Source organism: Litorilinea aerophila (genome assembly GCF_006569185.2).
GTDB classification, from domain to species: Bacteria; Chloroflexota; Anaerolineae; order Caldilineales; family Caldilineaceae; genus Litorilinea; species Litorilinea aerophila.
In genome coordinates this window covers 1-50,002 of record NZ_VIGC02000039.1, presented here as the reverse complement: position 1 = coordinate 50,002, position 50,002 = coordinate 1, and the positions used below count along the sequence as shown (strand labels likewise).

Below are 50,002 nucleotides of genomic sequence, written 5' to 3'. Positions count from 1 at the left end.
TAGGAGATAACCAGACACAGGTTGGCCTGCTGTTCTGCTGATGGTTATTCAGTTTTCAATGTGCGTCACGATGTGCTGATGGTTTCATCGCTAAAACCGTCACGATGTGCTGATGTACGACACCTACTGACTACCGTCTACCGTCTACCGTCTACCCCCTACCCCCTACCTCCTCCGACGCAACCACCACCACGAACTGCCGAACAAGCCAGCGCCGCCGAACCCCAACAGCCCAATGGCCAGCAGCACATCCGGGTGGGCCCGGGTGGCCCATCGGTTCAGGCGTGCCTGCGCGTCCTGCAAAGAGATGCCTGGACCTTCCGGCGTGGCTGTGGGCCAGGGCGTCCAGGTGGGCGTCGGCGTGGGGGTGGGCGTGGCGGTAGAGGTCGGTGTGGGCGTCGGGGAGGGTGTGGCCGTGGGTGTCGCGGTGGGCGTGGGCGTATCCGTTGGGGTGGGTGTGGGCGGCACCGGCGTCGCCGTCGGCGGGAGGGCGGCAGCCACCACCACCGGCTCGGGCGTGGGCGTGGGGGGCACTTCCACCGCGGGCGCGCTCTCATCCGGGTAGAGGGCGATGGCGTCCACAAAAATCAGGTTGTCGCCGGTGGAGCGGGGGTGATCCACCAGGAAGAAGACAGTGATGATGTCGTTTACGGCCCGGGCCTTGACGTCGATATTGACATCGGGCGGCGGGTAGTTGAGGATGCGACCGGGTCCCCAGTGCATGGGGCCCCAGATCACGGTGGGGCTGGTGGGGTCGGTGCCGCCGGTGGGATCGATGCCCAGTTGCCGGCCGAAGGTATCGGGGGCGTTGGGCGCGCCCCAGGCGATGCTGGCCCGGTAGCCGGCGCCAGGTGTCACCGGGACCTGGGTATAGATGCCGGCCTTGAAGGTGCCGCCGTTGCTCCAGATGCGCAGGCTGGGCGGTCCCCAGAAGGTGTCCACGTCCTGCATGAAGGTGGGGTCCCCTTCCAGCACAAACTCGGTCCAGCCGTTGGGGATCTGGCGGGGTGGGCTACCCCGGAAGGTGTCGAAATCGCAGACCGGCGCGGGGATGACGTTGGGCGGACTGCACGGCTCCGAGGCGGCGTGGGCGGTCATCGGCAGCCAGGCCAGCAGGATCGCCAGCAGAAGGGTATAGGGCCATTGGATCGGTCGGTTCATGGCAACGAGTATACCTCCAGGACGGCCGCCGGCAAAACCGGCGCCTGCGCGCGGGCCGGTAGAACCGCTGCCATGACCCAGTGCGGTGAGGGCTTGGGGTACTATTGCAATCTGGCGTAAATACCACGGCAGAAATTCGGCAGCACGACCTCCGGTGGAGACCATCGGCGAATTTCTGCCGGGATTTACTATGGTCGCCGTGGGCCCTGTGCTACAATTGGCCTGGTCGGTGAACATACGATAGGATCCCACTTATCGATGAAGCGGGAAATGTAGGGAGATGATGAAGGACATCTTGTTGGAGTATGGCATCCAGCCTCGCCTGGGCCCTGAAACCCTGGAAGAAGCAGCGCAAGAGGTCCAATCCTTGCGAGAACACTTTCAGGCTAAGCCATGAGCGTCATCGCCAATACCACGGAGAGAAACGCATGAGACGGCCCCCCATCGTGGCCCTTCTGCTGGCTTTCAGTCTTGTATGGCTCTTAAGCGCCTGTGCCGGGGTTTCCGCCGGGCAGGATCTGCCCGCCGTCGCCCCAGCCGCTTCGCCCCCGGCCGGGGACGAGCTGCTGGTGGCCGCCGCGGCCGACCTCCAGTTCGCCTTCACCGAACTGGGCGAACGCTTCCAGGCCGAGACCGGCCAGCCGGTAACCTTCGTCTTCGGCTCCACCGGTAACCTCACCGCCCAGATCGAAAATGGCGCGCCCTTCGACATCCTGGCCGCGGCCAACGTGGCCTACATCGACCGGCTGGACGCCCAGGGCCTCATCCTGCCGGAGACCCGGCAGCTCTACGCCCAGGGACGCATCGTGCTGGCCGTAAACCGGGAAGCCGGCGTGGAGGCCACCACCCTGACGGATCTGCTGGATCCGGCCATCAGCCGGGTCGCCATCGCCAACCCCGCCCACGCGCCCTACGGCGTCGCCGCGCAGGAGGCCCTCCAGTCGGCCGGGCTGTGGGAAGCCCTTCAGCCGAAGCTGGTCCTGGGCGAAAATGTGCGCCAGGCCCTCCAGTTCATCCAGACCGGAGACGCCCAGGCCGGCATCGTGGCCCTCTCCATCGCCCAGGTGCCGGAGGTCACCTACACCCTGCTGCCGGCAGAGCTCCACAACCCCCTCAACCAGGCCCTGGCCGTGATCAAGTCCAGCCGCCATCCGGAGGCGGCCCGGGCCTTCATTGAGTTTGTCAATGGGCCCGTGGGACGGCCGGTGATGAAAAAGTACGGTTTCCTGCTGCCCGGGGAGTTCTGATGGCGACGGTGGACTGGTTCCCCCTGTGGCTCTCCCTGCGGGTGGCCACCCTGGCCACGGCCCTGGTGCTGGCGGCCGGTATCCCCCTGGCCTGGTTGCTGGCCCGGCGGGACTTTCCGGGCAAGGCCCTCCTGGGGGAGATCACTTCCCTGCCCCTGGTCTTGCCGCCCACGGTGCTGGGCTACTACCTCCTGGTGCTGCTGGGCAACCAGAGCCCCCTGGGCCGCGCCCTGGCGGCCATGGGCTGGCCCCTGGTCTTCAGCTGGCGGGGCGCGGTGGTGGCCGCCGCGGTGGCCTCCTTCCCCCTCCTGGTGCAGACGGCCCGGGCCGGCTTTGAAAGCGTGGACGCCCGACTGGAGGACGTGGCCCGCACCCTGGGCCGCTCCAACTGGGCCATCTTCTGGCGGGTGACCCTCCCCCTGGCCTGGCGCAGCATCCTGGCCGGGGGCGCGCTCAGCTTCGCCCGGGCCCTGGGCGACTTCGGCGCCACCCTCATGGTGGCCGGCAACATCCCCGGGCGCACCCAGACCCTCTCCATCTACATCTACGACCTGGTCCAGGCCAACCGACAGGTGGAGGCCAACTGGATGGTGGCAGTGATGACGGTGGTCTCCCTGGCCCTGCTCATGGGGGCCCGGCGGCTGGCTGGCCGGGCGTTGCGGTGACGGCCCATGCTGGAACTGCAGCTGCGCAAACGCCTGGAGCACTTCACCCTGAACCTGGCGCTGACGGTGCCGGCGGGCATCACGGCCCTCTTCGGTCGCTCTGGCGCGGGCAAGAGCATGACCCTGGCCTGTGTGGCCGGCCTGACCCGGCCCGACGCCGGCCGTATTGTGCTCCATGACCGGGTGCTGTTGGACACGGCGCAGGGGATCTGCCTGCCGCCCCAGCGCCGCCACGTAGGCTACGTGATGCAGGATTACCTGCTCTTTCCCCACCTTTCCGTAGCCCAAAACATCGCCTTTGGCCTGGTTGGCCATTCCCGGGCCGAGAAGGAAGCCATCGTGCGGCAGGCGCTGGCCCAGGTGGGCCTGGCCGGGTTTGAAAACCGACGCCCCCAGGAGCTCAGCGGCGGTCAGCAGCAGCGGGTCGCCCTGGCCCGGGCCCTGGTCACCCGGCCCCGGGTCCTGCTGCTGGATGAGCCCTTCTCGGCCCTGGACAGCCCCACCCGGGCGGCCCTGCGCCGGGACCTGGTGCGCCTGCGGGCCGAACTGGACATCCCGGTGCTGCTGGTCACCCACGACCTGGCCGAGGCATACCTGCTGGCCGACCAGATGGCGGTCATGGAGGCCGGACGCCTGCTCCAGGTGGCGTCGCCGGAGACGGTTATCAACCAACCGGCCAGCCGCCGGGTGGCCGAGCTGACCGGAGGGACCAACTTCTTCACCGGCAGGGTGGTGGCGCATCAGGATGGGCAGAGCCTGCTCCAGGTGGGCCAGCTGCATCTGCTCACCCCACCCGTTTCCGCCCCCCTGGGGAAGCAGGTCAGCCTGTCCATCCGGGCCGAGCGCATCATGCTCCTGCGCAAGGATGTGGACGTGGGCCATCGGCTCAACCGCTTCCGCGGACAGATCGTGGACGAGCTGAGCGACGGCATGACCTGTACCCTGTTCCTGCGGCTGGAAGGTCCGGCGCGCCTCCAGGAAGGAGTCTACGACCTGGAGATCCGGCTGCCCGTCCATATCTACGAGCGGTTGGGCATTGCCCGGGACAGGGTGTGGGAGGTGAGCATTCAGCCTGAGGCCATCTTTGTCTTTGCCGACGAGGTCGGGGATCCCACGGCCTCCTCTCCCTCCCCTTCCCCGGCGCCACCCCTTCGGGCCCGGACTGCTTCTCACAAAAGTTTTAGGGGCGCTTAATCCAGGCTTAATTTTATGGGGCGATACTGGAAGTGCGCTGTTGTTCAGATGCCGATGTGCCCCTCCTCTTCGGCATCCAAAATGAAAGTCCCGGTTGCAATTAACATTGCAGCGGGACTTTCGTTTTTTAAAGGGATCCGTCGATGGCCTCTCTGAAGAAATCACAATTTTACAGATGACGCAGGTCCGGTCTGGAAGCCGGACCTGCGAAATGGATCCTTCATCTATGCCCATCTGTGGATCTGGTTCATTCCTCCGTGGCCCGTAGCTGGAGCAGGAGGCGGTTGACCAGATTCAGGAGAGGGCCCCGCTGTTCGAAGCCACTTTCACTGTAGTCGCTGGGGCTCAGGTAGATCTGCCGCCGGGTACGCCGGATGAGCCCCAGCAACAGGCGGCGCAGGGTCTCCTGTCGGGTGGTGTACTCGTCGAAATCGCTCCAGGTCCGGCCCGCGGGCCAGCCGGGCTGCAGCACATAGGGGTGGGTCAGGGGCTGGTAGAGCCGTTCCCACCATCCACTGGAGCCGATATCCAGCCAGAACTGGACATCTACCGCGCGGTTGCGCATGAGAAAGGTGTAGGCCGGCGCCAGGAAGACGGCATCCTCCGGCTCCCGCCAGCCCGGCACGTAGAGCGCGGCCAGGGCGCCGCTTTCCACCAGGTGCAGGTAATCCCGCCCCATCTCGGCCGGGTTCAGCCCATCGGGCGCGCTTTCCTCCATGGCCCAGCGGAAGTTGCGGGCCGACTGCACCAGCTGATTGGCCACCCGGGCCGCGTCATGGTCTTCGTGGAAGCCGAAACCCGGCTGGCTCAGTACCTCGCCGAAGAGGCGGGCGAAGAACTGGTCCAGGGGCAGGATCTCGCCCGAAGCCCGGTAGGCGTAGATCCAGTCCCGCAGGCGGTCGTACGCCTCGCCCAGGGTGTAGGTGATCCGCTCCTGCATCTCCGGCACCAGATCCCCAAAACGTCCCAGATCGATACGCGCCCGCCGTTCCGGGTAGACGATGCGGCTCAGCAAATGTCCCCGCACAGGATCCAGGCGAGAGACGGCCAGCACCAGGGCCTGGGTCACGTCCGACGGCGCGGGGCGGATCCCCCAGGTGGGGTGGGCCAGCGCGGCCAGGGTGAGCAGGCAGCGGGCCGCCGGTTCATCCTCCAGGGCTCGGCTGGGCCGGTGGGTGGTGGAAGGGATGCCCGCCTCGCCCAGGGCCTGTTGGAGGCTGAAGCGCAGGGCATCGCTGACAAAGGGCGCCAGCATCGCGATCTCGCCGGGAGGCACCCCTTCCTCTGCCACCAGATGCCGGATCTGCTTCACCACCCAGCCGATCATCTGGGGGTAGAAGCGCAGGGGCTCCTCGGGTAGAAGCAGCGCGGGCGCGGCCGAGCCTGCAGCCTGCGACTCCGCCTCTTCCTGGAGGATCCCCTGGGCGCTGGCTGTGGGAGCCAGGCGGCGGCCCCGCAGGACCTGTTCCACTTGCCCGGCCAGGCGCTCCAGCGCGGGGGACATCACATAGCTTTCGTGCAGGGTGATCTGCTCCGGGCAGTGGTCAGCCAGCCGGGCCGCGCCCTGGGGGTCCGCGCCCAGGAAGAAGCGGTAACCGCCGTCGCTGTCGGAGATGAGCAGGGCGGTCTCCAGGAAGGGCAGCCATTCCTGGACCAGGTGATGGGCGGCGGCGGTGTCCTCCTCCACGTTGTCGAAGATGAGGTGCTGGTGGCTGCGGAAGAGGTGGGTCCGGCTCCAGGGGTTGGTCAGCACGTGACGGTTGAAGAGCACGATCTGCAGGCTGAAGTCAATAAGGGTGGCCTCCAGGCAGAGCTGACGGAACTGGTGGCTGATGCGCCGGGCCGCGCGCAGCGCGTTCAGCCGGGCGGTGCGCTGGTCCCCCCCGGGTACAGCCAGTTCCAGCCGGTCGTAGGCCTCGTCGATGGAGAAGCCGTGGAGCGCAGCCTTGTTCAGGTTGTCCAGCACCTGGCTGATGATGCGATTTCGCTCCACCCGCACGCCGTCGAAGTCGCCCTGTTCGAGGGCCGCGTCGATGAAACGGGCCATGTGGTGCTGGCTGGTCTCCAGATCCAGGAAGGTGGGCTCCCGCCTGGGGTCGGCAAAGCCGGCTTCACCGGCCAGCAGGGGCCAGTAGAGCTCCACCGAAGCCCGGGCCAGGCCGGCCAGGGTGGTCACCCGGACTGGCGGGCCGGGGGGGATGTGGGCCTGGCGAAGGGCCTGGTAGTAGGGCTGGGCCAGGGTGCGCTGGGGGACGAGCACCAGGATGTCGTCGCCCCGGACCCGCTCCTGGCGCAGCAGCCACTGGATCCGCTGGATGGCCAGGGTGGTCTTGCCGCTTCCGAAGGGGCCGCTCAGGAAAAGTTTGTTGGCGGATTGGATGACGGGTACAATATTCTGGTTCATACCAGAGTGATACTCCATTGTCAGCAGAAAGTCAAAAGCCAAGGGACGGGGCTATGCAACGCTATGACATTCCACTGGTACCGGGGCCGGTCTCGGTGCCGGAAGCAGTGCGGGCTGCCTACCAGGTTGATTACGGCAGCGCGGATCTGGAGGACGAATTTTTCGAGTTGTACCGGGCTTGCGAGGAGGGGCTACGTCAGATCCTGGCCACGGGCAACCAGATTGCCATCCTCTCTGGGGAGGGGATGCTGGCCCTGTGGGGCGCGCTCAAGAGTGTGGTACGGCCGGGGGATCGGGTGCTGGCCGTGGCAACGGGGGTCTTCGGCTACGGCATCGGCGACATGGCCCGGCAGATCGGGGCCGAGGTGGAGACGGTGGGCTTTGGCTACGACGACGTCGCGGATCCGGACCAGGTGCGGGAGGCCGCGCGGCGCTTTCGACCCCGGCTGATCACCGCGGTCCACTGCGAGACGCCCAGCGGGACGCTGAATCCCCTGGCGGAGATTGGACAGATTTGCCGGGAGGTAGATGCCCTCTTCTACGTGGATTTCGTCGCCAGTGCCGGGGGGACGCCGGTGTGGGTGGACGAATGGCAGATCGACCTGGGGCTATTGGGCAGCCAGAAAGTGTTGAGCCTGATGCCGGACCTGGCCATGGTCTCCGTGAGCGAGCGGGCGTGGGCGGCCATCGAGGAGGTGGGCTATGCGGGCTATGATGCCCTGCAGCCGTGGCGGCGGGCGGTGGCCGAGCGGTACCTGCCCTACACCCACAACTGGCACGCCCTGGCCGGCCTTCGTGTAGCCATAGATAGCCTGCTCAATGAAGGATTAGAGGCCGCCTTTGAGCGGCATGCCACCGTGGCCGCGGTCTGTCGGCGGCGCCTGCAGGAGATGGGCGTGGCCCTCTGGCCCCGGCGGGAGTCCATCTGCGCGCCCACGGTTACCGCGGCTCGGGTGCCCGAAGGCTGGAGCTGGCCCGAACTGGACCAGGCCCTGCGCCGGCGGGGCATGGCCGTGGGAGGGAGCTATGGGCCCCTGGCCGGCCAGGTCTTCCGGATTGGACACATGGGTAGCCAGGCGGACATGGCCCTGGTAGAGCGGGGCATGGATGTCCTGGCGGAGGTACTGGCGGCCGGGCCAGCCGGGGGGTAGGCCCTTGGGCACACAGACGGGGGCAAGCAGGGACGCAAACGAAGAAGGCCTGCACCGAAGTGCAGGCCTTCTTCGTTGAGTGTCCGGTAGCGTTGAACCTAAAGGAGGTCCCCCTGAGGTGACGCTACCGGACGCATACGGATACTAGAATCCATTAGCATCACCTCCTTTATATTAGGATAGCGAATCCAGGCTGGGCGCCCGTTGGCCTCGATCTTAAGCTACTTGGATCTTAAGCCACCTGGCATCAGGTCGCCCATGGGGCCCAATGCTCGTCGGCGGGATTCGAACATTTGTGCTGAGGCGCCTAGCTGGCTAGAGTATCTCATAGATCCAGGTCGATGTCAAGTGCGGAAAAGAGGGTCGAAAATGGTTCTGAGATGGCCGGTCAGCGGGCCAGGTGCCAATCGGGATTCTCCAGGGCTTCGTAGACCACGCCACCTTCCACCTGTTTGGGCATGGGGATGCCCAGCAGGTAGCAGATGGTGGGCGCGACATCCACCGCACGCACCTGACGTTGCAGGGCTACACCCTGGCGGACACCGGCGCCTGACATGATGAAGGTGCAATGCTGTCCACCCATCCCCAGGACGGCTGTGGGGAGCTGTTTGCCGTGGGCGCCGTCGAATTCGGGCCGCAGGGCGTACACCACGTCTCCGACCAGATCTCCCCAGAGGTTCAGCATCTCGGCATCTCTCCTGCTCAGAGCCAGCGCAAAGGGATGCCGTCCGGTTTCAGGATCTTTGTAGGTATGGAGCGCCGCAATGATGGCACGCTGGGTTTCTTCGTACTCTTCCGGTTCCACAATACCGCCTTCGTCGCGCCCTTTCAGATTGATAAAGATGTGAACCAGACCCACATTGGCGGCCCGGGTGCGGCTCCAGTCGATCTCCCGCTGGCCATCTGGGCCTTCCCGGTAGACAAGGAAGCCGGTCTCTTCCAGGACCTGGGCAATGTCGATGGCCTGAAACTGATTGGGCGTACCTCCATGATCGGAGACGACGACGATCAGGGTGTTTTCATCGGCCAGCGCGGCCACTCGGCCGATCATGTCGTCGATGGACTTGTAGGTGCGGGCCAGGCCATCGCGGCAGCGCTGGACTGTGGCCGCGTCGGCGCCGCTGAATTCATGGGCCTGGCCCAAGAAGAAGTGACTGGCGTAATCTGAAGCATGGGTTTCAATGAAGAGGGCATCCCAGGAGCCATCTGCCGTCAGATGTTCTGCCACATCGGCCAGGCGTTGGTGGTGAAAATCCAGGAGCTCGAAGTAGGTATCGTCGTCGACCACGCCCAGGGCGTCGCGGGCGGGGTTTTGGAGGAAGTTGCCCACATGTTCATCGATGGCTTGGGCGACCTCTGCCGGCTGGGTGTACCCTTCTCGGGGCCAGATCTGGGGGACGAAAAGCTCAAGTGTATCCCCCGTGGGTGAGAGGGTAATGAGTTTCATGCGTACGTATCCCTCGACAGGTTCACCATCGATGGTAAACGTATCGAGCCACCAGTCGGTCCACTGGCCGACCCCTAACTCGCCCACGCTATCGGCGCCATCCCGGCTGCGGCAGATGCGAAGGCGGTCGTAGCCATCCTCCTTGGTGGCATAAATTAGTCCGTACAAGGTTCGGGGGACACCTTCCCGGCCCCGGAGCATGATATCTCGGCCTCGGGCAAGAGGACGGATGGGCAATGCCACTTCCTTGGGGGGGCGGAGGGAATCGGGTAGATTGGTCCAGCCATCGGCATCTTGAATGGTCACAGGGTCTATATCCCGTACGGTTTGGAGGGCGCTGGGGTCAAGGGTTTCTGGATCTCGTTGGCCGCCGATGGGTCTGGGCGCCCATTTGCCGGCGACAAACAGGTGGTAACCGGCGATCTGGTGATGGTTGGAGACGCCTGGGCCGGTTCCCTCCACCTGAACGCCTCGGGTCACTGTTGGGGGCCATGAGATCTCCCACTTGACCAGGATGGGCTTCTTGCCGGCCCGTTCCAGGGTGTTCCAGAGGTACTCGGATTGAGAGAGACCCGTATTGATCCCCCAAACGGTTTCGTCCAGTCTGCCGCCCAGTTTACGGATGTTAAAATCCATCACCTGGTGGGTGCCCGGCCAGGAGCCGGTGGCCGTGGTGGTCCAGCCAGGGGGCGTCAACGTGGGGAATACCCCGATCATGGGACGGTAGACACCGCGGTCCTTCAGGCGAGCCAGGTTGGGCATGTGTCCCCAGTTCATCATGTTGAGGACAATTTCCATGCTGGCGCCGTCCATCCCAATGACGATGACACGTTTGGCGGGGCTGTCCATGACTCCTAAATCCTTTCTGTGTTGGTTAAATGAGTTCGTGTATGGAGAGGTCTGGCTGAAGACGAGGAAACAGGGGAAAAGGTGTGGACCAACTGGTCCACACCTTTTCTTTCAGGCTTTAGGTGGTCGCTCCTGAGGGCACTATCCACGGGACGGGTGTCCCCCGGCGCCAATTCCTCAATGAAAGTGAGTGTTATGGCCACCAGCAGGGTAAGAACGCTGATGGTTCGTGGCGTTAAGTATCTTGCTGTTTTGACATGGGGATCCATAGCTCCGAGTATAGCGTTGGCCGAGATAGATGTCCAGAGCCGACGAAAGTTCAGGGGCGAAAGTTCAGGGGGCTGATTTCATTTCAGGCCAAAATCCTCAGATTGGCCCCAGAAAGGACAGAGCCGACATTTGACTGCCGGCTCTGTCTCCTTGACGCTGAATCGGGGTGACCTGAGATTTGCCTGCTACGGTCATCTCAGCCAGTTCAGGAAATAGGTGGCCAGGCCCAGGAAAATGGCAAAGCCCATGACGTCCGTGGCTGTGGTCACAAAGACGCTGGAGGCCAGGGCCGGGTCGACCTTCAGCCGTTTCAGGGTGGTGGGCACCAGCACCCCCACGATGGCAGCGATGATCAGGTTGGCCAGCATGGCCAGCCCGATGATGACCCCCAGCCAGGGGTTTCCTTTCCAGAACCAGGCGATCAGGCCGATGGTCACGCCCAAGAGCACGCCATGGATCAGTCCAAGCATTAGCTCGTGGCGCAGGGCCTTCCACGCGCTGTCCACGTCAATCTCCCCCAGGGCCAGGGAACGAACCACGATGGTCATACTCTGGTTGCCCGCGTTGCCGCCCTGGCCGGCCACAATGGGCATGAAGGTCGCCAGCAGGGCTACCTGGGCGATGGTCTCCTCGAAGAGGGAGACCACGCTGGAGGCCAGGATGGCCGTCCCCAGGTTGATGTAGAGCCAGGGCAGCCGGTTGCGGATGGCCTGGGTGATGGGGCTGAAGATCTCCGCGTGTTCGCTGACCTGGGCCAGGCGGTAGATGTCCTCGGTAGCCTCTTCTTCCAGCACATCCACCACGTCATCCACAGTGATGATGCCCACCAGCTTGTCCTCGGCATCCACCACCGGCAGGGCCAGCAGGTCATAGCGGGCCAGAAGCTGGGCCACCTCCTCCTGGTCGGCATCCACCCGCACCGAAATCACGTCCCGGTCCATGATCTCTTCGATGGTCTGCTCCGGCTCGGCCAGAATGAGCGCCCGCAGGTTGACCACCCCAATCAGGCGGCCGTAGCGATCCAGCACGTAGAGATAAAAGATTTCGTTTGCGTCCTGATAATGCTCTTTGATAAATTGAAACGCCTCGGCCACCGTCATATGACGGCGCAGGCACGGTGGCGCCACATTCATAATGCCGCCGGCGGAATCCTCCGGGTAGGCCATGAGGGGCGCCACCACTTCCCCTTCGTCCATCTCCTGGAGCAATTGGTGGGCCGCTTCGGGCTCCAGTTCCCCCAGCAGATCGGCCACCACGTCCGGCTCCATTTCATCCAGCACATCGGCCAGGGCGGACACATCCATGTGCTGCACCACCTCCGCCGCGTCGTCCTCGTCCATCTGGCCCAACACTTCGGCCAGCTCGGTGGGCTGCAGCCGCGCCACCAGGGCCGACTGAATGTCCGGCTCCAGGGTACTCAGGATCTCTGCGCTGTCGGCCGGGTGCAGGCTGCGGAGAAATTCCGCCGCACTGTCCAGGTCGTTGGCTGCCAGCAAGGTCTCTATGTGCTGCAGCGCATCTTCGATGTTGATGGGATCCACCATGATCTCTGCCTCCTTTCCAATGTTCCTACAACAGCCTATCAACAGGGCGGATGGCCGGGCAGGGAGGACCACCGATGGACACGAGGTGAGCATCGGGCAGACACAGATGACCTTGATCCCGTTCGACGAACACCGCCGTCGGTCTGGAACGGCCGGGCAGGTCCGCCTATGGAGATGCATCTGTGGCAGAATCGTCCAGGAAGGCGATGGGGCGAGGCAGGCCGGGTGCAGGGTCTACGCACAAAATTGCCAGCCGGGGTGAGGCGGCTGGCATGCTTGGAGAGGGTTTGGGAGGAGTATCACGCCAGAGCCAGATCTGGCGTGATTGTTGTCTTAGCCGGGCTGACTCGCTATCGAGTCGTCGTCCGGCGGGGGCTCATGTCTTGAACCCAGACGGCGCCAGATCTGGCGTGGACGAGCCCTGCCTCCCAGCTGCTACCCGGGGAGCGCCCCAGCTCAACCAGGCCCAGGACGTCTGCAGGTCGTCTCTGCCAGCAATCCTATGAGGACGCCGTCGGGCATCCTGTTTGTGAACAGACAGCGTACGAGCCCAGGGGGCGCCAGAGCGGCCCGGCCGGCCAGGAGCGGGCTGCCACGGCTGGCGACCGTTGGGCAGGTGACTGTCTGGGTCCGGCTGACTGTCAGCCGGGTTGGTCGTTTGATCAGATCCGTTCATTGTTTCCCATGATCGTGTGGAGCGGCGAACAGGTTCCGCGTCCAGGGTCATTGGCAGGTAGAAAGATAGCATTTGAAGCCGGGGCTGTCAAACCTGTGACCGATGGCGCAGAACCTGGGCCATGGCCTGGATATCTGCCGGGGTGGTGCGGCAGCAGCCGCCGATCAGCCGGGCGCCGGCCGCATACCAGCGCAGGGCCGGCGTCCGAAAGTCGGTTTCTCCGCTTCCGGCCACCCAGCAGTGATGCTCCGCATCCCATGTCTCGCCGCTGTTGGGGTAGGCCACCAAGGGGCGGTCGGTGACCCCGACCGCGTGGCGCAGGAGGGCTTCCACGTGGCGGGGCGGGGTGCAGTTGAGGCCCACGGCGATCACCTGCTCCGAGCGGCTGGCCAGGCGGACGCACCGGGCGAAGGGCTCGCCGTGGCAGACGTGGAGGTCGTCACAGCAGCTGAAGCTGAGCCAGGCCACGGCCTGGGGAAATTCGGCCAGCAGCCGGACCAGAGCTTCCCCTTCGGCCTGGCACGGAATGGTCTCACAGGCCAACAGGTCGGCCCCGCTGGCGGCCAGCACGGCCATGCGCGGCCGGTGGAAGTCCATTAGCGCTTCCACCGACAGGCCGTAGTCGCCCCGGTACTCGGAGCCGTCGGCCAGGTAGGCGCCGTAGGGCCCGATGGACGCGGCCACCAGGGGACGAATCCGTCCCTGGCGGTTGGCCGGGTCGGCCCAGAAGAGATCCCGGGCTTCCTGGGCCAGCCGCACGCTCAGCAGCAGGAGTTCTTCCGCCTGTTCCCGGCTCAGCCCGCGGCGGGCAAAGCCCTCGAAGGTGGCTTGATAGCTGGCGGTGATGGCCACATCCGCGCCGGCGCAGAAATAGTCATAGTGGACCTGGCGGATCAGCTCTGGGGCCTCCAGCAGGATCCTGGCCGACCACAGGGGATCGTCCAGGTTGGCCCCCCGGCGTTCCAGCTCGGTGGCCAGCGCGCCGTCCAGGATGACCACGCCGGCCTCCTGCAGAAAAGGGTCAAGACATCGTCGATCCATCAACGGGTTGCTCTCCGTGGGGACGTCCATTGGCCATTGCAGCCGGCTCAGCCCTGGGCCTTTCCCAGGATCTCGGGCACAAACTGCCCGGCGTCCATGATGGTCACCCGGCTCCCGTCGGCGCAGAGGCCCTCCACCCGCATGGTGGGCGTCCCGATCATCACATCCAGATGGGCGTCAGCCTTGTTCACCCCCAGGGCCTCCAGCTCCTCCGGTGCGAGGCCGTCGCCCCCCTGGACGCCGCCGGGGTAGGCCTCGCCAAAGGCGATGTGGCAGGCAGCGTTTTCATCGAAGAGAATTTCATAGAAGAGCACATCGGCCTGGCTGACGGGGGAGCGGACATCCACCAGCGCCACTTCGCCCAGCCGGCGGGTCCCCGGGATCTGGAAGAACTGGGCCAGCACGTCCTGGCCGGTCTCGGCGTGGAATTCCACCACTTCCCCTTCCTCAAAGCGGAAGTAGGCGTTGGCCACTTCCCGGTCAAAGGGGAAGGTGGGTTTGGACGTGCGGACCCAGCCGTGGGTACGGCCGTTGTGGGGCGTGGTGAAGAGCTCTTCCGTGGGCATGTTGGGAAAGAAGGTGACGCCTGAAGGCGTGACCGCCGAGGCGGCCAGCCACTGGGGGCGGTCGGTGAGCCCCACGGTCAGGTCGGTGCGGGGTTTCCCGTCGGGCCCGGGGGTACTGTCCACGAAGTGGAGGGCCTGGACCTGGCGGGCTGCCAGGAAAGTGACCACCTGCTTAAGCTGTTGGTCGTGTTGGCGCCAGGCCGCCACCGGGTCCTCGCGGTCCAGGCGACAGGTGCGGAAAATGGTGGTCCAGAGGCGCTCCATGGCCTCTTCGGCTGGCTGGTTGGGGAAGACCCTGGTGGCCCAGGCGGGGGTGGGCACTGCGGCCACGCACCATTGCATGCGGTTGGCCATGACGGCCTGCATGTAAAATTTCAGGTGGCGGGAGCGGGCAGCGGCCACCTGGCGCATCCGGGTGGGGTCCACATCGTCGAAGATGTCTGGGAACTCGTTGCCCACCAGGCTGAGCCGGGGCCAGCCTTCCTCCACCATCTGGCGATGGCGGGCGATCTCGTAGTCTGGCAGATATTCCAGATTTTCGGGGGCGCTGTGGAGGTAGCGGGCCTTGGCGGTGAGGGGCTCCTGCCAGTCCACGTGGACGTAACGGGCGCCGGCCTGGTAGGCGGCGGCCACCACCCGCTGGACGAAGTCCCGGTGGGCCACTTCCGCGCCGATGCGGAGGGATTGTCCCGGCTGCAGGTTTAGGCCGGTGCGTACCAGCAGGTGGGCGTAGCGGTCTTGCTGTGCGCTCAGGGTGTAATCAGCCATGGATGGATTCACTTTCGTTGCGGGCCCTGACTACTCTTTGGGCGGGCCTTAGGTAGCGCTGAAGGCAGCGGGGCTGCTTCAGCAGGGTTGGCTTCGTTGGTGATATGCTGGTTCCATTATACCGGCAATGGAGGGCAAGCCAAGTTTCAGGGGCGCGGCTGTGGGGATTCGTATTGGGGTACACTTATACACCTGTGGATTTTGACAGAGTGGCCCCAAAACGGTATACTGAACCTGTTCATGAAATGAATCGGTCTGGCCCACTAGCTCAATTTGGCAGAGCAGCTGACTCTTAATCAGCGGGTTCGGGGTTCGAGTCCCTGGTGGGTCACCTGAATTGTGAGACGCAGGGGCGTTACCGCTCTTGAGCCCTGGATGTAGGGAGCGAGAGAGGTAGCGCCCCATGTTTTTGCCCCCATTTGACCCACTGAGCTGGTTACGTTCCAAAGCAGGGGGCGTCGTGAACAGTCCTCCGGCAGCATGCCGGTGTGGTTGCATGGGCAACGTGGGAGGAACGGATGCCTCGCTGGATAGACGATGCCATGGGCCGGCTTTGCAGCCGGGCCTATGCCTGGGCCTGCCAGCGCCTGTACCATGAACTGGCCTGGGCCTATGACTGGGTGAGCCTGTCGGTCAGTGCAGGGCGTTGGCCCCATTGGCGCCGGCTGGCTCTGGATTTCATCGGCCCCGGGCCGGGCGTGGAGCTGGGATTCGGTACCGGCGCGCTCCTGGCAGAGTTGACCCACCGTGGGATCGGACCTGTGATCGGGGTGGAGCCTTCCTGGGCCATGCAGCAGGTGACCCGGCGGCGGTTCGCCAGATGCCCGCAGCCCCCTATCCGCCTGCAGGCCCGAGCCCAGGCCCTGCCCCTGGCCGATGCGAGCATGGATTGGGTGTTGGCCACCTTCCCAGCTCCCTACATCCTGGAGGAGAAAACCCTGGATGAATGCAGGCGAGTCCTGCGGCCGCCCACGGGGCGCCTGGTGGTGGTGGGCCTGTGGGTGGACCTGACTTCCCCCTGGCGCCGCCTGATGCCCGCCTTCTACGGCCGCCCTTCCAGCAGGCAGGTCTCCACGTGGGAGGCGCGGCTGGTGGCAGCAGGCTTCACCCCCACGTGGAATGAGGTGGTGGATGGACCGGCCCGGGTGGCTGTGCTGGTGGCCAATCTGGCCCCGGGATCGCAGGGAGTGGCCGATGGAGTCAGCAGGGAAGCCCGCTGTGTCTGATTGGCTGGGCGGAGGGCGGCATCACCGCCACACCGTGGGCAGCGGCCGGGTGGAGGCCGGGCCGACCGGTCTGCGGCTGGTGCGGGGCGCGTGCCCAGGGCTCGTGTACAGCAATGCCCAGCTGGACGACTACCAGGGGTTGCCCCGGCGCCGTTTTCCCTGGCGACCGCCGGTGTCCCTGACTGTGCGCGCCAGGTTTTCGCATAGCCATAGCGAGCTGAAAGGGACGGCTGGCTTCGGTTTTTGGAATGACCCCTTCTGGATGACCGGGCGCCGGTGGCCGGCCCTGCCCCAGGCCATCTGGTTCTTTTTTAGCTCGCCGCCTTCGAACATGGCCCTGGCCGCGGGCGTGCCGGGCCACGGCTGGAAGGCGGCCACCATCGACGCCAGCCGCTGGCCGTTTCTCCTTTTGCTGCCCACGGCTCCCCTGGCGTTGCCCCTGATGCGCTGGCCCTGGCTTTACCGGCGCCTGTGGCCGGTGGGGCAGGCGGCCATGGGTGTCTGCGAAGCCCTGGTGCCCACTGCCATGACCGACTGGCACACCTATCGCATTGTGTGGGAAAAAGGTCGGGCACGCTTTTGGGTGGATGAGACGCTGATCCTCGCCTGTGCCACCGCCCCCTGTGGACCGGCCGGCCTGGTGATCTGGCTGGACAACCAGTACATGGTGGTGACGCCCCAGGGGCGTTTCGCCCATGGGCTGGTGGGCTGTGACCGGGAACAGTGGCTGGAGATCGCCGCCGTCACGGTCTCGCGGGGAAGCGATTCTTTCGTGTAGTAATAGAAAGTGCTGATAGAGGGCGCACAAGATGAATCGCCGGGGGACGGATGGGTTCCGTCCCCCGGCGATTTTGAATGTGCAGGGTTGTTGGCCGCTCGTTGTCGGAGGCCCTCCCGGGTTGGGCCGCTATGGCATGTCCGCCCCGATGAGGGGCAGGTAGATCCGGTTCTCGCCTGCCTCTTCTGGCCGGGCCGGTTGATCATCCCCCTCCAGTGCCGTGGGCGGAATGGTCACCGTGGCCTGGGCCTGGCGGGTGATGGGGTTGCTGGTACCCTGGCCGCTGGTGATGATGACCGTATTGGAGATGTCACTGGTGGCTGTGATGGGCCCCAGCAGGGGAGGGAGGTCCAGGGAAGTCAACATGTCGTTGGTGATCTGGACCTGGGCGCCCGGCGGCAGCGTGTACGGGAAGGTGACGTTGAGCCCCACAGCCTGGTCTACCAGGACGTGGTCGCTTAGGGTAACATGACCCGTGTTCTCCAGGGTCACGCAGAAGTAGACCGGCGTGCCCGGCGCCACGGTGAGCTGGCTGCTCGCGCCACAGCTGGTGGCATCCAGCCCCACGGTCTTGGTGACGGCCACGGACATCTGGCTGTTGGTGAGGGTGCAGGTGACGGTTTCTCCCGGCTCCAGATCGATGGCGTCCAGGGGGCTGCTGTCGCTGCAGGCGGCCGCCGTCAGCGCCCACCCGGGCACCGCTGCCTCTGTCAGGCTGTAGAGGCCGGGATCCAGGTCGGTGGTGAAGGGCGTGCTGCCGTCACTCAGCTGGAACTGGATGGGCGACGACAGCGCCTGGCCATCCAGGGTCATGGAGAAGGGGGTGGTGTCACCGGCGGGCATGGTGAGCTTGTCCACCACGATGGTGCTCTGTTGGGTGCAGGTGAAGGTGCAGGCGACAGTGACGCCGGCTGGCAGGGAGATGGCCGAGGGGTCGTATTCGTTCACCCCGTCGGTGCAAAGGACCGCGGTGACATTCCAGCCGGCCAGGGTCTCCATGGTCAGGCTGTAGGTGCCTGGCGCCAGGGGACCGCTGTCAAAGGGGGGCGCCGTGTCGCTGATCACGAAGCCGGTTTGAATCTGGTTGGGGCCCCCATTGAGGCTGAAGGAAAATTCGGCCGGGCTGCCTGCGGGGAAGGTCACCTTATCCACGGTGATGCGGCCGTTCCCCTCCCGGTTGCCGAAGGTGCAGACCACCGGCCGGCCACCCTCCAGCTCGATGCGCCGCCCGGTGGAGGTGGTCAGATGCAGGACACCGGGCGTCTGCCCGAGGGAGGGGTTCAGGTCATCCAGGAAAAAGTCCGAGGGATCTTCCCCCGGCAGGCGTAGCCCAAAGCCTACCGTGCCCACGTTGTTGGCCAGCTGGGTCGAGATGAAGTCCGTGACGTCGATGGCCACGACGGCCTCGTTGGAGATGGTAAAGGTGGCGATCAGGCTCCCCGCATCGAAGTCGCCATTCTCCACGGTGCCGTTGCCCACGTAGCCGTAGAGGGAGACGCTCAGGGGTGGGCTCACAATGTTGCGCATGCCCAGGTGGAGCTTCAGGATCGCGCCGTCGGTGGGCGCAACCGGGTCGGGCAACATAAATTCCAGCACACCTTGATTCTCCGCGTTGGGGCTGTTGCTGACGTAGGGGGCGCAGCCATCACAGGCGGTGTCGGGTGTGCCGTCGTTGGACAAGTCGGTCGCGTAGCCGGCGGTCGTGGGGTCGGCCTGGGCGACCACAGCCGGGCCAAATTCCACCGCCTTGTCGTGGACGCTGCAGACCAGGCTTTCCAGCGCGTTGCTGCCTGGCGGCAAAATCTCGTAGATGTCGTAGGAGCCGGGCAAGAGGTTGCTGAAAACCTGGGTGTTGGTGATGCTGTCCCCGTCATCAGGGTCGGCATCATCCAGGGTGAACTGCCCCAGGGTGCCGGAGAAGACATAGTCGCTGCCCACGCTGGGCGTGGCCACTTTGACGATGGTGATGTCGGTGGGAATGGCGTTGTAGAAGTTGCAGTAGGCTTTGCCCAGCTCCGTGATGCTGGCGGTGACCACCACGCTGCTGCCCACCACCTGGTAGGCCCAGGGATCCAGGGGCAGGGGATCGTCGCCGGCCTGGGCCAGGCATTCGATCTTGTAGAGCTGGTAGCCGCCCGGCGGGGTCAGTTCTGTGATGGTGATGGGGTTGGTGCCGCTGATGTCCCGGTACTGCTCGACCGAAATCTGGCCGGGCACTGTGTCGGTCAGGGTGAAGCTGCTGTCTGCCTGATTGGGGCAGCCCTCACAGCTGAAATTGAAGCCGGCCTCTGCCGCCGGCGAGGCGAACTTGGTGATGCGGACGGTGTTGCTGAAGTTGGGCAGGTCGTCCGGCTGGCCGGTCTGGGAGCGGACCACCTGGTGGCCGGCCAGGACGAAGAGGCCGGCCACCAGGCAGAGAACCCAGATGGCCCGCCAGTTGGCCTTGCGGCTGGCTGTGGACGTGGCGCGGCCCTCCGGCCGATCCGAATGGGGTGCGTGGGGCATGGATGTGACTCCTTTCAGGTGACAAGTGCTGATGTGATCAATAAGTGCTTCAGATGGGGACGATTCCCGCAGGGGCATTGAGAGGCAGAGAACGCTGGGAAGAAGTATCCCACTGGTGGTGGGCGTTCTGCGGCCGAGGCTCTACTTCTGGCCCACTACGGTTTTTGAGATGTTGTTTTGGAGGCGTCAGGATGGTTGAAACGTCGGGAGGGTCTCCCAGACCAGGAGACCCTCCCGAGGGCCGTCAGCCGTTGTTTTGGCTTTTGAACTGGGCGTCCACCACGGCCAGGATGGTCATGTTGATGATGTCCCGCACGTCGGCGCCCATGGCCAGCACCTGGATGGGCTTGGCCATGCCCACCAGGATGGGGCCGATGGCTTCTGCGCCGCCCAGCCGGCTGAGCAGTTTGTAGGCCGTGTTGGCGGCGGCCAGGTGGGGGAAGACCAGCACGTTGGCGTCCTTGACCTGGCTGAAGGGGTAGTGGCGGGCCATCAGCTCCGGAACCACGGCCACGTCGGCCTGCATCTCGCCATCGATCTGGAGATCCGGCCGCAGCTTTTTCACCAGCTCGGTGGCCTTGCGCACTTTGATGGCCTGTTCGTGGGGCGTGCTGCCGAAGTTGGAGAAGCTCAACATGGCGATGCGGGGCTCCACATCGAACTCTTCGGCCAGTTGGGCCGCGTTGATGGCGATGGCCGCGAGCTGTTCCACGGTGGGCTCGATGATCACGGTGGCATCGGTGAAAAAGTAGAGGCGGTCGTGGACCAGCATCAGGTAGACGCCGCTGACCCAGCGATCTGGCTCGGTGCCCACCGCCTGCAGGGCCGGGCGCAGCACCTCCGGGTAGTTGTAGGTCACGCCGGAGATGAAAGCGTCCGCGTCGCCCTGGTCTACCATGAGGGCACCGAAGTAGTTGGGCTGGCGGAGGATATCGTTGGCCAGGCTCAGGGTCACGCCCTTGCGTTGACGGCGCTCGTGGAAGAGCTGTGCGTAGACCTTGCGTTTGTCCGACTGGTTGGGGTCGATCACCAGGGGGGCGTAATCCAGGCCCAGTTCCCGGCATTGGGCCTGGATCTCTTCTTTGCGGCCCAGGAGGATGGGCTGGGCGATGCCTTCCGTCTCCACGTTGTAGGCCGCCCGGATGATCTTGGGGTGTTCGCCCTCGGCAAAGACCACCCGCTTGGGGTCCTGGCTGGCCTTGCGCTCCATGTTGCGCATGACCTGGACGCTCTTGCCCATGCGGGCGGCCAGCTGATCCAGGTAGGCCTCCAGGTCGATGTGGATGCGGGCCACGCCGCTTTCCATGGCGGCCCGGGCCACGGCCGGTGCCACCCGCATCATCACCCGTGGATCCAGAGGCTTGGGGATGATATAATCACGACCAAAGCGGAGGGAATCCAGGCCATAAGCCCGAATGACACCGTCGGGCACATCTTCCTTGGCCAGGTCGGCCAGGGCCCGGGCTGCGGCCAGCTTCATCTCCATGTTGATGGCCGTGGCCCGGACGTCCAGGGCACCCCGGAAGATGAAGGGAAAGCCCAGGACGTTGTTCACCTGGTTGGGGTAGTCGCTGCGGCCCGTGCCGAAGATGACATCCTTACGTGCGGCCTGTACTTCTTCGTAGGTGATTTCCGGGTCGGGGTTGGCCATGGCGAAGATGATGGGATCCCGGGCCATGCTGCGCACCATCTCCCGGGTCACACAGTTGGCGACCGAGAGGCCGATGAAGACATCGGCGTCCACCAGGGCGTCGGCCAGGGTGCGGGCATGGGTGGGCACTGCGTAGGGGGCCTTGTACTCGTTCATGCCCTCCTCCCGGCCGGCATAGATGACCCCCTGGGAGTCGCACAGGATGATGTTTTCGCGGGTTGCGCCCATGGCGATGTAAAATTCGGCTACGGCAATACCGGCAGCGCCGGCCCCGTTGATGACAACGCGAATCTTGTCGATCTCCTTATTCACCAGCTCCAGGGCGTTGAGCAGGCCAGCTCCCGAGATGATGGCCGTGCCGTGCTGGTCGTCATGAAAGACTGGAATGTTGCAGCGCCGTTGGGCCTCCCGTTCGATCAGAAAACATTCCGGTGCCTTGATGTCTTCCAGGTTGATGCCGCCGAAGGTGGGCGCAATCATTTCGACGAAGCGGATGATCTCCTCGGGATCCTGGCTGTCCACCTCAATGTCAAACACATCGATGTCGGCAAAACGCTTGAACAGGACGGCCTTGCCTTCCATCACCGGTTTGGCTGCCTGGGCTCCCCGGTTCCCCAACCCCAGGATGGCAGAGCCATTGGAGATGACCGCCACCAGGTTTCCTTTGGCCGTGTACTCGTAGGCGGCCTGGGGATCTTCGGCAATCGCCAAAACTGGATGGGCCACGCCTGGCGAGTAGGCCAGGGAGAGGTCCTGTTGGGTCTCCATGGGCTTGGTGGCCACAATTTTCAGCTTGCCAGGCCGGCCTTGCGCATGATACTGTAGGGCTGCTTCTCGGGTGATTGACATAAGGCGTACTCACCTTTCATCGGACGGAGGACCATCAAGCGACAGCAAAAAATATGTGGCATCTTTCATAGTACACGAAGACAGGTGGATCGGCAACGTCCTGCCATAGGGGGTATCGCGGCTCAATTCGTGACTCCCCTGCAGAAAGGGCATTTTTGAACGCAAAGGCGCAAAGAAACGCCGGAGAAAGTAAGCCGAATCAGCGTTCATCTGCGTGGGGCAGCGTCCTCATTTGACCTTTGTGCAGTAGAGCCATTCGTGCAGTAGAGCCATTCGTATAATCAGATAATCAGATTCAGGAACGAAACGAGGAGAAGTCCATGAACGTGAACACGAGGCAGCTTGTGAAGATGCGGAAGCTCATCCGAAAGACGCGACAGATGCTGCTGGTCGCGGTGATGATGGCGTCCCTGGTGCTCCCCACGATGCCGGGGGTGGGCGTCCCCACTGCCCAGGGGGCCGACGCGCCGGTCCTGGCCCAGCCAGCCGAGGCCGTCTTCGCCAACCTGGAGGCCTATCAACTGGACAACGGCCTGCAGGTGCTGTTGGTGCCCCGACCCAACGTGGCCGTGACCCTGGTGGATGTCTGGGTGGGGGTGGGCTCCATCAACGAGACGCCCGAAAACAACGGCATTGCCCATTTCTTTGAGCACATGGTGTTTAAGGGAACGCCCAGCCGGCCGGGCACGGTGGATCTGGAGGTGGAGTCCCTGGGCGGGCGCACCAATGCGGCCACCTCCTTCGACTACACCCACTACTACATCGAAGTGCCCAGCGAGCACACGGCCCAGGCCATCGACATCCTGGCCGACATCACCCAGAATGCCTCCTTCCCAGAGGAGGAAATCGCCAAAGAGAAGCAGGTGGTGCTGCGGGAGCGGGATCAACGGCGGGATAATCCCCAAACCTTCCTGGCCACCGAGTTCTACCAGACCTTCTTCCAGGGGCACCCCTATGGCATGCCCATTGTGGGCACTGAAGAGGGGCTGGATCCCCGTACCCGGGAGGATTTCCTGGCTTTCAAGGAGCAGTACTATACGCCCAACAACATGACCCTCATCGTGGCCGGCAATTTCGACCCGGTCCAGATTCGCGCCGTCATCGACGAGACCTTCGGGGCCATGCCCTCCCGGCCGGTGGAGCGGCCCAGCTTCCCCGCGCCGCCGCCCCTGACCGAGAGTCGGGTCATCACCATCGAGCACGACGTCAACCAGGGCTACCTGATCTTTGGCTGGCCGGCTCCCTCCATCCGAGAGCCGGAGGACGTCTACGCCATGGACGTCCTGCTGGCGGTCCTGTCCGAGGGTCGGGGCTCCCGTTTCTACCGGCACATCATTAAGGAGCTGGGGATCGCCAACAGCGTGGACGCGGGCTACTTCACCACCCGGGATCCCAGTACCTTTACCGTTTCGGCCACCTTCCCCTACGAAAATCGGGCGTTGGTGGAGCAGGCCATCTTCCAGGAGCTTCGGCGCATCCTGGAGGGTGACCTGAGCGAGGCGGAGCTGGAGCGGGCCAAGACCATGCTGCTTTCCAGCCTGGCCTACAGCCACGAGACCAACGACGGCATCGCCTCCTCCCTGGGCTTTTACTCGATAGTGGCCGACGACTACCGCTTCGCCCTGACCTATGGCGACCAGATCCAGGCCCAGACGGTGGAGAACGTGGTGGCGGTGGCCCGCAAGTACATCGACCTGGACCGCTATCTGGAGATGGTGCTGGTGCCCAAAGGGCAGGCAGTCGAAGCCCCGGCCCGGTTGGATGAGGGCGTGCTCACCCTGGACAACGGCCTGCGCCTCATTCTGCGGCCGGACAACACCACGGAAGTGGTAGCCTTGCAGACCTTCATCGGCGGCGGCACCTCCGTGGAATCGGCCGAGGAGGCTGGCCTGGCCGAGCTGACCATGCGATTGCTCATGCGGGGTACCACCAGCCGGGATGAAGAGACCCTGTTCGAAGAGATCGAGAATCTGGGCGCTCGCCTGGACTACGGGCTCTTGCCCGACATGGCCAACCTCACCCTGGTGGCCACGGCCGACACCTGGAGCCAGGCCCTGCCCATCTATCTGGATGTGCTCCTCAACCCGGCCTTTTCAGAGGAGGAATTCCTGCGTCTGAAGGATGAGATGATGCGGGAGGTCCAGGCCCAGGCCGACCAGTTTGGCAACGTGGTCTTCCAGAACCTGCTCCAGGCCCTGTATGGCCCGGGCGGCTACGGCAATGCCTCGGCCACGGTGGAATCCCTGCGCCAGTTGACCCTGGAGGATGTCCGGGAGTTCTACCGCCGCTACTTCGTGCCCAACAACCTGGTCATCAGTGCGGTGGGGAACTTCGATGCCGGGCTGATGCGGGCCCGATTGCAGGGTCGCCTGGGGACCCTGGCGCCTGGCGAGGAGGATCTGCTGCCGGCCCCGCCCCAGATTTCCCTGTCGGCCAATCAAACGGTCACTGCGACCCGAGAGTCCAACCTGACCTGGATGATGGTGGGGTATCCGGCACCTCCGGTGGCCAGCCCAGACTATCCGGCCATGAAGGTGTTAAACACCATCCTGGGCACCGGCTTCACCAGCCGCCTCTTCTCCACCTTGCGGGAAGAGCAGGCGTTGGCCTATTCCACCTCTTCGGCCTATCCGTCCCGGCGGGGCGAGAGCTACCTGTACGCCTTCATCATCACCCTGCCGGAGAACGCGGAGGTGGCCCGGGAAGGGATCTTGCAGATCGTGCGGGACATTCAGGAGAACGGTGTCACCGAGGAGGAGCTGGAGCGGGCCCGCAACAAGGCCATCGGCGACTATGCCAGCGCCCACGAGACAGCCGAGCGCCGGGCCTGGTATCTGGGCTGGTACGAGACCCTGGGCGTGGGCGTGGAGCTGGATGAGGGCTATCCGGAGCTGCTGCGGGCTGTGACGGCCGAGGATGTCCAGCGGGTGGCCCGGCAATACTTGCAGCAGTATGTGGTCTCCCAGCTAGGGCCGGCACAGCCGTAGATCCGGGGCGCCATTCCTGGCCGCGGATGGCCTGGGACGCCGGGAGGGCAGGTGCGCTGCCTCAGGCGGAGGGCGTGCCCTCCCGGCCTGTTCCCGTCGTGGCGTGCATGGAGCCCATCGTTGTGGCGTACATAGAGGAGGTCAGAGCGACAGCCATGGTTTCCGTGAAGCGTCTCTGGTACCATTTGACCGAGCCTTCGCCGCTGTTGCAGAGCGCAGATGAGCGGCGGCAGGCCCGGTTGGTGGCGGGTATGTTTTTGTTATGTTCAGTTGTGGGCTTCCTATGTGAGCTCTATGTGCTCTTCTTTCTGCCAGAGATTGCGGAGCAGCGTTCCCGCTGGAGTATTCTGTTTGTCATTTTTATCCTATTTATCTGTTATCTGTTTAGTCGCACTCCCCACTATCATCGCGCTTCCGAGTTGGGGTTAATTACCGGTAATAGCACATTCTTTTATTTGCTTATTCAGCAGAACGAGGGTCGTCTTGCCATGATGATATTTGGATTGGCCATCGTCCTGCTCGCCAGCCTGCTTTTTTCCCAACGCTCGACCATTGTCCTTATCGCCGCCAACACGCTAGGGTGCCTGGCGGTGGCCTGGCTTTTCCCCTTGCCCCACCCCTTCCAACAGCTTTTCCTCTTGACCCTGGGGGCCTACGTCATCGTGGCCGGCTTGATCGTGCTGTCGGTCTGGCATCGGCGGCTCCTGGAGCAGGACCGCCAGGCCGTCGTCCGGGCCAGCGAAGCCCGCCTGCGGGCCCTGATGGACGCGCTGCCGGACATGGTGGCCCATCTCTCGGCCCAGGGGGAGCTCCTCAGTGTACGGATCCCTGAACATTTCGGCGTCCACAACGGGTACGCTGTCCGTCCGCCCGGGCCGGCGTTGGCGGAAGAACTGCGCGCCCGGCTAGAGTCCGGCGTGCAACAGGCGTTGCAGGGACATGAGTTGAAAACCCAAGAGTTCGACCTGCCCCTGGCCGGCCGAGTCCTCACTTGCGAAGCCCGCTTCTCCCGTCTGAACAGCCAGGAAGTGCTGGCAGCCATTCGGGACATCACCGAGCGTAAGCAGGCGGAAGCCCAGAACATGCAGCTGCTCCGGGAAGTGAGTGAGCATCGGGAACAACTGCGCCAGCTTGCCCAACGCCTATCCGAAGTTCAGGAGGCCGAAAGGCGGCGTTTGGCCAATGAGCTGCACGACCAGGTGGGCCAGAACCTGGGCGCCCTGGGGCTCAACTTGAGTATCATCCGAGGCCAGGTTCAGAACCATTGTCCAGAGGACTCTCCCCTGGTGAAGCGGCTCTCTGATTCCATGGAGCTGGTGGAGCAGATCACCGAGCGCATTCGCAACGTCATGTCGGAACTCCGGCCCATGGTGCTGGACGACTACGGTCTGGTGGACGGCCTGGAGTGGTATGCCGGTCGCCTGGCCGTGCGCTCTGGGTTGCGTACCCATGTCTCCCAGGAGGGCATCCTGCCCGAGTTGCCGGACACCGTGGTCAACGGTCTCTTCCGCATCGCCCAGGAGGCCCTGGCCAACGTGGTACGCCATGCCGAGGCCCAGCAGGTGACCATCCAGATTGAGGGCGATCCCGGGCAGGTCTGCATGACCATCACCGATGATGGCTGCGGCTTTCAGCCCCGGCGGGGAAGCCGCGAAAGTGGGGAGAATGGCTGGGGACTTCTGATCATGCAGGAGCGGGCAGTGGCCATCGGGGGACAGGTGGAGATCCGGTCGACCCCAGGCCATGGCACCCAGGTGAAGGTCACTATTCCGTTGAAAGGGGAGCACCCATGATCACCGTCTTTTTAGCCGATGATCATACCATGATGCGAGATGGCCTGCGCCACATTCTGGAGGCGGAGGCGGACATGAAAGTGGTGGGGGAGGCAGCCGATGGGCTGGCGGCCCTGGAGGAGGTAACCCGGCTGCGCCCGGATGTGGTGATCATGGATATCCGCATGCCGGAGCTGGGCGGCATCGAGGCCACCTGGCAGATCCGTACAGCCTGTCCCTCGGCCCAGGTGGTCATTTTGTCCATGCACGCCAGCGCTCAATACATCTATCGGGCCCTGCAGGCCGGCGCCCTGGGCTATGTCTTGAAAGAATCGGCAGGCTCCGAGCTGATCAAGGCGGTACGGGCGGCCCATCGGGGCGAACGGCACCTCAGCCGCAAGATTTCCAATGAGCTCATCGAGGAGTATTTGCGAAGGGGCAACAAGGAGGTTGACGATCCCCTGGCGCCCCTCAGCGCCAGAGAGCGGCAGGTGCTCCAGTTGGTGGTCCGGGGGAACACCAACGCCAAGATCGCCGAGTTGTTGCACCTTTCGCCCAAGAGTGTGGCCACTTACCGCAGCCGCATGATGATGAAGCTCGGCATCAGCGATCTCCCCTCGCTGGTCAAATTTGCCATGCAACATGGCCTCCTGTTGGATCCCTGATCCACGTGGATGGGGTCAGCTTCCCAGCGCTTGTAGGAATATTCCTACAGAATCAGTTTGGGTTTTCCTACCTGATTTGTCTACGGTGGCTACTGTTCAAAAGCCTGGGGTTGAGTATAATAGGGCATAATCGAGGTTGATTAAAGACCTCTACAAAAAAGCTCCGACTGAGTCCCCTGTCAGCCGGAGCTTTTTTGTGCCCACGTTTTGATACTCCCTTTACCTCATCTGCTCACCCGTACTTTTTTCGTCCATCAATCGAATGTGAGACAAATGTGGCATTGGCGCGCGTCGATTGCCCCATTTGATTTCTGACGTCTGACCGTGGTTTTTAGCTACGGCCTGCTCTACACTGTAAGTGATGCAAGCTGGAATAGAGCCGGCGTACAGACAGGCCTTCTCTTTCCAACACGAGGGGAAAATGGGTGAGTTTACATGAAGTATCTGGTATAGAGGGTGGAATGAGCATGATGGACAGAACTGTACGTTCAGACAACAGAGGAATCGGGGATATCCGGCGGCGTCGGCAAGCCTCTCGGCTGATCACCTTGAGTCTCTGCTGTTTTTTAATTCTGTTGGTTAACGGGCTTTTTCTGGCCAACACTGCCGCGGTGACCGCTCGAAGTTGGTATACTGACACGCGGTTCGCCGTAACACCCGACCGACGCATCGTCCGGGAGCGGTCAGTGCCGTCCCTGCAGGATTACCCGCCCTATGGCCCCAGCCGATATGGCCCGAGCGCGGTACCTGGTGGCTCTGAACCCGGCGGCTCTGCCCCCAGTGGCGGTTCTGGCTATAGCCCGAATCCGTACGATCCGGGTTCGGACGATCGGGATAGCAGCACCGGCAGTTCGTCCCGCTCCACTTCTCGTTCTACAAGCAGTAGCGATTCCGGTAGTTCATCCGGTGGCGGCTCTTCGTCCTACCGCCGTTTCGGACGATGAAACCGCTATCCCGCTTTTAACGGGCCTGCTCCAATTGGCTGAGGAGTTCTTGCAGTTCGGGGGGCAACTCGGCTCGAAGTTCGATCTCCTGGCCGTTGCCCGGCAGCCTGAATTTCAGCCGATAGGCGTGGAGAAACATGCGGTCCAAAGGCAACCGCTGTTTCCGGTAGCCGTAGAGGGTGTCGCCGACAATGGGATGTTTTCGCCAGGCGAAGTGGACGCGGATCTGGTGGGTGCGGCCGGTGTGGAGATGTACCCGGACCAGGCTGAAGTTTCCCCTGGCGCTGCCATCCTGGACCGGTGCCGTGTACACACCCAACACTTCGTACTCGGTGATGGCTTCCCGCCCCGCGGTCTGTCCGAAGGCATCCGGCGGCAGCACGGCCTGCCGTTTCCGGTGGGTTGGATGACGGCCGATGGGTGCCACAATCCGTCCTCGGGGTGGATCCAGCACCCCTTCCACCAGCGCCAGGTACTCTTTCTCCACCTGGCGCTCCTTGAATTGTTTCTGTAGGGCACGCAGTGCCGGGAGAGATTTGGCCACCAGGATCAGCCCTGATGTGTCTTTGTCCAGCCGGTGGACAATGCCCGGTCGCCGCTCATCGCCGATGCCCTGCAACTCTGGACAATGGTGGAGCACCGCGTTCACCAGGGTACGGTCCGGGTGGCCTGGCGCCGGGTGGACCACCAGGCCGGCCGGTTTGTTGATGGCCAGCAGATCGGCGTCTTCGTAGACAATATCCAGGGGGAGCGCCTGGGGAACGAGTTTTTCTAGCGGCTTCAGCTCGGCGAGCCGCTGCACCTGGACCACCTGCCCCGATTCCACCGCCTGGCTGGCTTTGGCGGCCCGACCATCCACCGTCACCCGCCCCTCTTTGATCCACCGCTGAATTTCGCTCCGGCTGTGTCCCGGCATCTGGGCCGCCAGCCACCGGTCCAACCGCTGACCGTCTCCCTCGTGGTCTACCTGCAGCTGAATGACTTTACCGGCCCCTGCGGCCTCTTCTCCTGGCGCCAGGGCGTCGTCCATGGTTTTCCTCGTTACCTATCCCTGTTACCTGTCCCTGTGCGGTTTGCGCTGGGGAGTCATCCAGATGCCTCTGTGGATGAGCCGCCGGTTGAGCCGGCGGCCGAAGCTGCCTCTCCGCCCTCGTCGTGGGTGGTTTGGGGGCGAGAGCGGCCCCAATCTTCCCGCAGGACGTAGATCCCCAGGCCGATCACGCCCAGGACGATGGCGCTGTCCGCGATGTTGTAGTTGGGCCAGTAGTAAACGCCAGGGATGCCCATCTTGATGAAGTCGGTGACGTAGCCCTGGTAAAGCCGGTCGATCACGTTGCCCAATGCGCCGCCCAACTGGAGGCCAAAGAGTATCCGCAGGAACCGCTGTTCCTGGGGAACCTGTTGTACGTAGACCAGAATCGCGATGGCAACCACTGCGGCCACCAGGATGAAGAGATTTCCCCTGTTCTGAAGGATGCCGAAAGCGGCGCCGTAGTTATCCACGTGCTCGAAAACGAAATATTCACCCAAGGCCGGGATCGGCACCACATAGGTGAATTTGGGGATGGTCGCTCGCACCCACATCTTGGTGATCTGATCCAGGGCGATAACCACCGCCGCTACGGCCAACACCAGCCAGGCCCGTTGAAACCAGTTTTGTACCCTGTCCATGCCTATTCCTGTTCTGGGGATGCACCCACGTCGGTGGATGGCTCTCCTGCACAGTTCCTCTGGCCCATCGCCCCTTAGCAATCGCCCCCTGGGAGACTTCCACTTCCGTCACGGCCGGTGGCGCGCCTTTGGGGCAGATGAGCCTTTGCTTGCCGCCATTGTATCGTAAAAGTAGCCGCCACCCAAAGATCCATCAATCCGCTTACCTGCACCTGTCCCCCGGCGTTCATGGTGATTCCACCGGCCTGTGCTATACTGTTCCCCGTGTATGACCCAATGCGGCCAAGCTGAAGCGGACAGGAGTACTCCATGCCAAGAGAGATCACCGTCGCCCTGGTTCAGATGGCGCCGGCGCTGGCCAACCCCGAGGCCAATCTGCGCAAGATGGGCGATTTTGTCGAACACATCTGCAGCGAACAGCAGACCGATCTGATCGTCTTTCCGGAGCTCAGCTACACCGGCACGGAGCTGGGCCTGCGGGCGACGGACCTGGCGGAGCGGGTCCCCGGGCATGCCACCAACTACCTGGCCAAACGGGCCAGCGACTACGGCACCCATATCGTCTTCGGCATGGTCATCAAAGAAAAGGTGGAGAGCATCCTCTACAACGGCGTGGTCTGCCTGGGGCCAGAAGGAGATGTGGCCGCGGAGTATCGCAAGGTCCATCTGCTGGGCGAAGAGCGGCAGGTGTATCGCAACGGCTTCCGCTTCGTCAATGTGGATGCCGAATGGGGACGCTTTGGCCTCTCCATCGGCCATGACCTGGCCTTTCCCGAGGTGGCCCGCAGCCTGACCCTGGAAGGGGCAGAGCTGATCCTGGTCTGCGCCAACTGGGAGGAGGAGATGGCCGCTTCCTGGCGGGCCCACATCATCAGCCGGGCATGCGAGAATGCGGTCTTCGTGGCTGCCGCCAACCGGGTGGGCCAGGAGCCCACCATGCGCTTCGCCGGCGACAGCATCCTGGTCGGCCCCAAGGGCGAGATCTACACCGTGTTGGACGAGCCCATCGAGGGCTACGCGGTGGCCACCATCGACCTGGATGAGGTGCGCCACGTGCGCGAGGACCGGCAGCTGATCCAGTTTCGGGAACCTGCGGCCTATCGGGCCGTCGTCAAAAAGTATTAACTTCCGGCCATGCAGAAAAACATGCGGGAAAAGCCGTGCAGGAAAAAATGGATGGACACCCGGTGATTACCAGCGGCGCCTGGCGCACGAACCCTTCCCTGATCGACTACCGCGCCGAGTGGTTGAGCGAGGTCCTGGTGGAGCGCGCCACCTGGGCCCCCACTGCCGAACCCCAACACGTGGGCGACACCCAGATTGCCGGCCCCGGCTACATCTGGTTTCGCTTCTGGTTTTTGGAAGATGGCCAGGTGATGGAGAAATATTTCGATGCCGAGGGCAACCCCGTGGGCGTCTATGTGCCTGTCTGCATGCCCCTGGATCGGGAAAACTCCACCCTTTCCACCCAAGACCTGATCCTCGCCCTTTGGATCGAGCCGGATGGCCGTGTGACGGTGCTGAACGAAGAAGAGTTCGATGCCAGGGCCACGGCGGGCGAGCTCACGCCGGTCCAGGTGGAGCACGCCGAGTACCGCATTCGGGAGCTCACCACGGCCATTGGCCAGAACCGATTTCCCCCGGCCCTGGTCCGCAACTTTGCCATTACGGTCAAGTGAACCGGCAAGTGAACAGGCGAGTGACAAGGCGATGATCGCGATTATTGACTATGGCGTGGGCAACCTGCGCAGCGTCTACAAAGCCTTTGAGACGGTGGCGGTTCCCCTGGGTATCCCCGTGGACATTGTGGATCGCCCCACGGATCTGACCCGCTGGCGGGCCATCGTCCTGCCCGGCCAGGGCGCCTTCGGCGACAGCGTCAACAACCTGCGCGCCCAGGGGCTAGAGCAGCCCCTGCTGGACGCAGTGGATGCTGGCCTTCCCCTGCTGGGCATCTGCGTGGGCATGCAGCTGCTCTTCGACGAAAGCGAGGAGATGGGCTGTCACGAAGGGCTGCACCTCATCCCAGGCAAGGTCCGGCGCTTCCCCGACCAGATGCCCGATCCCGGCAGCCCCGGCCGGACGTTGCGGGTCCCCCAGATCGGCTGGAATCAGCTCCATCGCCGCCAGGAGAACCCCCTGCTGGCCGGCGTGCCCGATGGTGCCTATGCCTACTTCGCCCACAGCTACTTCTGTGATGCCACGGACCCAGAGGCCGTGCTGGCCACCACCGACTATGGCATCGACTACCCCAGCATCGTGCGCTACAAGAACGCGTGGGGTATCCAGCCCCACCCGGAGAAGAGCCACACCGTTGGCCTGCGTATTTTGGCCAACTTCATGCGCATGGTGACGGGCTGACCCATTCAGGACGATGCCGCAGGGAGGGAATGCCATGGCCCAACTGGCCCTTGAATTTCTGGGCACCGGAGGCGCCTTCCGGACGCCCCGCCCCGGCTGTCAATGCGCCCTCTGTCAGGGCGCGCGGGAGCACGGTATCCCCTGGGAACGCACGGGGCCCAGTCTCTTCGTCCATGGCCCGGATGTACTCATCGACACGCCGGAGGAGAGCTGCCTCCAGGTGGACCGTTCCCGCATTCGCCACATCGCCGCCGGCTTCTACAGCCACTGGCACCCGGACCACACCGCGGGGCGGCGCATGTACGAAACCCGCAACTGGGACGCGCTGCGCTGGCCTCCCCAAAACACCTGCACGCCCATCTACCTCCCCCCCCAGGTAGCGGCTGACTTTGAAACCTATCTGGGCCTGGCGGAGAATTTCCGCTATCTGGAAAGCCGCGGCCTGGTGAAGGTTCATCCCTTCGATGGCCCTCTGACCCTGGGCGGCTGGCAGGTCACCGCCTTCCCGCTGGCTGAATCCTATGTCTACGCCTTTCTCTTCCAGGAGCTGGACGGCCACCGCCGTGTCCTCATCGCCATGGATGAGCTGCTGGGCTGGACACCTCCGCCGGCGCTGGCCGGGGTGGAGCTGGCCGTGCTCCCTGCGGGCGTCTTCGAGTTCCATCCCCTCACCGGGCGTCGGCTGATTCCTGCCGACCATCCGGTCCTGCAGACTGAAGCCACCTTCCGGCAGACCCTGGCCATGGTGGAGCAGCTCCGCCCCCAGCGCCTGATCTTCGCCCACCTGGAGGAACCCTTCGGCCTGACGCCGCCAGAATTGGAGCGCCTGGCCGAAGATCTTGGCCGCCAACGGGGATGGGATGTTACGTTCGCCTATGATACCCTTATGGTAGAGTTATGACACGTGCCGGGTCGATCCGGTACTGGGAGACGTCGATTCGGCACTGTCGGTTCGGTCTCCTGGCTGGACATGACTGTCAGCCTTTCCAATAGACCCGGAGTGACAACAGCGCCGAGGGGCTTGTTTCGCATGAAGAGAACAGTGGACGTATGATTATCTATCCGGCAATTGACCTTCGACATGGCCGCTGTGTGCGGCTAAGGCAGGGAAATCCCGACGCTGAAACCGTCTTTGGCGAAGATCCTGCCCAGATGGCCCGACACTGGGCTGCCCAGGGAGCCGAATGGCTCCACGTCGTCAACCTGGACGGGGCACTGGGGGCGACCCGGGCTCAGATCAACGCCCTCCACCGTCCTGCTACCATCCTCATCCAACACCCTGGCCGCCCTGAACCCGAGCCGCCCGACGCGGAGCTGGACCGCCAGTTGCCCATCAACCTGGTCCGGCTGCGGGAAATCCGCCAGGCGGTCTCCCTGCCCATCCAGTTTGGCGGCGGCCTGCGCACCCTGGATGACATCCGCCTGGCCCTGGAGTTGGGCGCGGATCGGGTGGTGCTGGGCACCGTGGCGGTGGAAAATCCCCGCCTGGTCGCGGAAGCCCTCAAGCGATGGGGCGCCCAGCGCATCGTGGTGGGCATCGATGCCCGGGACGGCAAAGTGGCCACCCACGGCTGGCAGTCCCTCAGCGATGTGGATGCCGTGGAACTGGGCCATCAGATGCATGCTCTGGGCGTCCGCACCGTGGTCTACACCGACATCAGCCGGGACGGCATGCTCAGCGGGGTGAATGTCAAGGCCACTGCCCGGTTGGGGGACATGACCGGCCTGCGGGTGATCGCCAGCGGGGGCGTGGCCGGCCTGGAGGACATCGAGCGTCTGAAGGCATACGAGCATTACAACATCGACGGGGTCATCGTGGGCCAGGCCCTGTACACCGGCCGCCTGGACCTGGCCCAGGCCATCGAGGTAAGCCAGCGACCCCTGGCCTGCCACAGCGCCGGTATCGTGCCCTATCGCCAGGGGCGCCAGGGGCCCGAGTTCCTCTTGCTTTTCAACCTTTTCTTCGAACAATGGCAATTTCCCCGGGGGCGGCTGGACAAGGGCGAGGGCGGCCCCGCCTGTGCAGGGCGGAAGTTCGTCCAGGAGACGGGGCTCCCCATCGTGCGCCTGCACGAGGAGTGCCAGGTGGAGCTCCAGTACACCGTCTCCATCCGGGATTACGCCATCGAGCGCAAAGTCACCTACTATCTGGCCGAAGTGGGCCCTGGCGACGTCCAGCTCAGCCACGAGAACCACTGTGAAGCCCGCTGGCTCACCGCCGACGAGGCGTGGGAACTCCTGGCGGAGACGGCGCCGGAACAGCTCTCGGCCCTGGATGCAGCCATCCAATTCCTGCAACAACACGGGCGATCCTGAATGCTAGCCAAACGTATCATCCCCTGCCTGGACGTCAAGGACGGCCGGGTGGTCAAAGGGGTCAACTTTGTGGATCTGGTAGACGCCGGCGATCCGGTGGAGCAGGCCCAGGTCTATGACCGGGAAGGGGCCGATGAACTGGTCTTTCTGGACATCACCGCCACCCACGAAGCCCGGGACATTGTCATCGACATGGTGCGGCGGGTGGCCGACACGGTCTTCATCCCCTTCACCGTGGGCGGCGGCATCCGCACGGTGGACGACATGCGGGCCATCCTGCTGGCCGGGGCTGACAAGGTCAGCATCAACAGCGCGGCGGTTCGCAATCCCGACGTGATCGGCGAGGCGGCCCGGCGCTTCGGCAGCCAGTGCATTGTGGTGGCCATCGACGCCCGACGGCGCCACGGCGAGGAGGTGGCCGCCCGGGGGCCGGGCTGGGACGTCTACGTCAGCGGCGGGCGCATCAACACCGGCCTGGACGCGGTGGCCTGGGCGGTGGAGGCCGAACGCCGGGGCGCGGGTGAGATCCTCCTCACCTCCATGGACGGCGACGGCACCCAGGCCGGCTACGACATCGAGCTGACCCGGGCGGTCAGCGATGCGGTGAGCATCCCGGTGATTGCCAGCGGTGGCGCCGGCAAGCTGGAGCACTTCTCCGCCGTGTTGACCGAAGGTGGCGCTGCGGCCGCGCTGGCCGCCAGTCTCTTCCACTTCCGCCAGCTCAGCATCATGGCCATCAAGGAACACCTGCGCCAGCATCAGGTGCCCGTGCGCATCCCCCCGGCCAACCTGGTGGACCCAACTGCCCCACTCACCTGAACCCCGCCCTGGTGATGCCCATGGAAATCTCTCAGCCTTCCTTTCAGCCTTTGCGCCATGTGGATCAGCGTCTGGACGTTGACGAGCTGTTGTCGTTGGTGCGCTACAACGAGCAGGGGCTGGTCCCCGCCATCGTCCAGGATGGGCGCAGCGGCCAGGTGCTGATGATGGCGTGGATGAACGAGACCAGCCTGCGCCAGACCCTGGAGATCGGCGAAACGGTCTTCTGGAGCCGCAGCCGGCAGACCCTCTGGCACAAAGGGGCCACCAGCGGCCACACCCAGCGGGTCACCGCCATCTGCGTGGACTGCGACGGCGACACCCTGCTCCTGCTGGTGGAGCCGGCCGGCCCCGCCTGCCACACCGGCGCAGTCAGCTGCTTCTATCGCGGCCTGGCCCAGCCGTAATGAACATACGCCTCTCGGTACTCAAGACCAGATCAGAAAGGACCTTGCATGAGTCAGGTGATCGACTCCCTCTTTGCCACCATCGAAAGCCGCAAGGGCGGCAACGCGCCCGCCGGCTCTTACACCGCCAGCCTCTTCGCAGCCGGGGAAAATGAGATCCTGAAGAAAATTGGCGAAGAGGCCGTGGAAGTCCTCATCGCCGCCAAAGGGGAGGGGGACGAGCGGGTGATCTACGAGATGGCGGACCTCATCTACCACAGCCTGGTCCTCCTCTCCGCCCGGGGACTCCAGTGGAGCGACGTGGAGGCCGAGTTGGCCCGTCGCGCCCGCTGAGCTTGGGGGGCTCCTGGCGCCCGCATTTCCCCTTCATCGCCCTGCCGAAATTTGCATGGCAGTCACCTTTGATGCATGATGCAAACGTACAGACCGATCGTCTGTCCGTTTGCGTAAAAGTCGCCACAATCCACCGTGTTTCGATCCTCCCGGGATCGATGCGGCCGTGATTGGGCGGCTTTTTGTTGTTTATCAGTCTGAAAGCCCGAAGTCTTGACTCAGGACTCCGGACTTCGGACTCCAGAGTTACCAAAGAAAGGATCGACTCGCCATGCAAACCCAACACGCAGAATCCCAGGAGCCTCCCAGTTCGGGCCAGACTCCGCCCGCTCCCTGGCAGGACGTCCCCCTGGACCGGTGGCGTGACTGGCGGTGGCAGCTCAGCCATCGCCTCAACACCGTGGAAGACTTCGCCCGGGTCATCCGCCTGACACCCGACGAGATGGTCGGCCTGTCGGCGCCCGGGCGTTTTCGCGTCGACGTCACCCCCTACTTCGCCAGCCTGATGGACCCCGACGACCCCAATTGCCCCATCCGCCGGCAGATCATCCCCACCGGCCAGGAGCTGGTGCCCTTCGACTCGGAGATGGTGGACTCCCTGAACGAGGAGGGCCATTCGCCCGTGCCCGGTCTGGTGCACCGCTACCCCGATCGGGTCCTCATGCTGGTGACCACCCAGTGCGCCAGCTACTGCCGCTACTGCACCCGCAGCCGCATCGTGGGGAACCCCGCGGCCCAGTTCAGCCGGCGAGACTACGACGCCCAGATCGATTACATCGCCCGCACGCCCCAGATTCGGGATGTGCTCCTCTCCGGCGGCGATCCCCTGACCATTCCCCAGGCCATCCTGGAGGACATCCTGCGCCGGCTGCGGGCCATCCCCCACGTGGAGATTGTGCGCATCGGCACCCGGGTGCCCTGCTTCCTGCCCCAGCGCATCACGCCGGAGCTGGTGGCCATGCTGCGGCAGTACCACCCCCTCTGGATGAACGTCCACTTCAACCACCCCAAGGAGATCACGCCGGAAGTCTCCAAGGCCCTGGGCCGCCTGGCCGACGCGGGCATCCCCCTGGGCTGCCAGAGCGTCCTGCTGGCCGGGGTCAACGACTGCCCCAACATCATCAAGGAGCTCTGCCACAAGCTGGTCATGAACCGGGTGCGGCCCTACTACCTGTACCAGTGCGACCTGGTCCACGGCGCCGGCCACTTCCGCACGCCGGTGGCCGTGGGCATCGAAATCATGGAGGCCCTGCGGGGGCACACCTCCGGCTACGCCATCCCCACCTACGTCATCGACGCACCGGGGGGCGGCGGCAAGATCCCGGTCATGCCCAACTACGTCATCAGCCAGTCGGCCGACCGGGTGGTGGTGCGCAACTACGAGGGGTTCATGAGCGCCTATAGCCAGCCCCAACACTACACCCGCCACGATCCCAACACCTGCCCCACCTGCCGGCGCTACGCGGCCCTGCACCCGGAAGAGGGCCAGGAAGGGGTGGCGGCCCTCCTCTCCGGCCAGAGGCTGGCCATCGCCCCGGAGGGCTTTACCATCACCCACCAGCGCCTGACCCACCTGACCGCTGCCGGCCTGCCTGCCCCGGAAGCGGCACCCCCCTCTGCGTCTCTGGCGGGGGGCCACAATGGACACAGCCAGCCCGCGCCGGACAGGCAAGATCCTGTCCCCCTCTGGTGAGGCTCTGGTGAGACAGTGGTGAGAAAGGGGAAAGGAACCGCCATGCGTGTCGCTTTGCTGGCCAACCTGAAGAAAAACGCGCCCACCTGGCCAGGGATGTCGCCGGATCGGTGGGACGACCTGGACTCGGAGAAGACCATCCAGGCCATCGCAGAAGCCCTGGAGGCCGGCGGCCATCAGGTGACCTTCCTGGAGGGCAACATCACCCTGTGTGAAACCCTCCCCCAACTCAAGCCGGACATCTGCTTCAACATCTGTGAAGGCCACTTCGGCGACGCCCGGGAAGCCCAGGTGCCGGCCATCCTGGAGATGCTGCGCATTCCCTACACCGGCTCCAAGATCCTGGCCCTGGCGCTTTCCCTGGACAAGCCCATGGCCAAACGGGTGTTGACGTACCACGGCCTGCCCACGCCGCCCTTCCAGGTTTTCGAGCGGCCGGACGAGGAGCTGGACCCCGCCCTCTCCTTCCCCCTCTTCGTCAAGCCCAGCCGGGAAGGCACGGGGATGGGCGTCAGCGCGGCGTCCATCGTCCAGGACGAGGCGGCCCTGCGGCAACAGTTGCGCCTGATCCTGGAACGGTACGCGCAGCCCGCACTGGTGGAGCGCTTCATCCGGGGGCGGGAAGTCACAGTGGGGGTGGTGGGCAACCTGGTGGCCCCGGTGGCCAGGCGGCTCACCCCCGATGAGGGAGCGCCGCGCCTGCTCCAGGGGCTCACCTTCCTCCCGCCCCTGGAGGTGGATCTGGCCCGCTACCCCGCCGAAGAGGGCGGGGTCTACACCAACCGCATGAAGGTGGAGCTGGCCGATACCTTCCACTACCTCTGCCCGGCGCCCCTGAGCCCGGAGCAGGTGGAGGAACTCAACCGGTTGACGGCGGCGGTTTTCCGGGTCATCGGCTGTTTGGATGTGGCCCGGGTGGACTTTCGCCTGGATGCCGACGACCAGGACCGGCCCTACATCCTGGAGGTCAACCCGCTGCCTGGCCTGAACCCCGGCTACTCGGATCTGTGCATCGAGGCCGCCGCGGCCGGCTGGTCGTATGAGGCGCTCATCAACCGCATCCTGGACGAGGCGGCCGCCCGGTATGGGCTGGGATGATTGGCGATTGGGTGATTGGGGGACCCGGGAACTCGACGATTGGGGAGACAAGACCACCGGCCATCTCCCCACCGCCCAATCACCCAGTCACCCTATTTTATTGGTAGATGCCCGGCCCGGTGGTACAATAGCGACCGAAGCCTGAGCGGTGAAACAGATCAAGAGGAGCAGGAGAAGATGAGCCTCACGGCCGAAGAGTTGACCTGGGCAGCGCAGGCCTACAACGGTGACAGCGTGGAAGCGGCTGCCGCTGCCCGTTTTACAAAAGAAGCCCTCACCTTCGACGATGTCCTGTTGGTGCCCGGCTACGCCGAGAAGCTGCCGGCGGAGATCGACATCAGCGTCCGCCTCCATGAGCGGCTGCAGCTCAACATCCCCGTAATCAGCGCCGCCATGGACACGGTTACCGAGAGCGAAATGGCCATTGCGCTGGCCCGCCAGGGCGGCCTGGGCGTCATCCACCGGAACCTGACGCCGGAGCAGCAGGCCAGCGAAGTGGACAAGGTGAAGCGCAGCGAGAGCGGCATGATCGTGGATCCCATCACCCTCTCGCCCGATGCCACCCTGGCCGACGCGGAGGCGGTCATGAGCCGCTACCACATCAGCGGCGTGCCCATCACCGACGAAGCGGGCCGCCTGGTGGGGATCCTGACCAACCGGGATATCCGCTTTGCCGATGACTACCGCCGCCCCATCGCCGAGTACATGACCCGGGAGAATCTCATCACCGCCCGCTGGGGCACCACCCTGGCCGAGGCCCAGGAGATCCTCCACCGCTACCGCATCGAAAAGCTGCCCCTGGTGGATGAACACGGCTATCTGAAGGGCCTGATCACCTACAAGGACATCCTCAAGCGCCTGGACTACCCGGCCGCGGCCAAGGATGACCGGGGGCGGCTGCTGGTGGCTGGCGCCGTGGGCGTGGGCGAGGCCGGCCTGCAGCGGGCCGAGCTGCTGGTGGCGGCCGGCGTGGACGGCCTGGCCATCGACACCGCCCATGGCCACAGCAAAGGCGTCCTGCAGACTGTGCGAGCCCTGCGCCGCCGCTTCCCGGAGATCCCCATCCTGGCCGGCAACGTGGTCACCGCGGCCGGCGTGCGGGATCTGGTGGAAGCGGGCGCGGATGTGGTGAAAGTGGGCGTCGGTGCGGGCTCCATCTGCACCACCCGCATCGTCAGCGGCGCCGGCATGCCCCAGTTGACTGCCATCGCCGAGTGTGCCGCGGCTGCCCGGGAGCTGGGCGTCCCCATCATCGCCGACGGCGGCATCCGGTACAGCGGGGACATCACCAAGGCCATCGCCGCCGGCGCTTCTGCCGTCATGTTGGGCAGCCTGCTGGCCGGCCTCCACGAGTCGCCCGGCGAGATCGTGATCCGGGAAGGGCGCTCGTTCAAGGAGTACCGGGGCATGGGCAGCCTGGGCGCCATGCGCGGCCGGGCCGCAGATCGCTACCAGAGTGCCCAGAACGGTGAGTCGGCCAGCCCGGACATCAGCGGGAAGACCGTGCCCGAAGGCATCGAAGGCCAGGTCCCCTACAAGGGCCATCTCAAGGACTTCATCTACCAGTTGATGGGCGGCCTGCGCAGCGGGATGGGCTATGTGGGTGCCGAGGATATCCCCGACCTCTGGCGCAAGGCCCGCTTTGTGCGCATCACCGCCGCCAGCTACAGCGAGAGCCACCCCCACAGCGTGATCATCACCAAGGAAGCGCCCAACTATCAGATCCAGCCCGTACGCTAAGTAGGGGCGCTGGTTGCAGCGCCCGGTACCATTTTGGCAACATCACGTCAGCATTTCAACATCACGTCAGAAACTCCGACGAGGTTTGTGCACCATGTTCGACACGACCATCCGCAGCCTGGCGCGGCCTCGAGTGGCCGCCGGCATCGGCATCGCCTTCTTTGCCCTGTTAACCGCCACCACCGCGCGCATCACCATCCCTTTGCCCTTTACGCCCGTGCCCATCACCCTGCAGGTGCTGGCCGTTCTGTTGAGTGGCCTGGTGTTGGGCGCGCGTGGCGGCGCAGCCAGCCAGCTCCTCTACCTGGGGGCCATCCTGGCCGGCGCTCCCCTTAGCGCCAGCGGCATGGGCGGCCCGGGTGTCTTTGCCGGCCCCACTGCCGGCTACCTGGTGGGCTTCGTGCCCGCGGCCTACGTGACCGGCGCCCTGGTGGAGAACGTCCGGGAGCAGGGCTGGATACTGACCCTGCGCAGCTTTGTAGCGGGCCTGGCCGGCGTGTTGGTCATCTACCTGGTGGGTATGTCCTGGCTGGCCGTGGTCCTGCAGGACTGGGGGCAGGCCTTCTGGAAGGGGGTGGTGCCCTTCATCGGTGTAGACCTGGCCAAAGCTGTGGTGGCGGCGCTGGTGGCCCGGGGCGGGCGCTATTTTTTGGACTATCGCAGCAGTGAGGATCTCCGTTGAACGCCCGGCACAGGCGCTTTGAAGGCAAGGTCGCCCTGGTCACGGGCAGCAGCACCGGGATCGGCGCAGCCATTGCCACCCAGCTGGCCCAGGAGGGCGCGGCGGTCGGCCTGGTGGGGCGCCGTGCCCATCTCCTGGAGGCCAAGGCGGCGGAGCTGCGGGCGGCGGGCCATGAAGTGGTGGCGGTGCCGGGGGATATCTCCACCGACGCCCAGGCCATCGTCCAGGTGGTGGTGGACCGCTTCGGTCGGCTGGATGTGTTGGTGAACAACGCAGCCGTCTCCGCGGGTATGGGTGTGGAGGAGATGCCCTTCGAGGCCTGGCGTCACGTGATGGCCATCAACCTGGATGGCGCCTTTGCCATGGTCCAGGCGGCCGTGCCCCACCTGATTGCCAGCCGGGGCAACATCCTGCACATCAGCAGCATCAGCAGCATCGCCGGCGAATTCGACGATGCTGCCTATGCCGCCAGCAAGGCCGGGCTGGAGGGGCTCAGCCGCAAACTGGCCCTGGAGCTGGCCCGGCTGGGCGTTCGCTCCAACGTGATCCGGCCCGGCCTGATCCGAACGGAAGCCTTTGAGGGCATGCCGGAAGATTTCTTCAAGGCCCAATTGCCCCTGATCCCGTTGGGCACTATCGGCCAGCCCGAGGACATCGCCCGGGCCGTGGCTTTTCTCTGTTCTGATGAAGCCCGCTTCATCACCGGGGCCGTCTTGACCATCGATGGCGGCGAATCGGCCAAGTAGGTGACCGGGTGATTAGACTGGGTGATTAGGTGATAGAGTGCCGAGACCGTACATGGTTACGTTGTCACGTTGTTACGTTGTCACGTAGTCACCTAAGCAAGCTAGAAGGTGGATTCCATGTCAGTAACCGCAGTGGTGGGTGCCCAGTGGGGCGATGAGGGAAAAGGTCGCATCATCGATTATCTGGCCCAGCAGGCCGATGTGGTGATCCGGTTCCAGGGGGGAGACAACGCCGGCCATACGGTCATCAACCAGTACGGCAAACACGCCCTGCACCTGATCCCCAGTGGCATCTTCAATCCCAACACCCAGAACATCATTGGCTCGGGCTGCGTGGTTAACCCCGGCGCTCTGCTGGATGAGATGGCCCAGCTGGAAGCGGCAGGGGTCGATCTGAGCAACCTCTGGATCAGCGCCCGGGCCCAGATGGTGATGCCATACCACCGACTGTTGGATGAACTGGAAGAAGCCGCCCGGGGCGAGGATACCATCGGCACCACCAAGCGGGGCATCGGGCCGGCCTACGCGGACAAGGCGGCCCGCGCTGGCCTGCGCATCGGCGACCTGCTGCAGCCGGAATGGCTGGAGAGCCGCCTGGACAATGCCCTGCGCACGGTCAACCGCAAGATTGAGATCCTGGGTGGAGAACCGGTGGACGGTCAGGAACTCTACGAGCTTTGCATGGCCTATCGCCAGAAGCTGGCCACCCGCATCGTGGATACCGTCCCCCTGCTGCGCCGTGCCGTCCAGGAGCGGCGCTCCATCCTGCTGGAAGGGCAGCTGGGCGTCATGCGGGATCTGGACTGGGGCATCTACCCCTACGTGACCAGCAGCAATCCCACCGCGGCCTATGCCAGCTCCGGCGCCGGCCTGCCTGCCCGGGCCATTGACCGGGTTATCGGCGTGGTCAAGGCCTACAGCACCGCGGTGGGGGACGGCCCCTTCCCGGTCGAACTGCACGATGCCGACGGCGAACGGCTGCGGGAACTGGGGGGCGAATACGGCGCCACCACCGGCCGTCCCCGCCGGTGTGGCTGGTTCGACGGGGTGGCCATCGGCTACGCGGCCTGGCTCAACGGCATGACCGGCCTGGCCATCACCAAGCTGGATGTCCTGGATACCTTCGAGACCATTAAAATCTGTGTGGGGTATCGACTGCCCAGCGGCGAAGTGATCACCGATTCCATGCCGGACACGCCGGTCCTCTTCCAGGTGACCCCGGTCTACGAGGAGTGGCCGGGCTGGCAGACTTCCACCCAGGCGTGCCGCCGCTGGGCCGACCTGCCGCCGGCCGCCCAGGCCTACATCCGGCGGCTGAGCGAGCTGGCCGGGGTGAAGGTGGACTACGTCTCCGTAGGGCCGGAGCGGGACCAGATGTTCGAAGTGGACGCTGTCTTCACGACTGCGGCCGCGCCTGCCTCACGGTAAGAGTTCGCGCCCTCTGCCTCTCCGGGGTGTTCCTGCAGCAGGGTCATCTGTGAAATCTGTGGCTCGAATCTGCAAAGGGAGTGACAGATTCTAACAGAGTCTGTCACTCCTCCTCTTCAGCCATCTCTCGGATGGCTTCGTATTCCTCGAATTCGTCGGTGATAAAGTCAATCATCCGTTCGGCCAGGGCCACCGGTGCCTCAATCATGGGGCTGTGGCCCACCTGGCGCAGGATCTCCAGATTCGCCGCGCCGGGAATGGCGATCAGGGTGCGGGTAGTGGCGTCCCGATCCACGATCTCATCCTGGTCGCCCCAGATGAGGAGGGTGGGCAGGGTCAGGTGGCGAACCTCGTGGAATCGGTTCCACCGGCCTAAGGCGTCGGCGATGGCGGTGAAGGCAGCCGGCGCCATCTGTTGGGCATCCGCCACTAGTTGATCTAGGAAGCGCCGGCGCTCTGGATCGCCTTCATCGTCGTGCCAGGTGGGCATCAACACCTTGAGTCCTTCGCGTAGTAATTCAGGGTCGGTTTTCATGCGTTCCAACAGAACATAGGCATCCACCGGCGTGAAAACGCCCTCGGCCGGCGCACTGTCCACCAGGATCAGGCTGTGGAGGCGCTCCATGTGCTGCAGGGCAAATTCCATGGCGATGGCGCCGCCGCTGGAATGGCCGACCAGATCGAACTCGTCCCATTCCAGGGCCTGGACCAGAGCCCAGACGTCCTCGGCCTGTTCCTCAATGGCATAGCCGGTTTCGCTCTTGTCGCTCTGGCCGCAGCCCCGCAGATCGGGCGCGACGGCCAGGATTTCATTGGGGAGGATGTTCAGGAAGGGTTCCCACCAGCGGCTGCTGGCGAAACTGCCGTGGAGGAGGAGCATGGGCAGGCCATCCTCATCTCCGTGTATTCGGCAGTGGAAAGTCATCCGTGGCGTTTCATAAAAAGCGGTCCGAATCTGGGACATGGGCATCGTTCTGGTTTTCTCGTTGTGATGGCACACCGTTGGCGGTTGCCGGTCGATTCAACGTCGCATCTGTCGGTTCTGTTCGGCTTCATCTGGCAGGAAGAGGAGGAGCAGGGCGGCTGCAGCGGCGATGGGGCGGGGGCCGTCGACTCGTCCCACTTCTTCTTCGCCGAAGATGAGCCCGGCCTGGATGACCACGCCGTCTGGCTCCACCCAACCCAGGTCGCCGCCTTCGAAGAGGCCATGGCTGTGGATGGTGCCCCGGGCGGTGAAGTAGCCCAGTTCCCGCTCGTCGTGTTGGGTGAAGCGGAAGACCCGGCCCTGGTCATCCACCCGGCCCACGGGACGGCCCTCGTTCCAGCGCAGCTTGTAGATGACCTGGTCGGGGCCCACATAGCCGAGCAGCAGTTCGCCGTCGTCGGTCAATTTGTAGATGTGGGTGCGTTCAGCCTCATCCATGGGAAACGGTGCCCCCTCTTTATTTCGTGTAGCCATAAACAGCGTTGCTACGCCGCAGTCGACGAGCCACAACCATCAAACCGACCCCGCCTCCAGCAGATCCAACACGCCGAGTAGCCACCGGTATAGCCGCTCGCGGATGGCGTGAATGCGCTCCTGATGGGGCGGCCGCATGGGTGTATCGGCCCGCTGGTTGCCCACGAAGAGACCACGGTTGATCTCAATCATCATAGCCGGTGGGGCATCCGGGGGAGCCAGGGGCCCGCCCGGGCCATAGGCCCGCAGAATGTAGCCGCCAGGATAAGGATCGTTGATGGCGACCACTGGTGGCTGTATGCCTGCTTCCGGTTCCAACAGGGGGAGATCCTGGAACAGTTCGGCTGCCAGCGTGGCCGCGGCCTGGATCAGCCAGGGTGGGCAGGAGACGTGGGGCACTCCCGGGCGGGGTTCGCCCTGGGCATCGCCCCCATTGCCCAGGCAGATGAGGGGGCGGGGCGCGCCCGCCTTGTGATAGGCCGAGGGGCCTACCTGGGCCATGTTGTGGCAATCCAACAGCAGCTTCACCTGGCCGGCATGGCGGTGGAGGGCGTCGGCCAGGGCCTGGTGATAGGGGCGCCAGTAGCTGTCCAGCAGTTGCTGCTTGAGCTCCTGCTCGAGGGGCTCGCGGTACAGGGGAACACCATAGCTGGACATGGACTTGACGGCCCCATCGGGATTGTCCAGGTCGTCTGGTGGCCGGTTGGCATCGATGAGGGCCCGGGCGATGGGCATGGTCACCTGGGCCAGCACGCCGGACCCCACTCCTGCCGGGATCAGGGGCTGGAGATCCGGATGGCCGAAATCGAAAAGCTGATCCACCCACAGGTCACAGTCGTTGTAGAGGGTCACCCTATCCACCGCGAGACGCTCGGCCACCTGGGGCGGCACCTCCAGGCCCCCATGGGGGCAGCTCAAAATCACAGGCAAAGGCGCTTGACGCATACTCCACTCTTCCTACCGTCTACTGTCTACCGTCTTTACCCCAAAATCACCGGTTCTTCCGGATAGCGGATCAGGGTCGGCTGCTCGCTCTGGGCTAGGGCCACCACGATGGTAAGGGGGCCCAGGCGCCCCCAGAACATGGTGAACGCGATCAGGTAGCGGCCCACCGCGTCGAGCTTGCTGGTGAAATCCAGGGAATAGCCTGCGTTGGCAAAGGCGCTCACCACTTCGAAGCCGACGGTGAAGATGTCGCCTTCGTGGCGCAGGGAAAGGATCAGGGTAACCACCGTAACCAGCAGGGTGCTCACCGTCATGATGGCCACCGCCTTGGCGATGGTCTCGTTGGGCAGGGTGCGCTGAAAGGAGACCGCCGCCGAGTGCCCTCGGGCCGTGGCCAGCACCGCCACCAGCAACACGGCCACGGTGCTGGTGCTGACGCCCCCTGCCATGCTGGCCGGCGCGCCGCCGATGAACATCCAGAGCATGATGATAAGCTGGGAGCCTTCGCTCAGCTGATCCAGGGGTAGAATCGTCAGGCCGGCCGTGCGCGCGGAGACCACCGTAAAGAGCCCCACGGCGAAGCGCTTGCCCCAGCTCAGGTCCGGGAAGAGGTTGCGGTGCAGGTTGGGGTCGATCATCACAATGGCCGTGCCGGTCACCGTCAGAACCAGGGCCAGGATCAGGGTCAGGCGGGTATTCAGCCCCAGGGTGCGGTCAAAACGGTAGCTCCAGAGGTCGTACATGACGGTGATGCCGAACCCGCCCAACAGGATCAATACTCCCATCACCAGGAGGGTGAACCAGTCGGTGCCGAAACCGAAGAGCACGCCCGCCTCTGTCCCGGAGAAGAGATCGAAGCCCGCGTTGCAGTAACTGCTGATGGCGTGGAAGATGGCGTACCACAGGGCCTCACCCTCGGGCAAATGGCTGCGCCAGCGCAGGTAGAGGAGCAAAGCCCCCACAGCTTCCAGGGAGAGGGTGACCCCCAGCACGTACAGGGCCAGGTCCAGGGCGCCGCTGACCCGGCTGGTGCCCAGGCTCTGCTGTACGATGAAGCGAGTCTGCAGGGTGATGCGCCGCCCGATCAGCCGAAAGAGGAGGACGCTGAACGAGATGAAACCAACGCCTCCCACCTGTAGCAGAAAGAGGATGACCAACTGTCCGAAGAAGGAGAAGTCCTGGGCGGTGTTGCGAACCACCAGGCCGGTCACGGTGGTGGCACTGGTGGATGTGAACAGGGCCTCTGACCAGGTGATGGTCTTCCCCGGCGCTGCGGACCAGGGCAACTTCAACAGCACGGTGCCGATCAGGATGATGAAGGCGAAGCCGAAGATCAGGACCCAGGGGCCGGACATCCACTCCCGCCGACGCTTCAGCGGAATGACGTCGGGTGTCTCATCGTCCAGTAGCTCCAGTTCCTCTTCGACAATGGGTATCTTGTGCTGGTAGGGGAGCCGAGGCGGGCGCCGTCGGTCGGCTGCTGGCCCGGCTCCTGCCGGCCGCTGCTCTTCGGGCTCGTGAGAATCGGATTGGGGCTCGGCTGCGGTGTTCATGAACTTGCCATCATGGGCTGCCTGCTGCTGATTTTCTGTCGGATGACCCTGGACATGTATGAGGGATTATGCTACGGACCTTGGGGAGAGGTCAAACAGGCAACCGCCTCGACGTACCGTCCCACGGCGTAGCTGGGCTCCACCTTGTCGGCCGCCTCTCTTTGCAAGGGCCACAAAGGGTGTGGTGCACGCAGCCTTTTCTGCGCAACTCTCCGGCTGCCAGGAGGGCTTTTGTCTGTTGCCTGGTTCTATGGTAGAAAGAAGTCTGGAGTCATCCGATCCGATACATCTAATTCAGCACCATGGGAACGGAGACGGACATGTCGCAGCTGTGGCTTGGTCTCATTGCAGGTCTTATCATCGGCTGGGTAATCGAGTGGATCATTGACTGGACTTTCTGGCGAAGTGGTATCGAGGCAGCTGAGGCGGAGGAAAAGCGTCTGCGCAAGCGGCTGGAGGAAGCCGAAGCTGAACTGGAGGCCCTGCGGGCCAGGCTGGAGGAACCATCCCATGCCCCTTCGTCCACCCGGACAGAATCTGAGCGGACAGAATCTGACGGAGAGGCGGGGCGTGCTACCCACGGGGAGGCGTGAACATGTCACCGAAACGGTCTCCCCGGGCCATCCGCCGCTTTGATTTTGCCAAATATTGGTTTCTGCTCCTGCTGATCGCGCTGTTCATCATCGTCTTTGTGGTCTACAGCATCAGCAGCCGGATGGCTCGTCCAACGCCCACCTCCACCCCGGTTCCCACCTACACCCCAGAGATTGCCGCGGCGGCAGTGGAAACGGCCACGGCCGAGCCAACCGTTTCGCCAACTCCGGCGCCCTCGCCTACTGACACCGCTGCTCCTACCCCACCGACGGCCCCGGTGACCGTCCCGGTGACCGTCACTGCGACGACCGCAGTCGCGGTGCTGCCAACCGTCACGCCGACCCCTGGGGCGCCCGCGGAGGCGCCGTCGCCTACGGCCACGGCGCTGCCCACCGAGACATCGACGGCAGTGCCGACAGAGACGCCTACCGAAACGGTGGCGCCTACATCCACCGAAACACCGACCGAAGCGCCAACAGAGACCCCTACTCAAACACCAACCGAAGCGCCGACTGAGACTCCTACTGAGACCCCTACCGAGACAGCGACGCCGCTTCCGACGGACACGGCGACGGCCACGTTCACGGCCAGCCCTACGGCGACGGAGTTCCCCACAGAGACGTCAACGCCCGTGCCCACGGCTACCCAGGCTGAAACCAGTACTCCAACCCCCATCCAGGCCTCGGTTGGAACTGCCACAGTGCCGGCTGAGGGTGCAGGGATCGTGCCGGCTGAAACGGTGACTGTGACGGCTACCCTGCCCCTTTCGCCTACGGTGCTTCCTGCGGAGGTCGCCACCAGAACCCCCGCTCCTGGCGAGACGCCCACCGAAGCACCCACAGCCACCTTCACAGCGAGCCCGACGGAGACACCCACCGAAGCACCCACGGCGACGGAGACGCCTACGAGCACGCCGCAGCCGACTGAAACCCCGACGGAGACACCTACAGAAACACCATCTCCGACGGCCACCCATACGCCTACAGAAACGCCGACGTCTACGCCGACCTTCACCCTGACGCCGTTGCCTACTGCGACGCCGACGGAGACTCATACGCCGACGGTGACCCCGACGCCGGTGCAGCCCACGTGTGTGGCGTCGCCGGTGCAGGCGGTGGTGGGGCAGGTGGTGGAGATTCGGGGCACGGGCAAGCCTGGGGCCCACGTGGAGGTCATCGTGGGGGAGGAGGTGGTGGCCACGGTGACGGTGGACGAGGAGGGTCACTGGCGCCATGAGCTGACCTTCGCCACGGCAGGCATCCAGTACATCGGCTGTCGGGCAGTGAACGGGGAGGCGGTGCCGCCCCGACTGAGCTCCTACGTGGTGGTAGCGCCGCCGCCTACGCCCACGCCCACCGAGACGCCCACGGCTACTCACACGCCGACCCCGACGGCCACCCATACACCTACAGAAACGCCGACCCCCACGGCCACGGAGACGCCCACGGTCACGCCGACTTTCACCTTGACGCCCACAGCGACAGAGACGCCGTTGCCTACTGCGACGCCGACGGAGACTCATACGCCGACGGTGACCCCGACGCCGGTGCAGCCCACGTGTGTGGCGTCGCCGGTGCAGGCGGTGGTGGGGCAGGTGGTGGAGATTCGGGGCACGGGCAAGCCTGGGGCCCACGTGGAGGTCATCGTGGGGGAGGAGGTGGTGGCCACGGTGACGGTGGACGAGGAGGGTCACTGGCGCCATGAGCTGACCTTCGCCACGGCAGGCATCCAGTACATCGGCTGTCGGGCAGTGAACGGGGAGGCGGTGCCGCCCCGGCTGAGCTCCTACGTGGTGGT

38 protein-coding genes, 1 tRNA gene and 1 pseudogene are annotated in these 50,002 nt (G+C 64.4%); 26 read left to right on the top strand and 14 right to left on the bottom strand.

The features are described from left to right. Positions 1-165: 165 nt before the first annotated feature. Complete coding sequence (locus tag FKZ61_RS21425) at positions 166-1,161, bottom strand: hypothetical protein (RefSeq protein WP_211358679.1); 996 nt, start codon at positions 1,159-1,161, stop codon at positions 166-168. Between the two features lie 428 nt (positions 1,162-1,589). Here FKZ61_RS21425 and modA point away from each other — a divergent pair, with 428 nt between their 5' ends. From modA to FKZ61_RS21410, 3 genes are read left to right on the top strand one after another with little or no spacing between them, the layout of a single operon-like run. Next, positions 1,590-2,408: a molybdate ABC transporter substrate-binding protein gene (modA, locus tag FKZ61_RS21420; RefSeq protein ID WP_141612190.1), complete on the top strand. Its 819-nt coding sequence runs from the start codon at positions 1,590-1,592 to the stop codon at positions 2,406-2,408. Further along, positions 2,408-3,073 carry a molybdate ABC transporter permease subunit gene (gene modB / locus FKZ61_RS21415; protein ID WP_141612189.1) on the top strand — a complete coding sequence of 222 codons (666 nt, stop codon included), beginning with the start codon at positions 2,408-2,410 and terminating at the stop codon, positions 3,071-3,073. The genes modA and modB overlap by 1 nt, the downstream gene beginning before the upstream one ends. A gap of 6 nt (positions 3,074-3,079) precedes the next feature. After that, positions 3,080-4,267 (top strand): ABC transporter ATP-binding protein, encoded by a 1,188-nt coding sequence (locus FKZ61_RS21410; RefSeq protein WP_141612188.1) that lies wholly within the window; start codon positions 3,080-3,082, stop codon positions 4,265-4,267. 247 nt (positions 4,268-4,514) lie between these two features. Here FKZ61_RS21410 and FKZ61_RS21405 read toward each other — a convergent pair whose 3' ends face one another. Beyond that, entirely contained in the window at positions 4,515-6,671 is a 2,157-nt protein-coding gene (locus tag FKZ61_RS21405; protein ID WP_141612187.1) for a PD-(D/E)XK nuclease family protein, read from the bottom strand. Between the two features lie 53 nt (positions 6,672-6,724). Between FKZ61_RS21405 and FKZ61_RS21400 the strand changes: the two genes are divergently transcribed. Further along, positions 6,725-7,822, top strand: a complete 1,098-nt coding sequence (locus FKZ61_RS21400; protein WP_141612186.1) for a pyridoxal-phosphate-dependent aminotransferase family protein — start codon at positions 6,725-6,727, stop codon at positions 7,820-7,822. Positions 7,823-8,210: 388 nt separating this feature from the next. Here FKZ61_RS21400 and FKZ61_RS21395 read toward each other — a convergent pair whose 3' ends face one another. From FKZ61_RS21395 to FKZ61_RS21380, 4 genes are all read right to left on the bottom strand, one after another. Then, positions 8,211-10,118 (bottom strand): alkaline phosphatase family protein, encoded by a 1,908-nt coding sequence (locus tag FKZ61_RS21395; RefSeq protein WP_141612185.1) that lies wholly within the window; start codon positions 10,116-10,118, stop codon positions 8,211-8,213. Positions 10,119-10,579: 461 nt separating this feature from the next. Then, positions 10,580-11,932 (bottom strand): magnesium transporter, encoded by a 1,353-nt coding sequence (mgtE, locus tag FKZ61_RS21390; protein ID WP_170200118.1) that lies wholly within the window; start codon positions 11,930-11,932, stop codon positions 10,580-10,582. Positions 11,933-12,695: 763 nt separating this feature from the next. Then, positions 12,696-13,649, bottom strand: a complete 954-nt coding sequence (gene mmuM, locus FKZ61_RS21385; RefSeq protein ID WP_141612183.1) for a homocysteine S-methyltransferase — start codon at positions 13,647-13,649, stop codon at positions 12,696-12,698. Positions 13,650-13,696: 47 nt separating this feature from the next. Next, a complete protein-coding gene (locus FKZ61_RS21380) occupies positions 13,697-14,983 on the bottom strand; it encodes an aminopeptidase (RefSeq protein ID WP_141612182.1) in 1,287 nt (428 codons plus the stop codon). Positions 14,984-15,240: 257 nt separating this feature from the next. On the opposite strand from FKZ61_RS21380, the gene FKZ61_RS21375 reads away from it, so the two are divergent. From FKZ61_RS21375 to FKZ61_RS21365, 3 genes are all read left to right on the top strand, one after another. Next, positions 15,241-15,314: transfer RNA gene (locus tag FKZ61_RS21375), tRNA-Lys, on the top strand. Between the two features lie 187 nt (positions 15,315-15,501). Beyond that, positions 15,502-16,209, top strand: coding sequence for a class I SAM-dependent methyltransferase (locus FKZ61_RS21370; RefSeq protein WP_141612181.1), 708 nt, complete (start codon positions 15,502-15,504; stop codon positions 16,207-16,209). Further along, positions 16,202-16,987: a hypothetical protein gene (locus tag FKZ61_RS21365; protein WP_141612180.1), complete on the top strand. Its 786-nt coding sequence runs from the start codon at positions 16,202-16,204 to the stop codon at positions 16,985-16,987. The genes FKZ61_RS21370 and FKZ61_RS21365 overlap by 8 nt, the downstream gene beginning before the upstream one ends. A gap of 129 nt (positions 16,988-17,116) precedes the next feature. On the opposite strand, the gene FKZ61_RS21360 is transcribed toward FKZ61_RS21365, so the two are convergent. Together FKZ61_RS21360 and FKZ61_RS24355 are read right to left on the bottom strand one after the other, a co-directional pair. Beyond that, complete coding sequence (locus FKZ61_RS21360; protein WP_141612179.1) at positions 17,117-19,492, bottom strand: hypothetical protein; 2,376 nt, start codon at positions 19,490-19,492, stop codon at positions 17,117-17,119. A gap of 244 nt (positions 19,493-19,736) precedes the next feature. Continuing rightward, entirely contained in the window at positions 19,737-21,992 is a 2,256-nt protein-coding gene (locus tag FKZ61_RS24355; protein WP_141612178.1) for an NADP-dependent malic enzyme, read from the bottom strand. A gap of 320 nt (positions 21,993-22,312) precedes the next feature. Between FKZ61_RS24355 and FKZ61_RS21345 the strand changes: the two genes are divergently transcribed. The 3 genes from FKZ61_RS21345 to FKZ61_RS21335 all read left to right on the top strand — a co-directional run bounded on the left by FKZ61_RS21345 (position 22,313) and on the right by FKZ61_RS21335 (position 27,416). Beyond that, on the top strand, positions 22,313-24,979 hold the full coding sequence (locus FKZ61_RS21345; RefSeq protein WP_141612177.1) for a M16 family metallopeptidase: 2,667 nt from the start codon (positions 22,313-22,315) through the stop codon (positions 24,977-24,979). A 488-nt stretch (positions 24,980-25,467) separates the two neighbouring features. Next, entirely contained in the window at positions 25,468-26,772 is a 1,305-nt protein-coding gene (locus FKZ61_RS21340; protein ID WP_170200116.1) for a PAS domain-containing sensor histidine kinase, read from the top strand. Beyond that, complete coding sequence (locus tag FKZ61_RS21335; RefSeq protein WP_141612175.1) at positions 26,769-27,416, top strand: response regulator; 648 nt, start codon at positions 26,769-26,771, stop codon at positions 27,414-27,416. The genes FKZ61_RS21340 and FKZ61_RS21335 overlap by 4 nt, the downstream gene beginning before the upstream one ends. 960 nt (positions 27,417-28,376) lie before the next feature. Here FKZ61_RS21335 and FKZ61_RS21330 read toward each other — a convergent pair. Together FKZ61_RS21330 and lspA are read right to left on the bottom strand one after the other, a co-directional pair. After that, positions 28,377-29,390 (bottom strand): RluA family pseudouridine synthase, encoded by a 1,014-nt coding sequence (locus tag FKZ61_RS21330; protein ID WP_141612174.1) that lies wholly within the window; start codon positions 29,388-29,390, stop codon positions 28,377-28,379. 56 nt (positions 29,391-29,446) lie between these two features. Continuing rightward, complete coding sequence (lspA, locus tag FKZ61_RS21325; RefSeq protein ID WP_141612173.1) at positions 29,447-30,031, bottom strand: signal peptidase II; 585 nt, start codon at positions 30,029-30,031, stop codon at positions 29,447-29,449. Between the two features lie 309 nt (positions 30,032-30,340). On the opposite strand from lspA, the gene FKZ61_RS21320 reads away from it, so the two are divergent. From FKZ61_RS21320 to FKZ61_RS21255, 14 genes are all read left to right on the top strand, one after another. Beyond that, a complete protein-coding gene (locus tag FKZ61_RS21320) occupies positions 30,341-31,156 on the top strand; it encodes a carbon-nitrogen hydrolase family protein (protein ID WP_141612172.1) in 816 nt (271 codons plus the stop codon). A 35-nt stretch (positions 31,157-31,191) separates the two neighbouring features. Next, positions 31,192-31,710, top strand: coding sequence for a DUF402 domain-containing protein (locus FKZ61_RS21315; RefSeq protein ID WP_211358678.1), 519 nt, complete (start codon positions 31,192-31,194; stop codon positions 31,708-31,710). 31 nt (positions 31,711-31,741) lie between these two features. After that, a complete protein-coding gene (gene hisH, locus FKZ61_RS21310; RefSeq protein ID WP_141612170.1) occupies positions 31,742-32,392 on the top strand; it encodes an imidazole glycerol phosphate synthase subunit HisH in 651 nt (216 codons plus the stop codon). 34 nt (positions 32,393-32,426) lie between these two features. Next, a complete protein-coding gene (locus FKZ61_RS21305; protein WP_170200114.1) occupies positions 32,427-33,293 on the top strand; it encodes an MBL fold metallo-hydrolase in 867 nt (288 codons plus the stop codon). A 149-nt stretch (positions 33,294-33,442) separates the two neighbouring features. Beyond that, a complete protein-coding gene (locus FKZ61_RS21300; protein ID WP_141612168.1) occupies positions 33,443-34,708 on the top strand; it encodes a HisA/HisF-related TIM barrel protein in 1,266 nt (421 codons plus the stop codon). Continuing rightward, positions 34,709-35,527: an imidazole glycerol phosphate synthase subunit HisF gene (gene hisF, locus FKZ61_RS21295; RefSeq protein ID WP_141612167.1), complete on the top strand. Its 819-nt coding sequence runs from the start codon at positions 34,709-34,711 to the stop codon at positions 35,525-35,527. Between the two features lie 20 nt (positions 35,528-35,547). Beyond that, positions 35,548-35,934 (top strand): phosphoribosyl-AMP cyclohydrolase, encoded by a 387-nt coding sequence (gene hisI / locus FKZ61_RS21290; RefSeq protein ID WP_211358677.1) that lies wholly within the window; start codon positions 35,548-35,550, stop codon positions 35,932-35,934. Between the two features lie 48 nt (positions 35,935-35,982). Beyond that, positions 35,983-36,267, top strand: a complete 285-nt coding sequence (gene hisE, locus FKZ61_RS21285) for a phosphoribosyl-ATP diphosphatase (RefSeq protein WP_211358676.1) — start codon at positions 35,983-35,985, stop codon at positions 36,265-36,267. 271 nt (positions 36,268-36,538) lie between these two features. After that, complete coding sequence (gene kamA, locus FKZ61_RS21280) at positions 36,539-37,960, top strand: lysine 2,3-aminomutase (RefSeq protein ID WP_141612166.1); 1,422 nt, start codon at positions 36,539-36,541, stop codon at positions 37,958-37,960. Positions 37,961-38,002: 42 nt separating this feature from the next. Continuing rightward, positions 38,003-39,058 (top strand): D-alanine--D-alanine ligase family protein, encoded by a 1,056-nt coding sequence (locus FKZ61_RS21275; RefSeq protein ID WP_141612165.1) that lies wholly within the window; start codon positions 38,003-38,005, stop codon positions 39,056-39,058. A 177-nt stretch (positions 39,059-39,235) separates the two neighbouring features. After that, positions 39,236-40,798: an IMP dehydrogenase gene (gene guaB / locus FKZ61_RS21270; RefSeq protein ID WP_141612164.1), complete on the top strand. Its 1,563-nt coding sequence runs from the start codon at positions 39,236-39,238 to the stop codon at positions 40,796-40,798. Between the two features lie 94 nt (positions 40,799-40,892). Next, a complete protein-coding gene (locus tag FKZ61_RS21265) occupies positions 40,893-41,480 on the top strand; it encodes a biotin transporter BioY (protein WP_141612163.1) in 588 nt (195 codons plus the stop codon). Continuing rightward, complete coding sequence (locus tag FKZ61_RS21260; protein ID WP_141612162.1) at positions 41,477-42,226, top strand: SDR family NAD(P)-dependent oxidoreductase; 750 nt, start codon at positions 41,477-41,479, stop codon at positions 42,224-42,226. Before FKZ61_RS21265 ends, FKZ61_RS21260 begins: the two co-directional genes overlap by 4 nt. A gap of 117 nt (positions 42,227-42,343) precedes the next feature. Next, positions 42,344-43,654 carry an adenylosuccinate synthase gene (locus FKZ61_RS21255; RefSeq protein ID WP_141612161.1) on the top strand — a complete coding sequence of 437 codons (1,311 nt, stop codon included), beginning with the start codon at positions 42,344-42,346 and terminating at the stop codon, positions 43,652-43,654. A gap of 103 nt (positions 43,655-43,757) precedes the next feature. Here the strand turns inward: FKZ61_RS21255 and FKZ61_RS21250 are convergent, their stop codons facing one another. The 4 genes from FKZ61_RS21250 to FKZ61_RS21235 all read right to left on the bottom strand — a co-directional run bounded on the left by FKZ61_RS21250 (position 43,758) and on the right by FKZ61_RS21235 (position 47,611). After that, complete coding sequence (locus FKZ61_RS21250) at positions 43,758-44,534, bottom strand: alpha/beta fold hydrolase (RefSeq protein ID WP_170200112.1); 777 nt, start codon at positions 44,532-44,534, stop codon at positions 43,758-43,760. Positions 44,535-44,675: 141 nt separating this feature from the next. Beyond that, the gene (locus tag FKZ61_RS21245; protein WP_141612159.1) at positions 44,676-45,077 is read right to left on the bottom strand and encodes a hypothetical protein; all 402 of its coding nucleotides are present in this window, start codon (positions 45,075-45,077) and stop codon (positions 44,676-44,678) included. A gap of 75 nt (positions 45,078-45,152) precedes the next feature. Next, positions 45,153-46,058 (bottom strand): N-formylglutamate amidohydrolase, encoded by a 906-nt coding sequence (locus FKZ61_RS21240; protein WP_141612158.1) that lies wholly within the window; start codon positions 46,056-46,058, stop codon positions 45,153-45,155. A 35-nt stretch (positions 46,059-46,093) separates the two neighbouring features. Continuing rightward, positions 46,094-47,611 (bottom strand): TrkH family potassium uptake protein, encoded by a 1,518-nt coding sequence (locus tag FKZ61_RS21235; protein WP_141612157.1) that lies wholly within the window; start codon positions 47,609-47,611, stop codon positions 46,094-46,096. Between the two features lie 320 nt (positions 47,612-47,931). Here FKZ61_RS21235 and FKZ61_RS21230 point away from each other — a divergent pair, with 320 nt between their 5' ends. Further along, positions 47,932-48,204, top strand: a complete 273-nt coding sequence (locus FKZ61_RS21230; RefSeq protein WP_141612156.1) for a hypothetical protein — start codon at positions 47,932-47,934, stop codon at positions 48,202-48,204. A gap of 2 nt (positions 48,205-48,206) precedes the next feature. Continuing rightward, positions 48,207-50,002: pseudogene (locus FKZ61_RS21225) on the top strand (hypothetical protein); the annotation flags it as partial.

Coding starts and splice junctions, on each gene's coding strand:
- FKZ61_RS21425 (WP_211358679.1), bottom strand. CDS start 1,161: ATGAACCGACCGATCCAATGGCCCTATACCCTTCTGCTGGCGATCCTG.
- modA (WP_141612190.1), top strand. CDS start 1,590: ATGAGACGGCCCCCCATCGTGGCCCTTCTGCTGGCTTTCAGTCTTGTA.
- modB (WP_141612189.1), top strand. CDS start 2,408: ATGGCGACGGTGGACTGGTTCCCCCTGTGGCTCTCCCTGCGGGTGGCC.
- FKZ61_RS21410 (WP_141612188.1), top strand. CDS start 3,080: ATGCTGGAACTGCAGCTGCGCAAACGCCTGGAGCACTTCACCCTGAAC.
- FKZ61_RS21405 (WP_141612187.1), bottom strand. CDS start 6,671: ATGAACCAGAATATTGTACCCGTCATCCAATCCGCCAACAAACTTTTC.
- FKZ61_RS21400 (WP_141612186.1), top strand. CDS start 6,725: ATGCAACGCTATGACATTCCACTGGTACCGGGGCCGGTCTCGGTGCCG.
- FKZ61_RS21395 (WP_141612185.1), bottom strand. CDS start 10,118: ATGGACAGCCCCGCCAAACGTGTCATCGTCATTGGGATGGACGGCGCC.
- mgtE (WP_170200118.1), bottom strand. CDS start 11,932: ATGGTGGATCCCATCAACATCGAAGATGCGCTGCAGCACATAGAGACC.
- mmuM (WP_141612183.1), bottom strand. CDS start 13,649: ATGGATCGACGATGTCTTGACCCTTTTCTGCAGGAGGCCGGCGTGGTC.
- FKZ61_RS21380 (WP_141612182.1), bottom strand. CDS start 14,983: ATGGCTGATTACACCCTGAGCGCACAGCAAGACCGCTACGCCCACCTG.
- FKZ61_RS21370 (WP_141612181.1), top strand. CDS start 15,502: ATGCCTCGCTGGATAGACGATGCCATGGGCCGGCTTTGCAGCCGGGCC.
- FKZ61_RS21360 (WP_141612179.1), bottom strand. CDS start 19,492: ATGCCCCACGCACCCCATTCGGATCGGCCGGAGGGCCGCGCCACGTCC.
- FKZ61_RS24355 (WP_141612178.1), bottom strand. CDS start 21,992: ATGTCAATCACCCGAGAAGCAGCCCTACAGTATCATGCGCAAGGCCGG.
- FKZ61_RS21345 (WP_141612177.1), top strand. CDS start 22,313: ATGAACGTGAACACGAGGCAGCTTGTGAAGATGCGGAAGCTCATCCGA.
- FKZ61_RS21340 (WP_170200116.1), top strand. CDS start 25,468: ATGATGATATTTGGATTGGCCATCGTCCTGCTCGCCAGCCTGCTTTTT.
- FKZ61_RS21335 (WP_141612175.1), top strand. CDS start 26,769: ATGATCACCGTCTTTTTAGCCGATGATCATACCATGATGCGAGATGGC.
- FKZ61_RS21330 (WP_141612174.1), bottom strand. CDS start 29,390: ATGGACGACGCCCTGGCGCCAGGAGAAGAGGCCGCAGGGGCCGGTAAA.
- lspA (WP_141612173.1), bottom strand. CDS start 30,031: ATGGACAGGGTACAAAACTGGTTTCAACGGGCCTGGCTGGTGTTGGCC.
- FKZ61_RS21320 (WP_141612172.1), top strand. CDS start 30,341: ATGCCAAGAGAGATCACCGTCGCCCTGGTTCAGATGGCGCCGGCGCTG.
- hisH (WP_141612170.1), top strand. CDS start 31,742: ATGATCGCGATTATTGACTATGGCGTGGGCAACCTGCGCAGCGTCTAC.
- FKZ61_RS21305 (WP_170200114.1), top strand. CDS start 32,427: ATGGCCCAACTGGCCCTTGAATTTCTGGGCACCGGAGGCGCCTTCCGG.
- FKZ61_RS21300 (WP_141612168.1), top strand. CDS start 33,443: ATGATTATCTATCCGGCAATTGACCTTCGACATGGCCGCTGTGTGCGG.
- hisF (WP_141612167.1), top strand. CDS start 34,709: ATGCTAGCCAAACGTATCATCCCCTGCCTGGACGTCAAGGACGGCCGG.
- hisI (WP_211358677.1), top strand. CDS start 35,548: ATGGAAATCTCTCAGCCTTCCTTTCAGCCTTTGCGCCATGTGGATCAG.
- hisE (WP_211358676.1), top strand. CDS start 35,983: ATGAGTCAGGTGATCGACTCCCTCTTTGCCACCATCGAAAGCCGCAAG.
- kamA (WP_141612166.1), top strand. CDS start 36,539: ATGCAAACCCAACACGCAGAATCCCAGGAGCCTCCCAGTTCGGGCCAG.
- FKZ61_RS21275 (WP_141612165.1), top strand. CDS start 38,003: ATGCGTGTCGCTTTGCTGGCCAACCTGAAGAAAAACGCGCCCACCTGG.
- guaB (WP_141612164.1), top strand. CDS start 39,236: ATGAGCCTCACGGCCGAAGAGTTGACCTGGGCAGCGCAGGCCTACAAC.
- FKZ61_RS21265 (WP_141612163.1), top strand. CDS start 40,893: ATGTTCGACACGACCATCCGCAGCCTGGCGCGGCCTCGAGTGGCCGCC.
- FKZ61_RS21255 (WP_141612161.1), top strand. CDS start 42,344: ATGTCAGTAACCGCAGTGGTGGGTGCCCAGTGGGGCGATGAGGGAAAA.
- FKZ61_RS21250 (WP_170200112.1), bottom strand. CDS start 44,534: ATGCTCCTCCTCCACGGCAGTTTCGCCAGCAGCCGCTGGTGGGAACCC.
- FKZ61_RS21245 (WP_141612159.1), bottom strand. CDS start 45,077: ATGGATGAGGCTGAACGCACCCACATCTACAAATTGACCGACGACGGC.
- FKZ61_RS21240 (WP_141612158.1), bottom strand. CDS start 46,058: ATGCGTCAAGCGCCTTTGCCTGTGATTTTGAGCTGCCCCCATGGGGGC.
- FKZ61_RS21235 (WP_141612157.1), bottom strand. CDS start 47,611: ATGAACACCGCAGCCGAGCCCCAATCCGATTCTCACGAGCCCGAAGAG.
- FKZ61_RS21230 (WP_141612156.1), top strand. CDS start 47,932: ATGTCGCAGCTGTGGCTTGGTCTCATTGCAGGTCTTATCATCGGCTGG.